At 52.9% G+C, this 57,671-nt stretch carries 52 protein-coding genes and 1 pseudogene (2 of these 53 running past the window's edge); 14 read left to right on the plus strand and 39 right to left on the minus strand.

The genetic code is table 11. From position 1 onward, the window contains the following. Positions 1 to 165, plus strand: the 3' portion of a protein-coding gene (locus tag Q31b_RS12110; protein ID WP_146599912.1) for a S1C family serine protease. Its footprint begins 702 nt before the window's first position; 165 of the gene's 867 nt are visible here — the last part of the coding sequence; its start codon lies beyond the left edge, outside the window; its stop codon occupies positions 163 to 165. Positions 166 to 269: 104 nt separating this feature from the next. Here the strand turns inward: Q31b_RS12110 and Q31b_RS12115 are convergent, their stop codons facing one another. Both Q31b_RS12115 and Q31b_RS12120 read right to left on the minus strand, forming a co-directional pair. Then, on the minus strand, positions 270 to 2,450 hold the full coding sequence (locus tag Q31b_RS12115; protein WP_146599913.1) for an amylo-alpha-1,6-glucosidase: 2,181 nt from the start codon (positions 2,448 to 2,450) through the stop codon (positions 270 to 272). After that, complete coding sequence (locus tag Q31b_RS12120; protein ID WP_146599914.1) at positions 2,451 to 3,551, minus strand: glycosyltransferase family 4 protein; 1,101 nt, start codon at positions 3,549 to 3,551, stop codon at positions 2,451 to 2,453. It lies immediately after the preceding gene. Between the two features lie 447 nt (positions 3,552 to 3,998). Between Q31b_RS12120 and Q31b_RS12125 the strand changes: the two genes are divergently transcribed. From Q31b_RS12125 to Q31b_RS12140, 4 genes are all read left to right on the plus strand, one after another. Then, complete coding sequence (locus Q31b_RS12125; RefSeq protein WP_146599915.1) at positions 3,999 to 4,427, plus strand: Hsp20/alpha crystallin family protein; 429 nt, start codon at positions 3,999 to 4,001, stop codon at positions 4,425 to 4,427. Positions 4,428 to 4,497: 70 nt separating this feature from the next. Further along, positions 4,498 to 4,974 carry an Hsp20/alpha crystallin family protein gene (locus Q31b_RS12130; protein ID WP_146599916.1) on the plus strand — a complete coding sequence of 159 codons (477 nt, stop codon included), beginning with the start codon at positions 4,498 to 4,500 and terminating at the stop codon, positions 4,972 to 4,974. A 4-nt stretch (positions 4,975 to 4,978) separates the two neighbouring features. After that, positions 4,979 to 5,269: a hypothetical protein gene (locus tag Q31b_RS12135; protein WP_146599917.1), complete on the plus strand. Its 291-nt coding sequence runs from the start codon at positions 4,979 to 4,981 to the stop codon at positions 5,267 to 5,269. Positions 5,270 to 5,357: 88 nt separating this feature from the next. After that, a complete protein-coding gene (locus Q31b_RS12140; RefSeq protein WP_146599918.1) occupies positions 5,358 to 6,620 on the plus strand; it encodes a hypothetical protein in 1,263 nt (420 codons plus the stop codon). Between the two features lie 75 nt (positions 6,621 to 6,695). Here Q31b_RS12140 and Q31b_RS12145 read toward each other — a convergent pair whose 3' ends face one another. Further along, the gene (locus Q31b_RS12145) at positions 6,696 to 8,273 is read right to left on the minus strand and encodes a sigma 54-interacting transcriptional regulator (protein ID WP_146599919.1); all 1,578 of its coding nucleotides are present in this window, start codon (positions 8,271 to 8,273) and stop codon (positions 6,696 to 6,698) included. A gap of 264 nt (positions 8,274 to 8,537) precedes the next feature. Between Q31b_RS12145 and Q31b_RS12150 the strand changes: the two genes are divergently transcribed. Beyond that, on the plus strand, positions 8,538 to 11,498 hold the full coding sequence (locus tag Q31b_RS12150) for a hybrid sensor histidine kinase/response regulator (protein WP_231617502.1): 2,961 nt from the start codon (positions 8,538 to 8,540) through the stop codon (positions 11,496 to 11,498). A 232-nt stretch (positions 11,499 to 11,730) separates the two neighbouring features. Here the strand turns inward: Q31b_RS12150 and Q31b_RS12155 are convergent, their stop codons facing one another. The 4 genes from Q31b_RS12155 to Q31b_RS12170 all read right to left on the minus strand — a co-directional run bounded on the left by Q31b_RS12155 (position 11,731) and on the right by Q31b_RS12170 (position 16,989). Further along, entirely contained in the window at positions 11,731 to 11,934 is a 204-nt protein-coding gene (locus Q31b_RS12155; protein WP_146599920.1) for a hypothetical protein, read from the minus strand. 33 nt (positions 11,935 to 11,967) lie between these two features. Then, the gene (locus Q31b_RS12160) at positions 11,968 to 12,435 is read right to left on the minus strand and encodes a hypothetical protein (RefSeq protein ID WP_146599921.1); all 468 of its coding nucleotides are present in this window, start codon (positions 12,433 to 12,435) and stop codon (positions 11,968 to 11,970) included. Between the two features lie 478 nt (positions 12,436 to 12,913). After that, positions 12,914 to 13,729: a BON domain-containing protein gene (locus Q31b_RS12165; protein ID WP_146599922.1), complete on the minus strand. Its 816-nt coding sequence runs from the start codon at positions 13,727 to 13,729 to the stop codon at positions 12,914 to 12,916. 725 nt (positions 13,730 to 14,454) lie between these two features. Next, positions 14,455 to 16,989 (minus strand): serine/threonine-protein kinase, encoded by a 2,535-nt coding sequence (locus Q31b_RS12170; protein ID WP_231617503.1) that lies wholly within the window; start codon positions 16,987 to 16,989, stop codon positions 14,455 to 14,457. A 452-nt stretch (positions 16,990 to 17,441) separates the two neighbouring features. Between Q31b_RS12170 and Q31b_RS12175 the strand changes: the two genes are divergently transcribed. After that, positions 17,442 to 17,810: a four helix bundle protein gene (locus Q31b_RS12175; RefSeq protein WP_146599924.1), complete on the plus strand. Its 369-nt coding sequence runs from the start codon at positions 17,442 to 17,444 to the stop codon at positions 17,808 to 17,810. A gap of 414 nt (positions 17,811 to 18,224) precedes the next feature. Here the strand turns inward: Q31b_RS12175 and Q31b_RS12180 are convergent, their stop codons facing one another. Further along, positions 18,225 to 19,553, minus strand: coding sequence for a redoxin domain-containing protein (locus Q31b_RS12180; RefSeq protein ID WP_146599925.1), 1,329 nt, complete (start codon positions 19,551 to 19,553; stop codon positions 18,225 to 18,227). A 233-nt stretch (positions 19,554 to 19,786) separates the two neighbouring features. Next, the gene (locus Q31b_RS12185) at positions 19,787 to 20,395 is read right to left on the minus strand and encodes a sigma-70 family RNA polymerase sigma factor (protein WP_146599926.1); all 609 of its coding nucleotides are present in this window, start codon (positions 20,393 to 20,395) and stop codon (positions 19,787 to 19,789) included. A 95-nt stretch (positions 20,396 to 20,490) separates the two neighbouring features. On the opposite strand from Q31b_RS12185, the gene Q31b_RS12190 reads away from it, so the two are divergent. Together Q31b_RS12190 and Q31b_RS12195 are read left to right on the plus strand one after the other, a co-directional pair. After that, positions 20,491 to 21,846 carry an Lcl C-terminal domain-containing protein gene (locus Q31b_RS12190; RefSeq protein WP_146599927.1) on the plus strand — a complete coding sequence of 452 codons (1,356 nt, stop codon included), beginning with the start codon at positions 20,491 to 20,493 and terminating at the stop codon, positions 21,844 to 21,846. Positions 21,847 to 21,945: 99 nt separating this feature from the next. Next, positions 21,946 to 23,325, plus strand: a complete 1,380-nt coding sequence (locus Q31b_RS12195; protein ID WP_231617504.1) for a sulfatase family protein — start codon at positions 21,946 to 21,948, stop codon at positions 23,323 to 23,325. Positions 23,326 to 23,340: 15 nt separating this feature from the next. Here Q31b_RS12195 and Q31b_RS12200 read toward each other — a convergent pair whose 3' ends face one another. Both Q31b_RS12200 and Q31b_RS12205 read right to left on the minus strand, forming a co-directional pair. Then, the gene (locus tag Q31b_RS12200; RefSeq protein WP_146599928.1) at positions 23,341 to 24,153 is read right to left on the minus strand and encodes an arylamine N-acetyltransferase family protein; all 813 of its coding nucleotides are present in this window, start codon (positions 24,151 to 24,153) and stop codon (positions 23,341 to 23,343) included. Between the two features lie 9 nt (positions 24,154 to 24,162). Continuing rightward, on the minus strand, positions 24,163 to 24,372 hold the full coding sequence (locus Q31b_RS12205) for a hypothetical protein (RefSeq protein ID WP_146599929.1): 210 nt from the start codon (positions 24,370 to 24,372) through the stop codon (positions 24,163 to 24,165). Positions 24,373 to 24,830: 458 nt separating this feature from the next. Between Q31b_RS12205 and Q31b_RS12215 the strand changes: the two genes are divergently transcribed. Genes Q31b_RS12215 through Q31b_RS12225 form a run of 3 tightly spaced genes read left to right on the plus strand, consistent with a single transcriptional unit; the run spans position 24,831 to position 27,561 of the window. After that, positions 24,831 to 25,046, plus strand: a complete 216-nt coding sequence (locus Q31b_RS12215) for a 4Fe-4S dicluster domain-containing protein (RefSeq protein ID WP_146599930.1) — start codon at positions 24,831 to 24,833, stop codon at positions 25,044 to 25,046. A gap of 2 nt (positions 25,047 to 25,048) precedes the next feature. Beyond that, positions 25,049 to 25,726: a ferric reductase-like transmembrane domain-containing protein gene (locus Q31b_RS12220; RefSeq protein WP_146599931.1), complete on the plus strand. Its 678-nt coding sequence runs from the start codon at positions 25,049 to 25,051 to the stop codon at positions 25,724 to 25,726. After that, positions 25,723 to 27,561: an FAD-dependent oxidoreductase gene (locus Q31b_RS12225; protein WP_146599932.1), complete on the plus strand. Its 1,839-nt coding sequence runs from the start codon at positions 25,723 to 25,725 to the stop codon at positions 27,559 to 27,561. Before Q31b_RS12220 ends, Q31b_RS12225 begins: the two co-directional genes overlap by 4 nt. Positions 27,562 to 27,861: 300 nt before the next feature. On the opposite strand, the gene Q31b_RS12230 is transcribed toward Q31b_RS12225, so the two are convergent. The 7 genes and pseudogenes from Q31b_RS12230 to Q31b_RS12260 all read right to left on the minus strand — a co-directional run bounded on the left by Q31b_RS12230 (position 27,862) and on the right by Q31b_RS12260 (position 39,916). After that, positions 27,862 to 29,649 (minus strand): arylsulfatase, encoded by a 1,788-nt coding sequence (locus Q31b_RS12230; RefSeq protein WP_146599933.1) that lies wholly within the window; start codon positions 29,647 to 29,649, stop codon positions 27,862 to 27,864. A gap of 75 nt (positions 29,650 to 29,724) precedes the next feature. After that, a complete protein-coding gene (locus tag Q31b_RS12235) occupies positions 29,725 to 30,942 on the minus strand; it encodes a putative glycoside hydrolase (RefSeq protein ID WP_231617505.1) in 1,218 nt (405 codons plus the stop codon). Positions 30,943 to 31,442: 500 nt separating this feature from the next. After that, positions 31,443 to 32,864 carry a protein-transmembrane prediction gene (locus tag Q31b_RS12240; RefSeq protein ID WP_146599934.1) on the minus strand — a complete coding sequence of 474 codons (1,422 nt, stop codon included), beginning with the start codon at positions 32,862 to 32,864 and terminating at the stop codon, positions 31,443 to 31,445. A 634-nt stretch (positions 32,865 to 33,498) separates the two neighbouring features. Continuing rightward, positions 33,499 to 34,959 (minus strand): sulfatase family protein, encoded by a 1,461-nt coding sequence (locus Q31b_RS12245; RefSeq protein WP_231617506.1) that lies wholly within the window; start codon positions 34,957 to 34,959, stop codon positions 33,499 to 33,501. Between the two features lie 14 nt (positions 34,960 to 34,973). Beyond that, on the minus strand, positions 34,974 to 37,592 hold the full coding sequence (locus tag Q31b_RS12250) for a PDZ domain-containing protein (protein ID WP_146599935.1): 2,619 nt from the start codon (positions 37,590 to 37,592) through the stop codon (positions 34,974 to 34,976). A 63-nt stretch (positions 37,593 to 37,655) separates the two neighbouring features. Further along, a pseudogene (locus tag Q31b_RS29640) lies at positions 37,656 to 38,486 on the minus strand (sulfatase/phosphatase domain-containing protein). Between the two features lie 740 nt (positions 38,487 to 39,226). Further along, on the minus strand, positions 39,227 to 39,916 hold the full coding sequence (locus Q31b_RS12260) for an NAD(P)-dependent oxidoreductase (protein WP_146599936.1): 690 nt from the start codon (positions 39,914 to 39,916) through the stop codon (positions 39,227 to 39,229). Positions 39,917 to 40,357: 441 nt separating this feature from the next. Between Q31b_RS12260 and Q31b_RS12265 the strand changes: the two genes are divergently transcribed. Next, positions 40,358 to 40,576, plus strand: coding sequence for a hypothetical protein (locus Q31b_RS12265; protein WP_146599937.1), 219 nt, complete (start codon positions 40,358 to 40,360; stop codon positions 40,574 to 40,576). Between the two features lie 356 nt (positions 40,577 to 40,932). Here the strand turns inward: Q31b_RS12265 and Q31b_RS12270 are convergent, their stop codons facing one another. From Q31b_RS12270 to Q31b_RS28995, 6 genes are all read right to left on the minus strand, one after another. After that, positions 40,933 to 42,099, minus strand: coding sequence for a hypothetical protein (locus Q31b_RS12270; protein ID WP_146599938.1), 1,167 nt, complete (start codon positions 42,097 to 42,099; stop codon positions 40,933 to 40,935). A 49-nt stretch (positions 42,100 to 42,148) separates the two neighbouring features. Continuing rightward, positions 42,149 to 43,543, minus strand: a complete 1,395-nt coding sequence (locus tag Q31b_RS12275) for a serine/threonine-protein kinase (protein WP_146599939.1) — start codon at positions 43,541 to 43,543, stop codon at positions 42,149 to 42,151. Further along, a complete protein-coding gene (locus tag Q31b_RS12280; protein ID WP_231617509.1) occupies positions 43,540 to 44,130 on the minus strand; it encodes an RNA polymerase sigma factor in 591 nt (196 codons plus the stop codon). The genes Q31b_RS12275 and Q31b_RS12280 overlap by 4 nt, the downstream gene beginning before the upstream one ends. Positions 44,131 to 45,200: 1,070 nt before the next feature. Next, positions 45,201 to 45,647 carry an SMI1/KNR4 family protein gene (locus Q31b_RS12285; RefSeq protein WP_197171417.1) on the minus strand — a complete coding sequence of 149 codons (447 nt, stop codon included), beginning with the start codon at positions 45,645 to 45,647 and terminating at the stop codon, positions 45,201 to 45,203. Between the two features lie 100 nt (positions 45,648 to 45,747). Then, positions 45,748 to 46,395, minus strand: coding sequence for a hypothetical protein (locus Q31b_RS12290; RefSeq protein ID WP_146599942.1), 648 nt, complete (start codon positions 46,393 to 46,395; stop codon positions 45,748 to 45,750). 622 nt (positions 46,396 to 47,017) lie between these two features. Continuing rightward, entirely contained in the window at positions 47,018 to 47,209 is a 192-nt protein-coding gene (locus tag Q31b_RS28995) for a hypothetical protein (protein ID WP_231617510.1), read from the minus strand. Here Q31b_RS28995 and Q31b_RS29000 point away from each other — a divergent pair. Beyond that, positions 47,209 to 47,445 carry a hypothetical protein gene (locus Q31b_RS29000; protein ID WP_231617511.1) on the plus strand — a complete coding sequence of 79 codons (237 nt, stop codon included), beginning with the start codon at positions 47,209 to 47,211 and terminating at the stop codon, positions 47,443 to 47,445. The genes Q31b_RS28995 and Q31b_RS29000 overlap by 1 nt on opposite strands. Before the next feature lie 40 nt (positions 47,446 to 47,485). On the opposite strand, the gene Q31b_RS12300 is transcribed toward Q31b_RS29000, so the two are convergent. The 15 genes from Q31b_RS12300 to Q31b_RS12370 form a co-directional block, all read right to left on the minus strand. Continuing rightward, the gene (locus tag Q31b_RS12300; RefSeq protein WP_231617512.1) at positions 47,486 to 48,562 is read right to left on the minus strand and encodes an alpha/beta hydrolase; all 1,077 of its coding nucleotides are present in this window, start codon (positions 48,560 to 48,562) and stop codon (positions 47,486 to 47,488) included. A gap of 218 nt (positions 48,563 to 48,780) precedes the next feature. After that, on the minus strand, positions 48,781 to 49,035 hold the full coding sequence (locus Q31b_RS29005; protein WP_231617513.1) for a hypothetical protein: 255 nt from the start codon (positions 49,033 to 49,035) through the stop codon (positions 48,781 to 48,783). Beyond that, complete coding sequence (locus Q31b_RS29010; protein ID WP_231617514.1) at positions 49,029 to 49,202, minus strand: hypothetical protein; 174 nt, start codon at positions 49,200 to 49,202, stop codon at positions 49,029 to 49,031. The genes Q31b_RS29005 and Q31b_RS29010 overlap by 7 nt, the downstream gene beginning before the upstream one ends. Continuing rightward, positions 49,199 to 49,393: a hypothetical protein gene (locus Q31b_RS12310; RefSeq protein WP_231617515.1), complete on the minus strand. Its 195-nt coding sequence runs from the start codon at positions 49,391 to 49,393 to the stop codon at positions 49,199 to 49,201. Before Q31b_RS12310 ends, Q31b_RS29010 begins: the two co-directional genes overlap by 4 nt. A 108-nt stretch (positions 49,394 to 49,501) precedes the next feature. Beyond that, the gene (locus Q31b_RS12315; RefSeq protein WP_146599944.1) at positions 49,502 to 49,972 is read right to left on the minus strand and encodes a hypothetical protein; all 471 of its coding nucleotides are present in this window, start codon (positions 49,970 to 49,972) and stop codon (positions 49,502 to 49,504) included. Between the two features lie 261 nt (positions 49,973 to 50,233). After that, positions 50,234 to 51,292 (minus strand): HEAT repeat domain-containing protein, encoded by a 1,059-nt coding sequence (locus Q31b_RS12320; RefSeq protein WP_146599945.1) that lies wholly within the window; start codon positions 51,290 to 51,292, stop codon positions 50,234 to 50,236. A 268-nt stretch (positions 51,293 to 51,560) separates the two neighbouring features. Then, positions 51,561 to 51,866 carry a hypothetical protein gene (locus Q31b_RS12325; RefSeq protein ID WP_146599946.1) on the minus strand — a complete coding sequence of 102 codons (306 nt, stop codon included), beginning with the start codon at positions 51,864 to 51,866 and terminating at the stop codon, positions 51,561 to 51,563. A gap of 291 nt (positions 51,867 to 52,157) precedes the next feature. Beyond that, a complete protein-coding gene (locus Q31b_RS28200; RefSeq protein ID WP_197171420.1) occupies positions 52,158 to 52,487 on the minus strand; it encodes a hypothetical protein in 330 nt (109 codons plus the stop codon). 409 nt (positions 52,488 to 52,896) lie between these two features. Beyond that, positions 52,897 to 53,763, minus strand: coding sequence for a hypothetical protein (locus tag Q31b_RS12340; RefSeq protein ID WP_146599949.1), 867 nt, complete (start codon positions 53,761 to 53,763; stop codon positions 52,897 to 52,899). 135 nt (positions 53,764 to 53,898) lie between these two features. Further along, positions 53,899 to 54,813 carry a hypothetical protein gene (locus Q31b_RS12345; RefSeq protein WP_146599950.1) on the minus strand — a complete coding sequence of 305 codons (915 nt, stop codon included), beginning with the start codon at positions 54,811 to 54,813 and terminating at the stop codon, positions 53,899 to 53,901. A 198-nt stretch (positions 54,814 to 55,011) separates the two neighbouring features. Next, entirely contained in the window at positions 55,012 to 55,326 is a 315-nt protein-coding gene (locus Q31b_RS12350) for a hypothetical protein (RefSeq protein WP_146599951.1), read from the minus strand. Positions 55,327 to 55,383: 57 nt separating this feature from the next. Further along, the gene (locus Q31b_RS12355) at positions 55,384 to 55,692 is read right to left on the minus strand and encodes a hypothetical protein (RefSeq protein WP_146599952.1); all 309 of its coding nucleotides are present in this window, start codon (positions 55,690 to 55,692) and stop codon (positions 55,384 to 55,386) included. A 131-nt stretch (positions 55,693 to 55,823) separates the two neighbouring features. Continuing rightward, the gene (locus tag Q31b_RS12360; RefSeq protein ID WP_146599953.1) at positions 55,824 to 56,219 is read right to left on the minus strand and encodes a hypothetical protein; all 396 of its coding nucleotides are present in this window, start codon (positions 56,217 to 56,219) and stop codon (positions 55,824 to 55,826) included. A 524-nt stretch (positions 56,220 to 56,743) separates the two neighbouring features. Next, positions 56,744 to 57,163: a hypothetical protein gene (locus tag Q31b_RS12365; RefSeq protein ID WP_146599954.1), complete on the minus strand. Its 420-nt coding sequence runs from the start codon at positions 57,161 to 57,163 to the stop codon at positions 56,744 to 56,746. 27 nt (positions 57,164 to 57,190) lie between these two features. Beyond that, positions 57,191 to 57,671, minus strand: the 3' portion of a protein-coding gene (locus Q31b_RS12370) for a four helix bundle protein (protein WP_231617516.1). Its footprint extends 29 nt past the window's final position; 481 of the gene's 510 nt are visible here — the last part of the coding sequence; its start codon lies beyond the right edge, outside the window — the gene reads right to left on this strand; its stop codon occupies positions 57,191 to 57,193.

The following is a 57,671-nucleotide window of genomic DNA, read 5'->3' on the forward strand; positions in this document are numbered from 1 at the left end:
GACAAAGAGTTGCCGGAGGATCAACGAAACCAACTTCTGCGCACGTTGGATGATAGAGGAGCTGGAACGTTTCCTAGCTTCAAGTTTCCAAGCGTTCCAAATTGGACACCATGGCGACAACCTTGGAACCAAGAGTGGTTCCATTGGCCCAACATGACTTTCTAAGAGACGGAGTTTCGAATCGATAGTGCACGCCGCAAACGGCGTGCGATTTCAATGCGTGATGGAGCGGCATCGATGCCGCTCCTAGCCCACGCCGGGGAATGCGATCACCCCAGTACGACGATTTGTGGATCGCCCACTTTACGTTCGACATTCAAGCCCACGTCTCTGGCATGCCGGTGGATGGCCAAGTCGACTTCTCCATCGCCAACTCGCAAATTCTTTATGCGAATCCAATTCAAAAAGTCGGGTAGCTTCGGGTTATCGAACCGCACTTGCGGCTTCCTCGGCGAGAAACTGAGACCCAGGATCGATTGCAATAGTAAGAAGACTGCCCCAGTCGCCCAAGCCTGCGGTGAACAGGCAACTGGGTACAATGTCGGGGCGTGACCGGGCATTCGGTCGAATCCGCAAAACAGTTCGGGCAAACGATGCAAGTCGTTGAACAGTGATGCATCGAACAGTCCCGCGATGATGCGAGCACACTCGTTGCGGAATCCGTAGCGGGCCATACCGGCCGCGCACAACGCCGTATCATGCGGCCAAATGGAGCCGTTGTGGTATGACATCGGGTTGTAGCGAGTCTCTCCTTCGCTGATCGTGCGAATCCCCCACCCATTGAAGGAGCTCGGATCGGTCAGTGATGCGGCAACGGATGCTGCATAGGCTTCATCGACAATGCCGCTCAACAACAAATGACCCGCATTGCTGTTTCTCACTTCGCAAGCTTGCTTGTTGCCGTCCAATGCAATGGCAAAGGTCTTTAGCGAATTGACCCAGAACGTATCGTTGAACTTCTGTTTCAAATCAGTCGCTTGCTGGCGCAGTTCATTCGCCCATGCATGATCATTCATCACATTAGCGAGATCGGCCGCGAGCATTTTTGCTTCGTAAACGTACCCTTGCACCTCGCTGACCGCGATCGCTCCTGTGGCATCGCGTCCGTCACGATGAAAGATCGAATCATTACTGTCTTTCCAGCATTGGTGAGTCAAGCCACGATTGTTGTGCGATTGGTATTCGACAAATCCGTCGCCATCGATATCGCCATACTCGTCGATCCAGTGGATCGCCCGCTGAAGGTTGTGCCAGATAAGCTCGATGAAGTCACGGTCGCCTGTGCGACGGAAGTACTGGCCCGCCAGCACGACAAACAATGGCGTTGCATCCACGGTTCCGTAGTACCGTTTAAACGGCACTTCTCCGAGCGCTGCCATCTCACCATCTCGCATTTCATGAATGATCTTGCCCGGCTCGGCTTCCGTAATGGGATCCACTTCGGTCGCCTGTGTCGCGGCAAGAAAGCTCAATACTCCGCGGGATAATTTCGGCCGCACCCACAACGTCTGCAGTGCTGTGATGAGACCATCGCGGCCGAATGGGGTTGCAAACCAGGGGACTCCAGCATACGGATACCGTCCATAGATAGTGTCGGAGATCAGCATTTCCAAGTCGGCGTTGCTGCGGTTCAACCAGCCATTGAATTCCTCGTTTGACGTGAAGATCTCGGTACGTTCCGACTCGGTCGTCTGAATTCGTGTTGTCCAACCGGCAGTGGCTTCGGTATGATTTCGCGCCGGCGAGTTTACCTTTTTGACGTATCCGGGCTTGTCGGTTCGGCATTCTGCGGTCGCATGGAGCGTGGTTTCTGCGCCGCCATCGAGACATGCCCGCAAGATGCAACACTCCGGAGTGATCCGTTCGATCTCGCCTGCAAAGCGGATCGCAACTTGCCGCTTCTGATCGTCTAATCCGCAATACGCGAGTCTAACCGCCGCATCGTCGATGACGGGATCGAGCTTCTCGCCTCGTTTCTCCCGATGCTCTCCACGAACTTCGAAAATATCGCGAAAATCGGCATCGAAGCGGTACTCGATCCTTAATTCAATCGGCGAGCGTGAATAGTTTTTCAATCGCAACTTCTCGTAATAGGCAGCGCCATCGAGCAACATATTACGGTAGACATGAAGCGTGCCTTGCGGTAGCACGTGACCTGGCTGCGGAATGGACGGCGTCGTCATCTGCACTACCAAAGAACTATTGTCCTGCTTCATCGTTGAGTTCAACAGTAGCGGCCGGCTATCGTTGATAAACAGTTCCCATTTGGACAGGAACCGCGTCCCTCGATGATAAAGACCTTGTTCGGACTTCCCCGACACGCCAATCTCTCCAAGTCGATCCAAAACCGCGAAAGTGTCCCCTTGTTTGAGAACTTGGATTTCGGCCGGTGCGCGAGTTGTCTGTGCGTGTACGTCCCAGTCGGTTGTGCTCGTTTGGACCTTCATCATCTATCCCACCGACACCGATGCTTCGCTGTTCTTGACAATCCTGCGGCGCGAAGGAAGACGAATCGTCTTTTGTGGTGCCACCAACTTTTTGTAGACCTCTAGGTAACCATGTGCCATTGGTTCGACATCAAAGCGACTTTGGAAATAGACACGGCAGCCACGTCGACTGACGTTATCAATGTTGCGAGCGGCATCGACCGCTTCGTCGACGCTATTGACAATGTAGCCACTGACGCGATCCTTCATCACCTCATCAACGCTGCCGTTGCGGAAAGCGATTACCGGAGTCCCACACGCCATTGATTCGGTCATCACCAGTCCAAAAGGCTCCGGCCAGTCGATCGGGAATAACAACGCCTTCGCCCCGCCCAACAGCCGGTTTTTGCCGTTCTCGTTCACCTCTCCGATGTACTCGATCAACGGGTCGTCCAGCTGAGGCTTGATTCGCTCGGCAAAGTACTCTTCATCAACCTTATCGATCTTTGCCGCCATCTTCAACTTCACACCCAGTCGTTTGGCAATTTCAATGGCACGCTCAGGACCTTTTTCCGGAGAAAAGCGGCCGAGGAAGGCAAAGTATTCATCCGGATCGGGCGTTGGGCGAAAATCAAAATTCTCTCCCGGCGTACCATTGTAAACCGTCCCGACCCAGTTGGCGTTCTTGATGGGGGCCCGCTGCGAATCGCTGATCGAGACGACTGGCATATCGGGAAACTCGTCAAAGACGACCTGGAAATCGGGCAGGTCCAATCGGCCATGCAACGTCGTGATATGCGGCGTTTCCAAGTACCGCATCACACTGAAGTGACTAAAGTCGGTATGGAAGTGAATGATGTCAAACTTGTCAGCCATGCGAAGCACTTCCATCAGTTGCCGTTGATGCCAGATGATTGGGTCACGCGGCACACGGCTGCACCGCAGCGATTCTTGAACAACCGCCACATGATCCGCATTGGTCAGTGAATCGCCACAGGCGAACAGCGTGACATCGTGACCTTGACGCACCAGTTCTTCGGTCAAGTAATGGACGACCCGTTCCGTTCCGCCATAAGTTTTCGGTGGAACCGTTTCAATCAGTGGAGCGACTTGTGCGATTCGCATAGGTTGGTTTCCTTATTAGCATCCTTTGGGAGTTTGTCCCCGAGTAAAACGACCCGAGTAAAACGACCCGAGTAAAACGATTTGAGTGCGATCACCCGTTGCACCCGCATTGCAACTGATGTGCCAAATCGATGCCCCCGCAGCGTTGACGTGTCAACATCTCGGTCGTCTCAACTTCTCTGTCGTCTCAACGCGGCCAACGCCCCGTGACAAGTTGGCATTTGCAGTGCCAGTTTTTCCTCGATGCTTCAATCGCCATGCGTCAAACTTGCCGCTCACAATCGGCGAACTGCGAACGGATGACGATTTGCAAAATGGTACGCTCGTTGCATGCTTTCCCTGTCCGTTGGCAAAGACTGACACGGAAACGAGAGAATGGAATTTTAGAGTACGGCGTATTGAGAACAGAATCCAACCATTTCTCCAAACCAGAGCGGAGGTAGAAAGATGTTAAACACACCTTGGCAATCGTTAGTGGAAATGAATCGTCTCGGCAGCGAAATGGATCGAGTGTTCGGACGATACGGAAACGGCAGCGGACGTGCGACCGCGTTTCCACCGCTGAACCTGTGGGAAGATGATGACAACTTGTATGTCGAGGCGGAACTGCCCGGCTTCGAGTTGGATGATTTGGAAATCTATGTTACGGGCGGTAACCAGCTTTCCATTTCGGGCGAACGGAAGCAGCCTGAACACGAAGCCGCGGTATGGCACCGTCGAGAGCGAGCGTTCGGGAAATTCCGTCGCACGCTGGAACTTGTGGGACGCGTTGACAGCGATAAGGTTTCGGCCCATTTCAACAACGGCGTTTTGATGTTGACCATGCCGAAGGCCGAAGAAGCCAAACCGCGACGCATCGAAGTGAAGGCGAACTGAGAATGATGGTGGGTGAACCGGCGACGCCCGAGCAACCAACCAAACCAACAAACAGAAGGAGGATAAAACCATGATTGACACACTGATCCCTTGGAAAAAGAAGAATCGTGATTTGAATGTTCAACGCGACGGAAACCCCATCGCTCAACTCCGCAACGAGTTCGACGGCCTGTGGAATCGTTGGCTGGACGAGATCGGGGGTGGCCTGACCGATTGGAGCGGCTCAGGCGGTCTGAGTTCGCGGATGAGTCTCGACGACGACGAGAAACAATACGTTCTGCGTGCCGAATTACCTGGCTTTGAACCCGAGGAATTTGATGTCAAGGTCAGTGGTAATGTGCTGACGCTACAAGCAGAACACAAGGAGGAAGGAAAGGAGAAGAACGGAAGCTATGCCCAATACGGTAGCTTCTATGAAAGTTTCACTCTGCCGCAAGGCATTCAAGAGGACCAAATCGACGCTCGCTACCACAGTGGTGTCTTGGAACTGCATTTACCAAAGAGCCAAGAATGCCAAGCGAAACGAATCGCGGTGAAATCCGCATGATTCGTTGATCCGTCAACGCGGGCCGAATGGTGAAAATAGCGCCGCCCCACCTCTGTTTTGCAAATGGTGGGTCGGCGCGGCGGGTATGAAGAAGCACGATGAGCATCGCTGTGCCTGCCCAGAGAATCAAGTAGGCCGTCCTCTTGCACCTTCCTATCACGCTTGTTCTGATGGCGTTGCTTCGACGCCTGCAGTGACTTGGTATGGGCACGTGGCGATGTACGTGGCGATGTACGTGGGATGGGTAACTCGCGACTCCAGTGCAAACCCAATGATCGTCCAAACAAGTCGCTAGAGGAGTTGCAGGCGGCGTCTCGTACACACATTGCGACAGCACGTCCGAGTTTACACCGGCCAACACACGTTGAATGGAGGGAGTCCCGATGAACCAAGTCCGATTTCTATCTGTCTATTCGATACTACTGACGATGCTCGTTATTGGTCTCGCCTTCACAATCTACTCGGCGTACGGTCGGTTGCAGCACTGCGCCGCGACCGTCGGTAACCTCCAAACTCAAGTGCACGAAGCGACGACTGCCCAAGAAAAACAATTAGAGGAAGCAAACCGACTCAAACAAATGCTTGGATTTTCGGAAGCGACCGATCTAACCACGATCGAGAAAGCGGTCGCGGATGACTTGAGAGGCTACGGCACAGAGCTACCCGACGAAAACCAAGACTACCGATCTCTCGTGAGGCTGACAACGTCGTCGATTCGTAGGCTTAACCAACACCTTTCCGAAGCCTATGAGCAAAACCGAGACTTGCGAGAGAAGTTTACGCGAATGGAAGCGAACAGCCAGAAACGATTGGAGATCGTTCAACAGTCCGTCGACAAACTGGCCAACGACCTTGCGGAACAACGTGAGAATTTTCAAGCGGACCGGGAACGTCTCAAACAAATGGCAGAGCAAGTGGCCGATCGCCTCGAACACGAGCGTCGAGAAAAGTATCAATTAGCGGCTTCCTATAGCGAAGACCTGCGTAAAGCTCAGCAGCAACTCGATCGGCAGCAGCGAATCAACAAGCAACTTGCCGAGCAAGCGATTCCATCATCCGACCAACCGATCAAACCCGATGGCTTCATCGCCTGGACGGATCCCCGATCAGAAACCGTATGGATCAACGTCGGTTCGGAAGACAACTTGAAAGCTCATACCCGTTTCAGCGTCTATGAAGCGCGCGGCGAAACCATCACCGTGAAACAGCCGAAAGGCAGCATTCAAGTCATTCGGGTTGTTGGTCCGCACATGGCCGAGGCGATGGTACAGGATAGTAAACGGACCGACCCATTGCTTCCTGGTGATGCAATTTTCTCACCAGCGTGGGACGTAGGCCAAACGCTTGGCATCGTCATCGTCGGCGAGATCGACATCGATGATGACGGCGTCGACGACAACGATCGGTTTGCAAAGATCGTCGAACAAAACGGAGGACGGATCGATAGCGAGCTTACAGCGGATACCGGGTACGTTGTGGTTGGCGATCTCCCTCAAGCCGAAGAGACATCCTCTAGCCGCGACCAAGATTGGATCTCAGCAAAGCAAACGATCGAGGATGCAAAGATGCTGGGCGTTGAACGCATCGGCGTCCGAGAATTCCTCAATCATATCGGTTGGAAGCCGCCTGCGATCGAGCGGTTGTAGCCTGAAGTGAATACGGAGATCGAGTTGACTCGTGCTAAGGTTCCCTGGCTGTGTGGGGCATAAACCCGCTGAATGCTATGTTAGCCCCAGTTCTTTAACGCGCCGCTGCATCGTTCGGACGCTGATCCCAAGCCGCTTGGCGGCTTCTTTTCGACATCCTTCGGTTTCTTCTAGCGTTCGCGTGATCGCTTCCTTTTCGAGTTCCTCGAGCGTCATCCTGGATCGAACAAACGGCGACTCGCCGGCGTCATCGCGGGTTGGATCAAGGTCGAGTAACTCAAGGGCGGCCTTGCTGCGAAGCGTGGCAGGATTCGTCCCGAGTCGTCGCATCGCTTCGTTGCGATCACCGCCAACCCGTTCCATTACCACTTTGACAAGTTGTTGCTCAACAAAGGCGATCACTTCGTCATACAAATGGTGGGAATGCTCGTCGAAACGCTTTGAGATTAGCTGTTCTAAGTCATGGTGGGTCTGTTTGGTGATGTCACTGAGCGGTGTGAAGTCGGGCAAGAAGTCTCTTAACAATACGGGGCCGTTGGTTCGCAGGATCGCTTGACGGATCACATTTTGGAGTTCTCGAACGTTTCCCGGCCAGGAATACTCACGCAATACCTCCATCGCGTCGCTAGCGACCTCGCGTACCTTCTTTCCAAGATCGTTGCAGGCAACACGCCGAAAGTGTTCGACCAACGATTCAAGATCGCTTTCTCGATCCTTCAAGGCAGGAAGGTGAATCGAAAATCCGTTCAGCCGATAGTATAAGTCCGCTCGGAACCCTCCGTCGGCGACCATTTTCTCTAAGTTGCGATGGGTTGCCGCGATCACACGGACATCTGCGTTAATCGTTTCATTTCCGCCGACTCGCTCGAACTTCTTCTCTTGCAACACTCGCAATAACTTGCTTTGAAGCACTGCGGACATATCGCCGATTTCATCCAGGAACAGCGTACCACCGGTGGCTTGCTCAAACTTGCCGATCCGTTTTCGATCCGCGCCAGTGAACGAACCTTTTTCGTGGCCGAATAACTCGCTCTCCAGTAACGCCTCGGGGATCGCAGCACAATTCACGGCTAGAAACGGTCCCTTCACCCGATCGCTATACTGATACAACGCGCGTGCGACGAGTTCTTTCCCGGTCCCACTTTCGCCGCGAATCAACACGGTCACGTCTTGGTCGGCAACGATACCGATCGCCTTATAGACCTCCTGCATCGCTGGACATCGACCAATGATCGCCTGCGTGTCCAACGACTGCGTTTCCGCGTTCATGTCGATGGGTCTGTCAGCCAAGCGGCGAATTTCTAACGTCCTGGCCACCACTTTACGAAGTTCAACGACATCGATGGGTTTGACAAGGTAGTCAATTGCACCGTGTTTCATTGCTTGAATCGCGGTGCCACTTTCGCTACTGGAGGTCACAAAAACGACGGGAAGACGATCGTCCATTACGTGGAACTTTCGCATCACTTCCAAACCGTTTCCATCGGGAAGCATTACATCCAAAATTGCGACATCCGGGTGGTGCTTGCGCACCGCGAGGACGGCTTCTTTCGCAGTCATTGCGGTCACAATTCGATGGTCAAGTTTTTCGAGTGCTGAGCTTATCAGCCCCAAATCGGCTGGCTCGTCGTCAACAACGAGAATGGTTGCCATCGTGCAAACCTCCAATTTCAGTGGATGGCGGGAAATTTCAGAGGACGGGGCAATTTCAGAGGACGGGGGTCGGCTTCGGCTCCTTGACCCGAGCGGGGAAAGTTCTAAAAAAAAAGCGACAAAATGGCACAACATTGTGCGACACATTGACAATTGCAACAGGCGTGCCAAAGTGTCGTTGCGACTGGCACGCTGGTTGCATCCACTGGTTGCACCCGCTGTTTGCATCCGCTGATTGCACCTGTATCCACCAAAGAACAAGCGATGGCAGAACGCCCCTTTCAGATCCGTCTCTCCGACCGACCGCTTCGCAACATTGTTGTCGCGGAGTTTCCTGCTACACGTAGTTCCGACGCCCGACACATGTCTCGACGGGCCCGAGTGCTGTCCGCTCTAACGGGATTGTCGGCAAGACAACGAGCGGCGTTTGCCAAGAGCGTCGCGGAGGCATGTCGCGCCGTCGCGGCAGCCGAGATTTCCGCGTCCGTTCGCTTCCGTGTCGCCGCGACCGATGAGGGCACATTGGCCCAGGTAGAAGTTGCCGCTACGGACGCGGGGGGGCATCTACCGCCATCGGCTTGGGCTGCCATCCAAGCGCAGGCTGAGTCACTCCATACGCTCCGGCTCACCGAGCAACCGCTCACGATCACGCTCGGGCAGCTTGCACCGCGTAGCTGCCGACTCTCCGATGAGGATGTTGCTCACTGGACAGAACTACTCGACACGGACTCTTTGGAAGATGCCATTGCGATCGCTCAATCGGCACGCAAGCAGTCTACGAGTGAACTGGGAATCGCCCGGTCGCATGGACCTAGCGAAGAGGCAACGCGGCAAGCGAGATCCGATCGAGAAGACTTGGAAACCCTCTCGCTTGTGGTGAGCCGCTCTCCAATCGCGACGCTGGTGATGAGCGACGATGGCTCCATCCAATGGGTGAACAATGCGTTCGTGAATCTGAGTGGCTACAGCGAAGCGGAGGTCGTCGGACGCCGCTGTGACGAATTGTTGTTTGGTCCCAGTACGGACACGAAGGCGGTGCGACGTTTTCACCAATCGCTGCGAAACGGCCACGAGATGCAGGAGGACGTGATGCTGTACCGTCGCGACGGGCGAACCACTTGGGTCGATTTCCGACTGATTCCGATTCACGATCGTGATGGAAAACTCTCACGCTGGATCGGAATCCAGACCGATGTGACGAAGCGGCGACAGACCGAAGAAGCGCTGCAAGCAGCCAAGCAGTCTGCGGAGATGGGCAGTCGAGCCAAGAGTGAATTCTTGGCCAACATGAGCCACGAGATTCGCACGCCTCTCAATGCGGTTGTTGGTATGACAGAACTCGCTCTTGCTACAGACCTAACCTCCGAGCAACGTGACTACCTGCAATGCGTTCAATCGTCAGCCGATACGTTGTTGGATTTGCTCAACGATGTGCTGGATGTTTCGAAGATCGAAGCGGGCAAAATGGAAATCGAATCGGTTGTCTTCAATATCGCTGAATTGATTCGCGAGACATTGCAGGCGTTGGCGGTGAAGGCTCACGAAAAGAATCTGGAACTTGCCGTTCACATGCCAATGGACATTCCCCCGTTCATGCAGGGCGACCCAACTCGGATTCGTCAGGTTCTGTTCAACTTGGTTGGTAACGCGATCAAGTTTACCGAGCATGGCGAAGTGGTTGTCGAAGTCGAACAACAATGGGCGACGGATGACGAGGTCTGTTTGCACTTTGCCATTCATGACACCGGAGTCGGTATCCCCAGAGAGCGTTTGAGAAAGATCTTTGAATCGTTCACACAAGTCGACTCATCGATGGCTCGACGATTCGGTGGCACCGGCTTGGGGCTAACCATAACGTCGGAGTTGATCCGTATGATGGACGGCAAAATTTGGGTGCAAAGCAAATTGGGCAAAGGCAGCACTTTCCATGTTACGATGACCTTAAAATCGGCCCAGCCGCCTGAGGCGGCCGCCGGTGCGGTCGATGCGGAACAACTGGCCGGAAAAACCGCTTTGGTCGTTGACGATAACGCAACAAACCGGCGGATTCTTGACGAAATGCTAAAAAACTGGGGCGTCCATACGACTCTGGCCGATGGTGCCGATAACGCTTTGGTCGAACTTTCGGATGCCACACAAGCGGGGCATCCTTTCGACTTGATTCTGCTCGATGCGAGAATGCCGCGAGCCGACGGATTCCAGCTTGCCGAAACCATCAAGAATCGTCAGGATTTAGCTTGCGGCACCGTGGTGATGTTGTCCTCAGCCGACCGCCCGAACTCCGCCGCCCGATGCCGGCAATTGGGTATTGAAACCTATTTGGTCAAACCAGTCTCTGCATCGTCGCTGTTGGAAGCGATCATGGCCAGCGTTGAACATCAAAACTCGAAATCGTTTGACGGGGACGTCACAACGGCCAATGGTGCCCCTGCGATCAAAGACCAGGCCGAAAAACAATTGCGAGTACTGGTCGTCGACGATCATGGACCGAATCGACAGTTGGCAATCAGTATTTTGCAGCGGAGAGGTCACGTCTGTGAAGCGGCCGAGGACGGCGACGAAGCGGTCAAAGCATTTTCAAGACAAGCATTTGACCTGATTTTGATGGATGTCCAGATGCCGGGAATCGATGGTTTTACAGCAACGAAGAGAATTCGTGAACGAGAAAAATCCACGGGGACGCACACACCAATCGTCGCATTGACGGCGCACGCTCTGAGCGGAGATCGCGAGAAATGTTTGGCAGCGGGGATGGACTCCTACTTGGCCAAGCCAATCCATGCGCGCCAGTTGGTTGCTCTGGTTGAGCAGTTGATACGGGATGGCCAAGCAGTGGCTGCGAGAGACGATTTTGAGCAGCCTGACCGTGCCACACCCGCTTTCAGCATCCCGGCAGCACTGGACCGCATGAATGGAGAACTCGATCTGTTGATTGAGCATATCGGTTACGTCATCAACGATACGCCACAACTGCTCCATACGATACGAAAGGCAATCGAAGAGACGGATGCAAAGTCGCTTGAGATCGCGTCGCACCGATTGAAAAGCCTCGTCGGTACCTATAGTCATGCTGAGGCCCAAGAACTCGCCTACGCGTTGGAGTTGATGGGCAAAAACGAATCGTTTGAAGATACCAACGAGACACTCCAACGTCTCGAATCTCAGATCGCTGCATTTCTGATTGCCATCAGGCAATATGCTCAAGCCCAAACCTCTCATGTGTAGAGCGGGGCCGAGAACGATAACGTCGCCAACTCACGTTACGCCTAGTGACGGCTAAAGAACGCGGCATAACCGGCGAAGCCAACCAAGCCGATGGCAAAGATTAGGCCGGCGATTAGCAGTACCGTCGCGAATAAGTTCTCCGGGTTTTGTGCAATCACAACAACGGCTCCTTTAACGATTAGAGGAAATTGATGGTTCAACACGGTTATCGCCCCCCCTCGGGCTGTCTTCTCTATTCTCGTAGACTCGCTCGTTCCCGTTCTTTTTCGGGGATCGACTGCATCGCGTCGTACGCATCTTCAAAGCGGTGGTAGGGACCTTCGTCGACGATCACCGCCCCATTTCGCTGCGCAGCTTCGGCATTGCTTTCACCGAAACCCACCTGAGCGACCATCAAACCGTCTTCGTTTTCAATCACGATAAACGTTTTCATCATTCTATCTCCAATGATTGAGAGGGATCGGGTAGGTTACAGCAACTTGGAGCCGATACGTTTTGGTGGCCGGCGACCGCGCACCTGATCCTTGGCGACACCGAAACTCGATACCAGCATTAGCAGGCCCACGAGCATGAAGGTTACGTCGAACAGCGTACTGGCTCGCATCAGCGGCCACGCGAAGATCAAGTCGGTTGCAAACAAAACCACCAAAACGGCTCCAGTAACGAACCCCATCAGCGTAAAACTCTTTTCCAAGGTGAACGGCCGAAAGAACCGACTCACCTGCGACCGACGTTTCCGCCTCGTTGGACGCCCATCAGTCGGAGCGGTAGCGGTAGCGACTGGCACACTTGTCCGCACGACCGCTTGACGCCCAATCGGTTTTCGAGGCGTCGAATCACGCTTGATCGGGTGAGGACGAACCTCGACTCGATGACCTGGATTTTGGCGTTGCTCGGTAGCACGCCGTGTTTTCGGGTTCTCCAAAGTTGCTGGCACGATTGATCTCCTTAAACAGGGATCGGAGTTGAGTAGGACAGCAAGCAGAAGAGCAACTTGTATGCCGTGTCGGCAGAAATCTCGTTAGAGCCAAAGAGGTTGTGTGAATCCTTGGGGAAACACTCTGCGGATCAGCCGTTTTGACGTTAGCGGCCTGTTGATTTAATCGTTTAACGCTTAGCCGAAGGCGTCAGCTTTTCCATAATCGGTCGCCTATGGCTTGGCGTTAAACAATAAGTCGAGTCAAACCGATTAAATCGACAGCCCGTTAGCCGCGGTTCCCACGCGCAACGAACCACCTGTAGCCCACCGGATCCATCATTGGCTCCTTGCGTTTGTAACCACGAAGAATGAGGGTAAGCATCTTTCGTGTCTGTGGCTTCTAACCGCAGCTTACTGGGGCAAGTTGCCCCAGCCACTCTTTGGCCAAGGCTAAATTTCAAGCGGTGACGCAGCACTAGCGTGCGACACTAGCGCGTCAGTTCGATGAATAGGCTGCGATACGGGTCGCAAACAAGTCATCGCGAAGTTGTCTCGTTTCGACTTGGACCCGCAATCCTGTAGCCAATATATTGTGCGAAACTCGCTCGCCATCCAAAGTGACGAGCGTTGCCGAATCAAGCCTCGCTTCAATAAGCCCTTCATCAACATCAGCAACCACGACCATTGGTCCAGCCTTTCGATGAATGTACCCTCTCAACGCTGAGTCGTCTTCGCTTGATAGCCGACGCGATTCGATAATGCCACTTGAGGTGAAACGACGATCTCGATTCGTTTGTACTCTCAACTCGTTTCGTACCCGCTGGACGCCTGGGACACGCTGCGCCAGTTCCTCAGCGTGGCGACGAAGTACCCAAGAAGGAACGTAGCCGCGAAGGGTAATCCTATCCCCACGAATGGTTGGTTCGATTCGGAGTTTTCTTAGTTCCAAGTCGCTCTCGAACGCCCGCTTGACGCCGACAGCTCGTTGTTCGTTGCCGGGTGCGACTCGGGATAACTGCAATCGGTTGCGAAGGTCGCGAACTCCAGCGACTTGCCACACCGCTTTTTCCAGCTCACTTTTTACTGCGAAACTCGGTACATTGCCGTAAAGTGTCACTTCGCCTGCGCGTACCCTTACCTTGATACCCATCTCCCGCAAACGGTAATCAGCCCGCAACTGGTCCTGAATGTCAAGTTCAATTCGCTGATCGGTGACACTTCTTCCCTCGCCCAACTCTACCGCTCTCAAGGAAGAAAGTGGAATCAACACAGAGAGTGCGATACATGCTGAGATCTTTCTTGTCCTATTCATGGGATTGCTCCAAGTGTAAAAACGTTCTGAAGAGAGGTTCGAATAGCGAGTAACCTACCTCGTGGTGCGTCAAGGTCTCGTCCACTACGACAACCCTAATTTTCAATCTCGACAAAGCACCAGCGAATGGTGTGCCCAGCCCCAGAATGTGCCCAGCCCAGGGTGTGCCCAGCCCAGGGTGTGCCAAAGCAACCATCAAAACACCCGTTACGACGAAATGATTTGGAATTTCACGAACTCTCGTTCAGCGGTTTGCCTGCTCAACGAGTACAGGGATGACCTCTCTAGCATAGCTCGTGTCCACATGAGCTGATTCGTAAAGGCACACGAATTTTGTTTTATTTCCTGATTTTCCGACGAATTGCTTTACAATTGTGTCAGAAGTTGCAATCCGGTATTCAAGCAACCAATGAGCAAGAGAAAGTCGGCCAATGGCTTTTGGTCTTCAACGGAATCCTGTCGGTCAGCAGCGTTGGGCGGTGGCCGTTGATCGTTTGCATCGCGGCAGACGGCCGAGTGAGTGCCGATGCGAGTTCTTCGAGGCGGACACGCTGTGCCCGGCGAGAAACGGCAGCTGAGATTTGCTCGAAGATAAGCGAACCGAGAGCGATCAATTTAGCAACGGCCCGGTGTTCTCAACGTCTGCCATTGTGATCTAATTGGCCCGTTCCGACTCGTCGAACGCTTTCGCAATGGTGTTTCGGGCCGGCCTGTTGAATCGGCGATCAAATGACGTCGTCAGGATTGCCGATGTAACGAGTGGTGGTGATCCGTTTTTCAATGATCGCCCGAGTTTGAACTGCAAACGGATGTGCCTGTGACTCGGGATCGATCGCGTCCAAGTCGGCAACGGCGGCGGAGATTGCTTCACGTTCTGCCCCTTCGTCACCTTGCCGTCGGTGAACTTCGGCGAGGCTTCGGTATAGCAATGCGCGCCAGCATCGGTGGGGCATGCTGTCGGGCGATGCCTCGACCAACGACGACTGGATGACAATGGCCTCTTCGAGGTGTTCCAGTTCGCGGGCGATGTCGCCGTCCGATCGAGCGAGGCTCGATAGTTTGTGTAGAATGTGAACTTCGGCGACGGCGAACCGCTGTGTTTTGGGATCGATAGAGCGAAGCGGATACAATACCGCGAGCGCTTCGTGAAGTCGCTCGCCCGATTCGTCTGCCAATCGTTCCGAACCGAACTGTCTTCGCAGATTCACGCTGGCGAGTAATTCGACCAACGCAAATCGAACACGAGAATCCTCTGGTGTTTGCGTAAGACGCTCACGTAGAATCTCGGTAGCCGTCAAAAACTCGGATCGTCGAACCACTGGCCGCTTTGCTTGACGTGAATCGGCAAGGTGAATCCGAGCTCGCAGCACGGCAACCTCACTTGCGCCATGTGCGGCGGGATTCAATTCGCTAAGTAACGACTTGGCCGCCGATAACCTCTCGCGTGCAATCCGCGATTCAACCGGCGATTCGGCTTGGTCTCGGCGTCGCTGGGGAGACGGATCGGCTAGTGAAATGAACGCATACGCTAGTTGCAGTTTCAGCCGATCGTCGGGATCAGCGACAGCTTCGCCCGACCGGATTGCCATCGCGTAGGCTTCGTCCGAATTCGTGTAGTCCAATTTCACGACATAGACTTTACCAAGCTCGTTGTACAAGCGTGCAATAAGAAATCGTTTTTCGTTGGTTGGCAAACCGGACAAGTCGCTGCGTGTTTCCAAGAGTGCAATGCTTTGGTTGAGCGTTGTGATCGCAGCATCGGCCTGTCCGAGTTGTTGTTGGATCTGGGAAAGCCGAAGGCTCGCTTCTATCATTTGGCGAACAATGTCGGGGCGAGTCGGCGATTGGTTAGCAAGCCGCTGGTACAGCGGTTGGATGTTTTCTAACACGCTTGCAGCATGCGGCGACGGGTTGAGCAGAAATTGTGCCGAATCCATTTCTCCCATGTCCATATCCCCCATTTCGGATGATGGAATGGAAACAACGTCCACAACGCCATTGAGGGATTGCAGTGCGAGATCGACGGTTTGTTCGGATTGTGCGAGCGCCTCGCTGGTCCGCTTGTTCGCGGCAGATGTCATCGCAAACCCGACCGACGAGGCGATCGTTGCGGCCAGCATCGACGCGATTGCAATTCCGGTGACGCCAGCGAGCTTCGGGTTGCGACGACACCAACGCACCATTCTCTGTAATGCCGTAATCCGTCGAGCAAGAATCGGCTCATCCTTCAAAAAACGATTCAGATCCTCTCGCAAATCCGCCGCGGATTGATACCGATGAGCGGGTTCAGGATTGATCGCTTTGGTGACGATCGTTTGCAAGTCCGTAGGTACGTCGGTGCGAACGTCTCTAAGTGGCTTGATGAGTTGAAGTTTCACGGCCTCCGGCAATTGGTGCGGCGTCAGGTCTTGAAAGGCAGGGGTTCCCGCCAATATTTCGTAGAGTGTCAATCCAACACTGTACACGTCTGATCGCTCGTCCGACTGTCCTTGAAAACGTTCTGGTGCCATATAACGAGGACTCCCGCTGAGCGTTTGCGTCATGCTCGGATCATCTCGCGTGTTCCGCGCAAGTCCGAAGTCCGTTAGTTGCGCGACGCCGTCTTCGTCTATAAGGATGTTGGCTGGCTTCACGTCGCGATGAAGTACGCCGTTTCCATGAGCGTATGCAAGTCCGTCGGAAATCTCGGCGGCGATTTCAACTGCGGTGCGACAATCGAATGGCGGTCCCTCTGAGGTGATACGTTTATCAAGCGACTCGCCTCGAATGAGTTGCATCACCAAATAATGCGTTCCTTCACATTCGCCTGTCCCGAAGATCGGTACGATGTTGGAATGGTGCATCGCCGCAGCAGTACTGGCTTCACGCCTGAAACTGTCGAGCGCATCGTCGTTCAGCAAAGATTGTTTTGGCAGAATCTTGAGCGCGATACGGCGCCCAAGCGACTCTTGTTCCGCTTCGTAAACGATCCCCATACCACCTCGCCCGATTTCTCGCACGAGCCGGAAATCACCGAGCCTTTCAAATATTCGCCCTGCCAGTGTTGCACTTCCGTCGCTTTCGGATTGCCGGTCAACTTTAACCTTTTCAACCGAAAGCACCAATGGAAAGACACGCCGGATTGGACCGCTCAAATCGGGATGGCGAATCGCATATTCTTCGATAGTGGGTCGATCACCGTTGCGAAAACGGGCCACGAAATCGCTGGCAAGAATATCGACCGTTGAATAGGTGTCGTCGTCGATTGGGATGTCGGTCACGCTCATATCGAGGTTAGATTGAAAGACTTAAATTGAAAAAGTTAAATTGGCAATTGACAAGTTGAAAGTGAAGCAAAGGTGATGCTGTGGATAAACGTGGAAATGGCTTTGCTGAGATTGGCCTTTAGGTTGAGGGAATTCATGGGCGAGGATATTGAAAAAGTTAAATTGACAATTGACAAGTTGAAAGTGAAGCATAGGTGATGCTGTGGATAAACTTGGAAATGGCGTTGTTGAGATTGGCCTTTAGGTTGAGGAAATTCATGGGCGAGGATATTGAAAAAGTTAAATTGACAATTGACAAGTTGAAAATGAAGCATAGGTGATGCCGTGGATAAACGTGGAAATGGCTTTGCTGAGATTGGCTTTTAGGTTGAGGGAATTCATGGGCGAGGATATTGAAAAAGTTAAATTGACAATTGACAAGTTGAAAGTGAAGAATAGGTGATGCTGTGGATAAACGTGGAAATGAACTTGAAGATCGTCTGCTAGATTTCGCATGCCGTGTCGGAAAGGTAGTTGATGCATTGCCCGAGACTCGGCTCGGAAGACATATCGCGGGACAACTTGTGCGTAGTGGCACTTCCCCTGCACCCAATTATGCCGAAGCATGTGCCGCTGAAAGCAAAAAGGACTTCATTCATAAGCTGGGGATCTCCTTAAAGGAACTGCGTGAATCTCGCACATGGATCAAAATGATCCTCCGATCCGAACTGCTACCAACCGAAAGAATGTCCGATTTGCTCGACGAAGCAAACCAACTGTGCAACATCATTGGCAAATCTGTGGTCACTGCCAAGTCGAATCTTCGGAAGGATTGAAGTCGCCTCCGTTCACTTTGCATTTTTCACTTGTCAATTTACCTTTCTCAATTTTTGCCCTTAGCATCCGCCCGTCATCTGCCCCGCACCGACTCAGCGTTGGCTCCCCTGAAAACAAAGTCGCCTCCGTTCACTTTGCATTTTGCACTTGTCAATTTAACTTTCTCAATTTTTGCCCTTAGCATCCGCCCGTCATCTGCCCCGCACCGACTCAGCGTTGGCCCTCCTGAAAACGAAGTCGCCTCCGTTCACTTTGCATTTTTCACTTGTCAATTTAACTTTCTCAATCTTTGCCCTTAGCATCCGCCCGTCATCTGCCCCGCACGACTCAGCGTTGGCCCCCCCTGAAAACGAAGTCGCCTCCATTCACTTTGCATTTTGCACTTGTCAATTTAACTTTCTCAATCTTTGCCCTTAGCGTCCGCCCAGCCTCTGCCCCGCACCTCCACGGCCTTGGCCCCGCTGACCTGCACCGCCCTGGCCACCTGGAAAATGGCTGCGTCCATTGACCATACCAGCCGACTCGTCTTCGTCCAGCCAAACCGTGAATTCCTGTTGTACCGATTTGCACCAACCCTTTTCTTTGTTGCACGCAAAGTACTGAAGCTTCACCGTGATCGGTTGGTTTGCGTCCCAGTCCTTCACATCGACCAAGAACTCGCGTGGTTCATTGTCTGATTCAACTTCCAAACGCTTTGATTGACCTGTGGCGGGTGAGACTGTCACACCTTCGGCAACGATCTTGTACGCCGGTGGACTAGCCAAGTTATTCCAACTCGCTCCCAGTACCGGGTCTTGGCGAAAACCAAGATATAGCTTGCCAGATCCGGTCTCTATCAATTGTTGGTCCGCCTCGGGCCGAAGTTTTGCATAACGATTGGACTGGTTGAAGTCGTTGGAGCGTAGGGCGGCGACGGAACCACTTTCCCCACCCGACTCGACGCGCAGCGGAACCGCTTTTCCTTCCACACGAACTCGCTCCACCAGCATTTCACTACTGGACTTGAGGTGACGCTCGAAATGAGGAAGGTTCAAGTCTTCGACGGTAGTCAGCGTTTCCGGTTTTCCGACCAAGGTCTCCAGTGACTCGCGAAGACTTGAGCCGCGTCCCCATGAATCACGATGCACGATTTTGCCTGATTGGTCGAACACGAACTGTGAATTCGGAGTCAAGACGAAGTAGGTTTTTAGCTGGTTATCCATCGGGTCCGTTAACCATGGGATTTGGGTTTGCAAGAGTTCCTTGGCATGTTCGACTTGAGCGAATCGGTCCTCGATCGAGGACGGTTGCACGAACCCCCAGTTCTCTGGATGCGTTAGCGATTGGTACAGGAAATAGAAGTCAACGTTTCGATCCTTGAAGTCGCGAGCGACCGCCTCAATCTCGGGGTAGGAATTTCGGAATTCGGGACATGTCAAACAGCCGCCGACGATGACGGTGTACTTCGACTTGAAAATGCTGTTCACTGGCACCCGTTCCCGATCGACGTTGTAGACGTTTAGGTCTGCGGGTAGTCCGGTTCCGATCGGAAATTTTTGGTGGAATTCGGTATCACGTGGGCGAACGCGATCACGAGGCCGACCACCCGTTGTTGCTTGCCCCCCCCGCTGGTTTCCTCCCGCCGCACCCTGACCGCCAGATCTCATGCCGCGGCGACCACTCGGTGGCTGCGCATTGACAAGTGAATCGCTGAACAACAGAGCGATCACGCAAAATACAGTGAGCAAAGACAAACGCTTCATGATTAGTCCCGTGGAAGTTTCAGAGAGGAGGGTTCACAGCCTTAAACCCCGCTACGAGGAAACATCTACTGGAAACTCAGAAAGATTCAGAACGACACGGACGCAGATTGAAAATTGTAAATTGACAACTGACAAATGAAAAATGATTGCGACCGATCTGGCCACTTTGCATTTTTTTATTTGTCAATTTAACTTTTTCCATTCCCCTGTCTTTCTTCCTCCACAACCGACATTCAAATTTTCTCCAGCACGCCGCGAAGTCTTTCCAACGCTCGGACATACCGAATACTGGCGGCTTTCGGCGTGATGCCAAGCTCCATCGCAACTTCCTGGTTGGTTAGTTCTTCAAAGTGACGCAGCGCAATCACCTCGCGATCCATGTCACTCATTTCCCCCAGTGCCGACCGCACCTCTTCAATCATTTCAACTTTCACCGCCGCTTGGCTTGGTGACGTCAGATGAGCAATGAACCTCTGCGAAAGGCACAAGGACGTATTGCCAAAGAGATCTCCGTCATTCCGACTCGATTCCCGCAGCGTGGAGCGTGATTCGGTGGCCAGATGCCGGCGATGAACTCGGCTCAGCGTTTGTGCGGTGACCAAACGCAGCCAGAGAAACAGCGATGGAAAATCGCCGTCGACGAAGTGATTCAGCCGTTTTTCCGCATCCAAATAGACATCCTGCAACACATCATCCGCATCAACACGGGCGCGAATCTGATCGCTGAGCCGGAAATGGATGATCTGCCACAATCGGGGGCGATGGCGAGAAAATGCCTCGGCGAACAGCGACAAATCTCCCTGTTGAAGCTGCTGTTCGATATCTCCGACGTTGGTATTCACAAAAAAGTTTCGTTTTGCTTGTAGATAATCAGTAATCGCTGGGGTTTCTGATCGTGAGGTAATTGCACATTCCATTGTATCCCAGGTGGATCTTGATGAAACCGACTCTCTCCATTTGTTCAACACCCGTTTTTTTCGCACTCCTTCTCACACCGAATGTTGTCGTCGTGGCTGCAGACTCGCCGGCCCCCCAAAGCCACGTGGTCGCGCGCTCCCATCCTTACCCGATTGTCGACACCGCTCAGAGACGATGTTACGACAACTCTCGCGAAATCGTTTTCCCCAAGCCAGGCGAGCCGCTGTTTGGGCAGGACGCGAATTACGACGGCGACCAGCCGGCATACCGAGACAATGGTGATGGCACCATTTCAGACCTTGTCACAGGGTTGATGTGGCAGAAGACTCCCGGACAGAAAGTTACGTTTAAACAAGCCATCGAAGGTGCTGCAGTTTGCCGTATTGGCGGCTACGACGATTGGCGTTTACCGAGTATCAAAGAACTGTATTCGCTGATCGATTTCCGTGGCGAAGATATCGACCCGCAAGCCCGATCCGCCGCGGGGCTACGCCCGTTCATTGACACACACTATTTTGATTTTCACTATGGCGATCCGTCCAAAGGTGAACGGATCATTGATTCTCAGTGTGCGACGTCAACGAGGTACGTGAGTACGACAATGCACGGAAGCCCGACCATGTTCGGCGTGAACTTTGCCGATGGACGTATCAAAGGCTATCCCATCGGTTCCAATCCGCGACGTGGTGAAAAGACCTATGTCGTGTTCTATGTTCGTGGAAATCCGGACTACGGAACCAACAACTTTCAAGACAATGGCGATGGCACGGTCACTGATCAGGCTACAGGGCTGACTTGGTTGCAAGCCGACAGCGGAACGCTCAAGGCAGGTGATCATCGCAATGGAAAACTGAATTGGCAACAAGCTCTAGCCTGGGCCGAAGGCTTGGAATTCGCAGGACATAGCGATTGGCGTCTGCCCAACGCTAAGGAATTGCAAAGCATCGTTGACTACACCCGGTCGCCGGACACGACTCAGTCGGCGGCAATCGCGGAAATCTTCGCTTGCACACCTCAGCGAAACCCTGCCGGAAAGTCTGATTTTGGTTCGTACTGGACGGGAACAACTCATAAGCGATTGGGACGTGGCGATACTGCGGTTTACGTTTCGTTCGGCCGGTCTCAAGGATGGATGCGGGATCCGCGTGGCGGAATGAGTTTGTTGGACGTTCACGGTGCCGGCGCACAACGTAGCGATCCTAAGGCTGGCGATCCGTCTCAGTTCCCACATGGGCGTGGACCGCAAGGCGATGTGATCGGAATTTACAATCTGGTCCGCCCGGTGCGAGGAGGCGAAGTGACCGTGCGCGAGAACGGACCACCGGTCGAACCCCACACCCTACCCCCGAGAGGCCGCCCGGGGCGTCCTCAGTGACGTCGACTCTTTTCTTGAGAAAGTACTTGTCGATCATTCACGCGGGGGGCTAAAACGACACCCCGCTTTGTCTCACACCCCCTCATTGGGAATCGGGTCATGTCCCTATCGAATTTTCAACCTATCCGACGCCTTTGCTACTCGCTCGTTCTGCTGAGTGCCTCCATTTTGGCAGTTCCTTGCATTGCGTCCGCTGAAGCTCACAAGAACATTGTCATCCTGCTCGCGGATGATCTCGGGTGGGGCGACGTCGGCTTTCACGGTGGAAGTGCTCAAACACCAAACATCGACCGTTTGGCTGCCGAAGGCGTCGAGCTGAATCGCTTCTACGCGTACCCAGCTTGCAGCCCCGCGCGTGCTGCCATGTTGACTGGACGTTTCCCCGGTCGCTACGGCATTGTTGGTCCCGTTCGCCCCCGCGATGAAGGCTTGCCAATGAGCGAACAGCTGTACCCGGCCCTGCTTCAAAAGGCCGGTTATCAAACCAGCCTGATTGGCAAATGGCATCTCGGCGTTGCCGGTGACAATGCGAACGTCAACCAGCGAGGCTTCGATCTGTTTTACGGGTTCATGGATGCGTCGGTGGACTATTTCAAGCACACTGGTCTTCGCGGCCAAATCGATTGGCAACGCAACGGTCAAACGATCATCGAAGAGGGGTATTCGACAGACTTGTTGGCCAACGAAGCCGTGCGACAGATCACGACTCGTAATAAACGCAAACCGTTTTGCATGGTCGTTTCGTTCAATGCGCCGCACTCGCCGTTTCAAGCACCCGAAGCTCTGATCGCCAAGTACCGTGGCCGATTGAATGAGCGCGCTGCGACTTACGCCGCGATGATAGACTCGATGGACCAAGGTATCGGTCGCATTCTTGCCGAGATTGATCGACAGAATCTACGAAACGACACCATCGTCGTGTTCACGTCTGACAACGGCGCCGTGCGAATCGGAACCAACGCTCCGTTTCGAGGGCGAAAGCGAGAAGTCTACGAGGGCGGGATTCACGTTCCTTGCGTCATTCGTGACCCCGGCTTGTTGAAAGCTGGAACCAAAAATGAACAGCTCTGCGCGATTCATGATCTGTTCCCCACGCTCGCCGAGGCGACCGGATTGACGGTTTCTCCAACCAAACCGCTCGATGGGACAAGCCTTTGGTCACAATGGATCAGTGGAAAGCCAACATCAAGAACAATCGTGATTGCCGAAAACGACCATGCGATCATTCGCGATGACTGGAAATTGATCCAGTTGGCCAACGGCAACACGGAACTCTACAACCTGCAGTCTGATCCCTCCGAAGCAAGGAATCTGGCAAAAACGGAGGCCAAGATCGCCTCGATGTTACTGTCCAAACTGACTCAGTACAAAGTCGTCGTCAAAACCGATGGACCCGCAACGGATCTCTTCGAGTCTGTCGTTGCCGAGCAGGAGACGCCAAAAGCCCTGACGGCTTCTGCGGCCGAATCTACTCGATGAAGCGGACGCGGTCGGTCAAACGAACAAGGAACGCACATCAGCGGTGGCCGGTAAGTCGAGCCCGAACCGCTCGCGAAGCAATGCGTCGAGTTGTTCGCGGCTTCGGATCTCGATACGTTCCAAAATTTCTTCCGCGCGACGATGCAGAAACGCGTTGTTCACGAGACTGGTCCGTGTGCCGTCGCGATTTAGCAACGCCACGATCACATTTTTGCGAAACTTGGAATCGGGATGGCGGCTCGTCCACCAATTCCCCATTTCCTGGTCGATCTTCGGCATCGTCTCGCCGGTGAATTCGTAGACGTCGCTCCACGTGTCACCCTGCTTCACCTGGTGCAAGAAGGTGGGAACGTGACGCCCTTCGATCACAACGATTCGCCGTGTCTCGTTGAGCAAGTTTTGTTCGTCGCCAATCCGATCCAGTTCCATCAGCCCAGTCGGCGTCGAACCTCCGACACCGCAATCGGCAAGCCACCGCTTGCCGTCAATCGTCACGGCAAGAAAAATATGAGTTCGTGGCGGTGTCACCCCTTCCGGCGTGTTGTACCAGACCCGCGCTGACAACTCGGCTACGTCGAAACCGACTTTGCGAAGCGCCCACGACAGCAATGCGTTTTGCTCGAAACAATATCCGCCACGCTGACGCCGAACGAGCTTGTCAAAGATCGCGTCGTGTTCAAGCGAAACCGAAACGCCGGCGAGCGGGTCCAGACCTTCAAACGGTATCGATGTCGCGTGAGCAAACACGATCGATCGGAGCGTTTGTAAATCACAGGAAACAGTGCCGTCATGCTGAATTCGTTCGAAATAGCTGTGTAGATTCGTCATGCGATTGGCTTATTCATCTCCCAAAAGTCGAGTGAGCATCCGTTGTGGATTGTCCAGGAATGTTTTCGTGACCGGACAGCTTTCGAGCTCGGTTGCGACGGTGAACAAACTCTCCGTACGCAACAACCAAGCGTCTGGAGCCCATGAATGGTACGGTAGCGAATCGTAAGGAGCAAGCAGGCTCGGACGTTGTTGGGCATTGGATTGGCAGGTGTTCACCCGAAGCAATCGTCATGGTTTCGTGTTCCGGCTTGCGGGTGTGCAAGCTTTTCAAGCAACCTACCCAATCCCACCGCAAAACGTAGACGCGTGGACGGTGGCAGCCTGCGCGATCGCCTCCGCACAGTTGCCCATATGTGCGCATCCTTCTGGCCATTGTTATTGGAAAAATGGACCAACATTGCCTTGCCTACACCGACTTGAAAGGGAGAGCATTTCGAATGCTGCGATAGCGATTGAGATACCGCCGCAAGTCAGATGCCGAGGGCGTTCCATTGTATGCCTTCATCAAGAAAGACGAGTTGGCACATCGATTGCGTTCTCGCATTTTAGAACCATTAGAACCAAGCCAGCGACTCAACACCGTTTCTCATTGAGGTAACTTGGCGAGGTAACTTGGCGAGCCAGCTCTGAGTGATCTTGTACGTTTCAAATGGCCGATCAACGGTTAGGGAATCATGACGATTAAAAGCATCAACGGCTGCATTGGCTGCGAGGAGTGTGTCAAGTCTTGTCCCTGCGACGTCATTCGCATTGATCCGAAAAGCGGCAAGGCAGTGATCGCGTATCCCGCTGATTGTCAGATATGCCATCTCTGCCGTATGTATTGCCCAGTGGATGCGATCGAGATGTCGCCGGATAAGTCGATTCCCGTCATCATGCCTTGGGGGTGATCATGAAGGTCGATGGAAAAACGTTTGCGATCGCTTCTGGATTGGCGATGTTCATTGGGCTGCCGCTACTGCTCTACGCAACGGGCGATGCGCCGGGACGTTCGGCCCTGAAGGAGTCGCTCTCGATCCTGACACTGCTCGCGTTCTCTTTGATGCTGTCTCAGTTTTTTCTTGCCCGCAGCAACGTGACTCTGATCAGCCTCTTTAAGCCTCGACAGATTCAGCGTTTTCATAAGGTGATCGCCTATGGAGCTGTTGCGGTGATACTCGTGCATCCATTCCTGATCGTCTTGCCACGATACTTCGAGGCGGGTATTGAGCCGTGGGATGCGTTTGTCACGATGATGACCACATTTGAAAGCCGCGGTATTCTGCTAGGGATGGCTGCCTGGGTGCTGTTGTTGTCGCTGAGTATATCGGCTTTCTTTCGAGTCGGAATTAGCAAGCACTTGCCGCTCAAGTACCGTGGCTGGCGTTACCTCCATAGCGTGCTAGCGATCTCAATGGTCGTCGTGGCAATATGGCATGCCATTGATTTGGGACGCCACACGGACGTTGCGATGTCCGTCTTCTTCATTGCAGTGACGGTTCTCGGTGTCGCTATGTTGGCAAATCTATATTGGGGCGCGGCGTCCGAGAAATCTCCCGAAACCTCAAAGTCCCAAGGATCACAGACATGACTGAAACGCACAACGATTCCGTCCCAACCCGCCGCGAGTTCCTTGCACTGTCGGGCGTAGCAACGGGATTAGCCGCGCTCGGACTCGCTGGTTGGGGCGAGAATAAGATCGAGCTTGATGCCGACACCGTAGGCAACATGAACGATGCCACCGACGTTTTGGTGATCGGCGGCGGGATGGCAGGACTCTTTGCTGCGGTGAAGGCCCACGATGCGGGAGCTAACACGATGATCGTGTCGAAAGGTCGGCTCGGATCGTCCGGCCTGACGCCCTTTGCCAAAGGATTCTTTGTCTTTGATCCTGAGAACGAATCCGGGTCGATCGACGATTTCGTCGCCGATGTTTCGCGATCGGCACTTGGCACCAACAATCCCGTCTACACGCGTCAACTGGCGGAGCATTCGCTGGATCGCGCACGCGAGTTGCGAGACTGGGGCTACTTCGATCAGACTTTGGCAAACCGTTCCTTCATGTACCCGGTCGTCGAGCGAGAGATCCCGCTCCTGGAACGAGTCGTCATCACACATCTTCTCAAAGAGGACGGACGGATTGCAGGCGCCGCTGGGTTCCGGCTCGATGCGGACGAGATCATTACCGTTCGAGCGAAGGCGGTGATTCTGTGTACCGGAGCAGGCGGCTTCAAACCCAGCGGTTTTCCTGTCTGCGATCTGACGCATGACGGCACGGTGATGGCTTACGAGATCGGGGCCAAGGTTACCGGCAAGGAATGGAACGATGGCCACGCCACTCGCAGTGTTCACCCGGCCGCCTGCTACGACAGTTGGGGCGACATGTTCGATCGAGTGCCTTCAACCAACGGCGTTGAGATACATCACGATCTAGGGGTCGATATTAACTACCGCGCCTACGTGAAAGGGAACCCAGTCGAAGTGGGACCAGGAGCACCGCAGCCGACCGACGAGATCGCTGGAGGGCCGTACGTGCCCGAAGAATTCAAACACCGAGGCCCATCACCGGGAGGCCCATCACCGGGGGCCTCATCACCGGGGGCCTCATCACCGGGAGGCCCATCCGGACGAGGGGGTGGCCGTCCCGATGGTCCTCCGCCAGGACGAGGGGGCGCACCCGGTGGCCCGCCGCCCGGATTTGCTGGCGGTTCAAACGTTGGGGGGGCTTCGGCGGGCATGGCGATCCACAAGTCGGAAGGGCTTGTACCCGTGGACGACCGCTGCGCCTCCAACATTCCAGGGCTCTACGCCGCAGGGGATGCCCTGGGCAGCCACATGGTTGGCGGAATCTATACCCAGATCGGTTCCTCACTTGCCGGGTCCGCGGTCCAAGGTGCCATCGCAGGCGAAGCGGCAGCTGAATACTCTCGATCGACCGTTGCCCCAGCGATTTCCGATCAACGGATCGCTGCGATAACCGATGAAATCCTCGCCCCGCTCCGACGCGAAGCCGGGTATGGCCCCGCTTGGGTGACGCAAACGCTGCAAGGGGTGATGATCCCAAACTTCGTGCTCTACATTAAGAAAGCATCGATGATGCAGGCGGCACTCGCCTACATCGAAGAATTGCGCGACCACCATGCTCCGATGCTACGTGCCGCCAACCTGCATGAGCTGCGACTTGCGTTCGAGACCCGCAACATGATTGTCACCGCCGAGATGAAACTACGCGCCTCACTAATGCGTACGGAGAGTCGGTGTAGTCACTACCGCCTGGACTATCCTGATCTAGATGACAAAAACTGGCGTGCCTGGATCAACATCTTCAAAGCCGAGGATGGAACCATGCAACTCGAAAAGCAGCCCTTCGATGCCTGGGAAACGCTTCGCGGGGGTCAGGAAACGCTTCGCGGGGGGCAAACTTGATCTTCGAATTTCAGATTGCTAGCCCGGATGATTCATGGGCTTGCAAATTGTTTTGCTAACGTCTTCGCCTTCAAGCGTTTACGTTCATTGCTCGAAAAACAGTCTGCGTATTAGCCGTTTTGGCGTTAGCGGGCTGTCGATTTAATCGTTTAACGCTTAGCCGAAGGCGTCAGCTTTTCCATAAGCGGTCGCCTATGGCTTGGCGTTAAACAATCAGTCGAGTCAAACCGATTAAATCGACAGCCCGCTATCGCCAAAACGGCTAATGAATCATCCGGGATAGGCCGGATGGAGCGGAGCTCAGTCCGTGTCTGCAACGCGATGAACATGCTCCGCTTGCGTGTAATAAGCACTGCATAGCGGTTGCCCATCTGCGTCCATCAACCAGGTCTCGACTTTGTGATTTCCCTTGGGAAGTTCAACACGAAACTTCACATCAGTCTGATCTGCGGTCGTGCTGACCGTTTGGTCAAACGCCCCGATTTTCAGCCTGGCTTGCTTGACAGGAATCGCCCCTCTGCCACGCCCCCGAGCGTCCTTGATTGATTCGGTGAGTGCCAGACCTGACGCAGGATGCCAGCGAGAGAGCGTGAATTCATACATGCCCGGTTGCTCAACCGAAACGTCCCATGAACCAATGCGATCGCCGGCAACAAGGTTATTGATATTGTCAGCGTAGTCTCCCTGCCAATCCGAAGAGTACAGCATCAGTGGATTCTGCGCTTCCGACCCCAAGTGGATCAACCGTTTTTGATTGTACCCCTGCATGGCTTCCTGTTTCCACTGTTGGTAGTAACTCTGCATGTGACGAACGACTTCGGGGTGTTTGCCTGCGACATCGGTTGCCTGTCCTGGGTCCACAGAAATGTCATACAGTTCGCGGCCTTTTACCAGACGCCACTTCTTCCACATGACCGCCTTGTTGTCTCCGGGGCGATAGGGATTGTCATACTCAACCACCAGCATTCGATCGTTCAATGCGTCGGGATCCTCTGACAGCAGCGGCGCCAAGGAGGAGCCGTCAAAATCGGCCTCTTTCGGGATCTGCAGCTTGCACCAGTCAATCAACGTGGGGAGTATGTCTTGGCATTGAGTCAAGGTCTCAATGTCTCTTGGTGCCCCCAGGTTCCCGCTAGGCCAACGGATGAATAAGGGAACCCTGTGCCCTCCGTCATAGGGATCTTTCTTGCTTCCTCGCATGCCGGCATTGAAGACGCTATGCCCTTTGGCCGTGCCATTATCGGACATGTAAATAAGAAGGGTATTGTCAGCCAGACCGCTCTGGTCAAGCCTGTCCAGCAGGCGCCCCATGTTTTCATCGATATTGGCAATCTGGCCAAAGAACTTAGCAACAACGGGATCGATTCCCTTTGCAAGATAAGGATCTGAGTACCTATCATCGCATAGGTGGGGATCGTGTGGGCAGTTGGTGGGCAGATACAGAAAGAATGGATCGGAACCCTCTTTCCAGTCCTCTAGATAATCAAGGGCCATATCAAACCAAACGTCCGTGCAGTATCCCTCGGATCGTTGCATTGCACCGCTATGCCGAAAATTGGCGGACCAGTAGGTGTTACCATACCAATCCGCGATCGATCCAATGCCAAAGGCACCAAAGGTTACTGATTCTTCAAAGCCTCTATCTTGAGGTCGGTATGGATAGCTATCACCCAGATGCCACTTGCCAAAGTGTGCAGTTCGATAACCAGATGCTTTGAAGATGTCAGCCATCATGGGAAGATCCTCGCGTGGCATCGATCGCCCCATACAGACAGCCGTGGCGCCGTTGTCCACGGCATCCCGCCCAGTCAGCAATTGCGCCCTTGTGGGAGTGCACATGGGCGCCACATGAAAGTCTGTAAAGCGAATGCTCCGATCATGCAGCTTATCCAGCACAGGTGTTTGCAATACCGGGTTTCCGTGCACAGAAAAATCGCCATATCCCTGATCATCGGTCAGTACCAGAATCACATTGGGTCGTTGATTTTCGGCTGCCTGCAACGATAGGCTGGAAAGACCGAGGGCGAAGAGTGCCAACACCGTTGGGGAAACAGTGGGAACCCTTGGTATCCGAATTTTGTAATTCATGTCTGGATTTGAATATTGCTTCAGTTGAAATGGGAGTCGGGTTGCGCGATTCTGCAATCGCGAGTGGCATCGCCATTATCGCCAGGTGATTTTCGCTGTTCTTTTATCCGTATCGACCCAAATGCTGGCATGCTCAAACTCGCGTGTAAATTCCCACCCGTCGGGGGTGACACGTTTATAGGCGTCTTTTGGGGGTCCAAGTCGTTTCAAAATTCCAGGGTAATCCACTAGATTTCCGTCGCTCAAGTTCCAACCCCAGTTGAACTGAAAGTAGGAATAAGGTTGTGCCCCAATAAGATAACACGCCTGGTAAAACTCAAACTGCTCTCGCGACCATCTCGCCATTTTCTCTGTAGGTGTTTCCTCAACGCCTGCTGCAGGGCGAGAACCTCCTTTAACCCCAAAACGGTAAACCGAAATCTTTCCAGCTTTGGCGACCCGAAGCAGGTCACCCCATTCTTTAAGAATGTTTTCCTTTGTGATCTTTTCAGGTTTAGCATGTTCAAACATAAACGCATCACAAGACGAGAAAACCTCTTCATTATCGGCCGCATTGTTCCCAAGAAGTATCTTATCGGGCCCCAGTCTTTCTCTTAGTGCGGCCATCATTTCACCTTTGACCTTCTCCTTGGCGTCGCCCGGACGGCCAGCCACATTCATTCGATCAATAAATACTCCATCACAATCGGAAATCTCGAGGCCCTTCATCACCGAGTCAATCCACCACGTCCGGAATTCAGGGTTGAGAGCATTAAAAGAGTAGGCCACGTCGGCACCATTTCTATTCTCCATGAACTGAAGCTCTCCCGTCCTCGAATTACGAATTAGAAATTCTTTTAAGTCAGGGTTTTTAGCAATTCCAGCTGGAGTAAATTCTTTGTTGAACTGAGTAAAAGGCCAAGCGATCAACGAGTTAAAGTAGTACAGCACCTTGGTGTCTGGTTTCATTTCATGAAATGCGTCTGCTTCGTGCTTTGCCCCAAGCACTGCATCACCAAGCATTTTAAAACCATGTGATTTTTCAATACAAATAAAACCCGTTCTTTCAGATATGAACTTTACCTCTTCAGGCTTTAACACCCGGTCAATATCACCGAAATGATAGTACATCGGAGTCGTTTCCCAGCTAAATTCGGGGAAACATGACTTAGGAACAAATTGACTACCATCACTTAAAGTCCAAGCAGTCGCTTTGTCTGTTTTCTGAGATTCCTGAGCAATTGAATGAGTTGGTACAGCCAATGACAACAAGATCATCAGCACAACCATAGCTTGAGGCAGTTTCTTTTTCATTTTCGTCTTCAATGTAAGAATGGCGTGAGCAGGGTAAGTGTTGTGGTTCATTCTAGCAGAAATAGCTCAAGCATTTTGGAACTGCGTTTTTTCGTTTCTCTTGTCGGCCGAAGGATTCCTGGATTCCTGGATTCCTGGTCGCCCGAGGCGTTTAGGAACCGCAAAGCGGTGGCCGCAATTAGCCGCAGGTCAGCGATCCGAAACGCTTGACGAGTTCCGCTGTGTTTAACAAACCCAAAACTCTTGATCAATTTCGCTGTGTATTTTGATGAGCTTGACGATTTACGGGCGGGAATGTGATCGCTTTCAGACTCGCCGTCTCAGCTTCGCCTTCGACACAAGACGAACGGATTCGACGGAGGCCCAATTTCGGAAAGCTAAGCCCGTCGACAGAGAAAGGTTGGTAGTTAGGCAACGACTTTTGTTGACTTGGAACTTTTCGCCACCTTCAACACCAACGCTATCGTAAAGTCGTCCCGTGTCGGCGTACTGGAGATCGGTCAGCGTGTTGATGATATTCCCGGTGTCTCCGACGACACCGGATCAACATCGACTGTGATTTGGATGACTTTGTTATCTTTGCCATGATCCGTGACCTTCCCAAAACTCTCGATGGAGTTTCCGCTCGCAGATGATGATAGAACGATGTTGTACTCGGTCTCATTTCTGATGGTGCAGTTTTTCCCCGTGACCACAATGGGGCGAGTCGTTGTATCGCGGGGACCTGGGGCCCGTCTAAATACGATGTTGTGACCCACGCCTTGAATGTTGGCGATATTGTGGTCACCCATGGCATTGGGTGAAGGCAATAGGGTCACGTCGATTGTCTGGTTGGATTTGCCAAGTCTGAAATCGCTGAAGGGCCCGTAGGCAAAATTGCCACTTGAGCCAGTGATCTTACCTCCACTGGGCAGGTTGAAATTGGTCGACCCGCAATCGATGGCTTGGGAATTGATCACCGTGGCGCGGCTAGCCAGATACAACCTTATGCCGCCTCTGGTCTTCTTCACCGTCGTATTTTCCACTCTCACACTACCGCCACCGGTATAGACCCTGATGCCATCTTCTGTCAGCGTGAACATATGGTCTCTGGGAATGGGCACACCGGGTCGATTGGTTTCACCAGCAATGCCAAAGGGCATGGTGTAATCGAATTGGCTTGGCAGGGATTGGGGGTCTGTTTCCTTGTACATATCATTGGTCGGCCTAACGACCCCTTCCACAAGGCAATTCTTTATCACCGTATTATCAGCTGGCCTTTGCATAAAGATGGCGTGGCAAAAAGCCTGCTGCTGAACTTCAACTCCGTCGAGCACTGTGTTTTTTGCTTTGATTACGATGCCACCGTGCTTATCGTGTCTCAATGCACGTTTCGCTCCTATTCCATACATGGATCCATATCCATAAGGATACGATCCTCTAACGGTCATCTTAAACCCTTCTAATCGATTGTTGTCTCCGGTTATCGAAATGTTGGAGCCACCGCCTATGGCAAGTTTCTGGCGATCTTTGTTGTAAGCGGTAAAATCAGTTACCTCCGTCATGCCATTATAGTAGACATCTTCGAACTCTCCATTTCGAATGGTGTTTCCCTCTCCGGTGATACTCATCCGGCCTCCGGTAAGGTCACCCACGACCCAGGAAAAATAGGCATCCTCTAATTCAATAATATTGTTGTTCCCAGACAATTTGAGTCTTTGGGTGCCCATATCATATTTACCGGGCTGCATTTTGATATGTTGATTGCTCTTTTCCATGGCGGCCTGCAGTTCCGCAACTGACGAAACAGCCACCACGGTCTGTGCGTTTACTGTCTCTTGGGTACCTACACCCAGCCCCCATACGGAAGTCACCATCACCAAGCTTACGTATTTCAACTGGGCAAGTCGTTTCTTACTGCGTGTTGGAGTGATTGTGATCATGAATGCCTCTGTGTTTAAAATGTTTGTTGATCTGTTTATGAAAACCATTGCCCGTGATTGGACCACTTGGTTGGCCGGAATTGTTCGAACGAGCCCTACTCACCCTGCACTCATTTTGATTCCGGGCTATGGGTGAAGTGATTCCAATTCTTCTCAATATCGCGATGGTGGAAAATGATCCTATCGAGATTGTAACTTTGAGAGCAACCTGAAATAGTCAGGCGTATAGGTATGGCTCTCCTTAACGACTTAGTTGGCTGCGGCGTCGCCTGCCATTTTCGGATCCAATTTGGTAGACCCACCGGAATGTGTCAACGATTGTGAGGCAACTTTTATTCACGATTGGTGTAAAAGTTCAGGATGATCAGGGCCACGGAACGTGTCAACGATAGTGAGACAACTTTAATTCACGATTAGTGTAAAAGTTCAGACTGATCAGGGGCCGGCCCCCGAACCCCCGAGATTTTTATTGGCATGTCTCGGGTGTTCAAAGTGTGGTGTTCAAAGTGTTTTGTTCGTTTCCCTTTGAAGAGGCCGGTGAAACAGACGGGGGCTCTGCGGAGACGCAACCCATTGAGGGATAACCGGATCGAGGGTGCGTCAAAGACGTTTTCAGCGATCACGCGATACGGCGTCAATCGTTGTAATCAAGACCATTGCTGCTATTTTGACAGGACTCAATCCACTCCTGAAGTGATTTCTTCATGGACTCCACGACTTCCGGATTCGCTGCAGCAATGTCCGATGTCTCATACGGATCATTCTCCAGGTCATACAGCTCATATGTTTTACCGCTGTCACGGCTATAGAGCTTATATTGGTTATCCGTTAACGATTGCTGTTTTCGCGATTGAAAACCAATCGGTAACGTCCGGCTGTCCATTTTTCCATTGATCAGCGGGACCAAGCTAATGCCGTCAACCGGTTTCGTCGTGTTGTCCGTTTGAAGCCCTAAGACGTCCAAGATTGTCGGCAAATAATCACTGGTGCTGCATGGGACAGGAGTTATCCGGTGGGATTGAATTTTTGCGGGCCATTCCAGTAGGCCTGGGACACGCACACCCCCTTCATAGAGACTCCCTTTGCGCCCACGGTAAGGACCGGGTGAACCCTGTTGCTGTTTTCCCGGAGTTTGTCGGGTCCCGCCACCTGCGCCGGCTGGGCCATTGTCACTGCAAAACCACAGCATGGTATTGTCCGCCACGCCCAGATCTTTTAACTCCTTTCTCAAGCGGCCCATTTGTTCATCCATTGCGGTGACGCAGCCATAATAATGCTGATGGTTATCATCAAGATCCGAGTACATGGCTTTGTATTCAGGGCCCGCAACGGTCGGGGAATGGGGAGTATGGAACCAGATCACCGCCAGAAAGGGCTTCTGCTGTTTAACAGCATTCTGGATAAACGGGATCGCCCGATCCATGATCACCCGCGAATCGTCACCTTTTAAGCTGTCGTCATCAAGCGGTACAAATTGGTCCGGACCTGTCCAGTAGCGAGTAAGAAAGGGTTGCTTTTCCATGGGATTCCAGGTCGGGAGCGCTTGCTCGGTAGAAAAACACGCATCGAAACCGTTCTCCCAGGGAGGAGAATAATGCTGGTCATTTTCCGGACGACCACCTTTACGTCCATCTTTGATCGTTTTTGTCAATGTGCCCAAATGCCACTTGCCAAAATGTCCAGTGGAATAATCAAGGGGCTTCAAGGCTTCAGCTAGGGTAAGCTCTTGAGATTTCATGTGCCCCACATTGGCAAATTCGACACCGTAGCGATAAGGGTGCCTGCCCGTGAGCACACTGCCGCGAGTGGGCGAACAAACGGGGGCTCCCGCGTAAAAACGGCTAAATTGCAAACCGTTCGCGGCCATTTTATCTAGATGCGGAGTCTTGATGTCCGGGTTTGTTCCGTGATAGGCAACATCCCCCCAGCCCAAATCATCACACATGCAAAGAATGACATTGGGACGATCTTTCAACTGGGCGGCGAAAACGGATGTGCTCACACAGCCGAGTAGTATACCCCCTACCATAAAGGCACTCGATAATTTGAAAAACTCACAACGACAATATTGCTTACTCATTCCAATACTCTCCAATCGCTTGAAAGGGTTTATTTTATAAAACTCAAAGTAAGAGGCTCCTGAGCACGCCAGACCTTCGCTGTGTGTTCGCCCGCTACTAAATTTTGCATCCGGTTGATAAGGTGATCGTCGTCGGAGATTTCGATGCCATCGATTTCCAAAACGACATCGTCGTCTCGGAAACCAAACAGGGCCATCTGACTCTTAGGCGCAACCGTGAGAAGGATCACCCCGGATTTGCTATACATGCCGGCGGCGGAGACTTCCCCATCGGTGGTTAGAGACTTGACATCAGCTCCGAGCACTTGCTTGGTTCTGACCCTGACGGGTCCTCTGTCACCCCTCCTGCCGCCCCCTCTGACGGGCCTAGATTCGTTGGTGACAAACTCCTCCATCTCGTTCGTGACATACACCTCGGGCATCCGAATCGTAGGAAACGCAGCCTGGGCCTTCCGTCGGGCAGAGGTCACACCAAAGCCGGTCATGGGGAAGTTCTGGAATCCGATTCGGAGTGCCGGCGAATCACTAGCCACGCGGAAATCACCCTCCTCGGGCGATAGAAAACGGGCGTTCCCATAAAGACTGTCAGGATCATCCCTCGATTGATCCTGTAATGCCGTTGCGGGCCCCGTTTCCGTTGCGTCCGGGCCGTGGAGGAAGTTGTAATTTCTCGTGCCACCCCAAAGCAGTGGTTTGGTGGACTGATAGCCCTTTCCCCACATTAGGTTCCGTTCATATTGGTCATGGGTGGGCTTGGGATAGGGAACGTTGCAGGTGTATACGTTGCCGATCACGACGTTGTTGGTAAAGGTGCGATAGTAACCCTCACGTGTTTTCAACCCGCCGGTGAGGCAGAGATTATTGTAAACCTGATAGTTGGTGGAACCATCATCCAAATCAATACTCCAGCCATGGTCGCAGTGCATGCGATTGCTGCGGATGATGGTCGTCTGATATGCATCCCAACGGGGACAATTAGGATATCTATTAATCCAGTGAGTAATCATGGGGATGCCATCTTTGTCTTTTTCGGAGGGCCCCGATGTTCCTGCTCGATGCCAGTAGCGATCACGGCCCCAGGAATTGAAGGCGCCATGATCGTGTGTTTCCAAAACGGTCTCAAAGCAATCGTTCCATTCAAGCAGATGACCACCCCAGGTGCCGTCACAGATGTTGATGGCCGCACGCGGGGTATGACTAATGGTGTTGTGGCGTATGGTAATACGCGATGACATCGAGAGGTTAACGCCACTGGTCTGCTTCTCGAAGCGCCCGCATAACGTCATGAGATTATCTTCCACCAGGCAATCGGCTGGATACTCATCGGACTTAGGGCCAATGGCTGTATCCACTTCATCAAGGGGACGTGCCGACGCGCCGTGGCTAAAGGCTGGGTCGCGAACGGCGGCAAAAGATCCGACAAAATTCAAATCGGAAGCGCCGTTGTTCTTGAAGCGGTTGCTGCGAACGGTGACGTTGCGATTGTAGCCATCCACAAAAACGGCATTGCCGCCCAGTTCTTCAAAATCACAGCGTTCAATGACAATGGCTTCAGTGCCCCTAAGATGGACGGCACCGCCGCGATAAATACTCCAGTCGCTACGCAGCAGCGGCTCTCTGGTCTCCATAAAGGTCCGGGCTGTTCCGGTAAATCGGATCCCTTCAATGCGAATGTTCTTCACAGGTCGGGTGGTCTCGTAGGTTTTCACCAGCGTGTGCTCGAGGCGATTGCCACTGTTTAGAATATCCATTTCCGCCACGGGTTGTTGCGTATCCCCATAAATCTCAATCAAGTGCTTGATCTGTTGTACGGCTTCGAAAGAGGCAGAGGCCATGTCCACATTCTTGGCAGGTTGGTAGTAAAGATATCCTTGTTTGGTGTCATGAAACCACTCACCGGGGGCGTCAAGTTCTTCAAACACATTCTCAATCATGCGGTAACTGGCATGAGGCTTGCCTGCTCGATTGTTCTGCCAACCGCCCTCATAGTTGAGAGATCCATTTGCATTCTTACCCAACACGCGATAGTGCTGACTGCCCCAAAGTCCTCCATGCATACCATGCATGAATGCGCCGGTAGGATCTATCCACCCGGCAGCCCTACTATCATCCCAGGCATCGGGCGTACATCCGGTATAAGGAGGGGTTCCAGCCCTGGCACCTCGTTCTGAATTTCCACCGGCCGGCACAAAACCTGCGCCATGGTTGGGATAACGCGCCATATGCTGACGCTCGCCATTGACAAAGAATTGGTCGATAGCCTCGGTCTTTCCCAGTTGCGTACGGACGATTCTATCTTTCCAGGCCTCCCACGCACTCGTAATCCGTTGGGCACCTGTGATAACGACATCTTCATCGACCGCTGCGCGGTAAACCACCGGAGCATCTTCACTGCCGCAGTCGGCCGGGCCCAAGACCAGAGGCTTGCTGAGCCGATACGTACCCGCATGGATTACAACAGCACAGGGCTCCTTGCCCAAGCGACCGGTTTGGCGCAGTGCATCCTGAGCTGCGCCGAGAGTGGCCAAGGGAGAAGACAAGGTTCCCTTATTCATATCATTGCCGTTTGCCGCAACGTGAATCTCCTCCGCAAAAACCGAACAGCCTAGAAACAGAAGGCCAACCACTCCTCCGTACAACCGCCTCATAACACCAGCTCCTTATCGACACGCGTTGTGGAAGGGTAAAAGGTTTCTGATCATCTCCCCGGTTCACTGAACAGCTTCCAAATACAGCTCTTCGGTTCGCTTGCGCAACTTGCCCAGGACCTCAGCATACTCTGGATTGTCAACCAGGTTATTCTGTTCCTGCGGATCTTTTTCCAGATCGTATAACTCTTCAACAGCAGGATTTTGTTCATTGTAGATAAAGTACTTCCAGCGGCCAGTACATACACCCCGAGAACGATACGATTTGTTTTCGGAAATCATCTTAGCATTGAGTTCATCAGCGTTGGGCTTATTCCGCGCACCGTACATCGATGAGATAAACAGGTTCTCCATAAAAACGGCATCACGCCATTGAGACATGTCCTATGTCTGATCCAAGACAGCATGAAAATCGAGGCCCTGCATACTCTTCGGTACTTCAACTCCGGCCAGCGAAAGAATGGTCGGTGCGATATCGACGGAGGAAATCAATGCATTCTCACGACGCCCCCGTTTGGATTCCGGCACCCGTCCGTCAAAGACAATCAGAGGTGCTTTCATGGATTCCTCGTAGAGCAAGCACTTGTCGAACAGACCGTGTGATCCCTGAAAACGCCCGTTGTCGCTGGTATAGATGACGATCGTATTGTCAAGCAAACCCTTCTCTTTGAGCTTGTCCATCATCAGGCCAACTTGCTGATCGACCGTATATCCTTGAGTGGCAAAGCGACGGACCTGCCTGAGATAGAGCTCCCGCGTGGAGGTGCGCTGTACGTGAAGCCGAAAACCTCGCGCATGATCTTTTACAACCAGAGGCAGATCTTCGTTAGCGCCCTCCACCCAGTTGTCAGGTGCCTTGAATTCATAATCCTTAAACTGCTCGTAGTGTGGCATGTTGAAAGAGCAGATGAAAGAACGGACTAGAATTTCAAACGCTTTTCGTGCTTTCGCATCCAATGCAACATCCAATGATCGTTTGCCTACACCGTTTCTGTCGCAAAAGCGCCAATTGGGGACAAGAAAATCGGTAGAATGCTGAAAATCATGTCTCGTTACAGATTTGCTGCGGTGTTTGTCTCACCCTACAAGCACATCCCCTGTGTCATGATGCTGCGATTAGCCGTATCTGCCGAAAACGCCCGGTGAGGTACGATTCCTTTGCACCGATTGGGCTCGATGTGCGAATCAGTGCATGAATAGGGTTTGGCATCCAGCAATAGGCTATCACCAGCCATGAGCGCCGGTCGACTTCGTCGATCAAACCTTGAGGCAATCGTTTGTAATGCCGCACGTCATGATAGAGCTTTTGTCTTCCATCACCGCGGGGGGATCACATGATAAATGGCGTTGGGATATTCAAGACGTGGCAAGCGGCCTGCTGATTTAATCGTTTAACGCTTAGCCGAAGGCGTCAGCTTTTCCATAAGCGGTCGCCTATGGCTTGGCGTTAAACAATCAGTCGAGTCAAACCGATTGAATCAGCAGGCCGCAAGCGGGGCATGATCGGCAGTCCCATTATGAAGGGGAAGCAACCGTCCGAACGGTCTGAAACCCGAAGATCAAGTTTGACCCCCCGCGAAGCGTTTCTCCCGATCAATAGAGTCTGTTGGTGTTGTAGAGATTGAGTGCCTGAATCAAGACTCCTCGGAGTGTTCAAGTGCTGAAGGTGTTTGGCAACCGACAATCGCGGGTGCTTCTTGAATCAGGTCGTCGTTATCGAGGGCTTCGACCATGAACCGTGCGAAGTCGATTCGTCGCGTGCGATTACTCGCTAGCACAGCATCGCCCACATGCCGACTCCACACCGGCAGTCCCTGGCTTTCGCCTTCTTCGAGGTCGCTACCCCGCACAACGGTCCATCGCTTATCGCTGGCGAATACCCGTCGACAGGCTTCCACTTGGTCATCCAGGTCGACGAAACGAAGGAGCTTTGCAATTTTGCCAACCACGCTCAAAAGCAATTTGAACTTTCGCGAATAGACGTCTTGGCCGTCACGCGAAATATGCCAACCGCACGAGAAGATGAGACGCGCCCCGTCATCTGCAAAGTCGAGCACGGCCTGGGCCGTTCCCGATGAATACTGCTGAACGCCCCATGGCACCAGTACCGTCAAGACGCCATCACAACCCGCGACGGCTTTCTCAACAACCGCTCGGTCATTTGTCGCACCCGGAATGATTTTAATGCGGTTTTCAAATCGCTCCAGTTTGTGAACGCTCTTCTGCCGGCATACTCCGACTACTTCGTACCCCCGATCGAGGGCGTGTTGCACCATGTACTGTCCGAGTTTACCTGATGCGCCGAGGATACAAACTTTCTTCATTGAACCACCAAAAATAACGTCGATTGAGCGTCGCTGTAAGTCACGCTCGAAAACACTTCGCGGCGTCCATTCTAGCGAAAACACAAACGTCCGTTACTCTCGTTTTGCGTTAGCCTTTCTCTGTTTTCTCCTCGATATCCCTGAGAGCAATTGCCGTTTTGTTTGGTTCGCTAGGGATTGAATTTTGGAGGATAGGTATAGCCCGGAGCAGGACGTTCGGAAGTCTCCGGGAAGCCGTTAAAGCGGCTGGGCGACAAATCCGAAACGTCCTGCTGGCTACCGTGTTCAATGAAAATTGCTGAAACTTTGGGGGTCCGCTTGGACTTCGCAATAATGGATCGGAGATCCATTGCGAAGTCCAAACGCCCAAAGTTTAGTGTTTGGTAGAAGCTATAAGGGCGACACATTACGATCGATGTGTCGGCCTCCGGCCTGAAAACAATGCGACGTCGGTCGAGAAGTGATCGACGACGTTCACGAATCGCCCGTCGTCGGCACCGAGCAAAGAGGCCGAAGGAGGAGTCCAATATCGCATACAGTCGCTGCCGTCATTTCGGCGAAACACCGTTCCCGGTCAGCAAAGTGATGTTCGATCTGCCTCACTTCTTGCTCCGAGGCATCGAGGGAGTCGCACAAGAGGAACGCTTCGCGGAAGTCTGACTTAAACTTCGGTTTTCCGTCCTTGCTGTTCTTCGATCTTTTTTCATTCGTTTCGCAATTTCACGGATTCCATAGCCTCGCTCTTGCACGTCGCACCAAATTTGCGGATCCGTCTGGGTGAGACAAACCAAATTGCAAGGACAATTCTCTCGAGGTGATCCCACGATAATCAAAACGTGGTTAACGGGGCATGATCGGCAGTCCCATTCTGAAGGGGAAGCAACCGTCCTAACAACCTGAAAACCGAAGATCAAGTTTGACCCCCGCCAAGCGTTTCCCTACCCCCGCCAAGCGTTTCCCCTCCCCCGCGAAGCGTTTCCCTGCCCCTTGCCGGCTGCGTCTCCAACGACTGGCGGTTAAAACGTCGGCACCTCCGGCTGCCGCTCTCGATTCACAGCTTTCATCGCCTCATCAAACTGCTGTAACTCGGCAACCGCAACTTCGAACGCTTCCTTTGCAGCTGCAGAACGCTCTTTCGCCTGCACCACTTCCATGTAGCTCATGATACCTAGCCCAAATTTCTCCTCGACTAAACTCCACATCTCGCGTTTGCTTTCGGACTCTTCCTTCCGGGCTTCGATCGCTCGCTCCATCGTTTCCCGCATCGCTTTGGCGTGCATGTTGTAGAGTTCCATATTTTGGATGGCCCTCTCCAGTCGGTTCTTTTCCTTCATTCGCTCGTAGTTGGGAATCGCTCCTTTACGACGAAGTTCCTCCGCTTGCTTATCAGCAGTCTCCGCTTCCCCAAGCTCCGCTTTTGCCGCTGCGAACTGGCGAGCAAAAGTAAAAATAGTGTCGTTGCTCGATCGTGGCTCAAACAGCTTTGGTGAGCTTATTGGCGATGGAACTGTCTCACCAGGTGCAAACCTAGGTGCATTCGGTTGTGGACTGAAGACCGGTGGTGGAGGAGTTAACTCGCCCTCATCGGTATTGGCAGCGGGAGATGGAGTCAGAGCCGGAGGTGGAGAATTTGGAGCAAATGGATTGGTATAATTCAACGGAATACGTGGTTGCGGAACCGTTTGCCACTGCAGCACCGCTTCTCCCGAAATCAAGTCACCCATTCGACGATCAACAATCTTGTTCTTGTTTTCACTTCGTTGTTGGTGTCGCTCCAAAAGTACACTGAGCCGTTGCCGTGTTTCCGCAAGTTCCCGTTCATGCTCGGCATGCTTTTGATCAAACTCCTTTTCGAGCAACTGGCGCAGTTCCGCAAGCTTTGCCTCGCGGTTCTCGTCATCCGCACTCATCGCCCGTAGTTCTTCCGCGAGTTGAATCGATTTGCGTTCAAGAGAAGAAGGCTCTTGCTTGATCCGAAAATCACCGACAGGCCGGTGCTCAGAGACCCAAATCCTCTTACCCGTCGTCGGATCGGTGACAGGCCGTAGATGCCTTTCCATTCTCTGTTCGTATTGAGTGACATTTTCGGAGCGACTTGCGTTCTCTGGTTCCTCGGCTCGCGATATCGAACCCACGATCAGCATCAAGAGAGCCAGGTAGATCAGACCGGATTTTATCTTCATCGAAGGGTTCCTTTGCTAAGAATCGTAAATGGTGTTCAACGCGTCGTGCTCATTGCGAATAAGCCGCTTCGGATAGTTCATTCAGCCTTTCTTGAATCGTATTCAACTCATGGGTCGCTTTGACGTCGTACCAAACATCCAGCTGAGCATCACGCTGAGGCGGAATCGAGTCCGTCGTGAAGCCTTGCTTTTGTTGTGGCGTATCCGGCATCGTTCCACTGAGAATCCAATATCCAAGAGCAGCAAACGCGACGATTACGACACTCGTCACTACCGTCAAAAAGCGGTTTCGATTCTGCACGAGCGACCGAGGTAATGATTGGGCGTTTGGATTACGAACATGGGCAAGAGCATCGCGGAGCAGCCCGGCAGCCGCCTCGGCACTCTCCGTTCGCTTACGAATCTCGATCTGCATCAACTGCGAAACAAGCGTGTCAAACCAATCAGGCATTCGCTCGTTAATCTCTAAAATGGATCGTGGTTTTGACTCGGAAATCCGGCGAAGTACCGCCAAGGGGCTCTCCGCTCGAAACGGTGGACGACCGGTCGCGAGTGTATACAGGACGCTACCGAGACTGAACACATCGCTGCGGGCGTCAACGGCTTCGCCTTTTGCTTGCTCGGGGCTCATGAATTGCGGAGTGCCAGCGATCATGCCGCTCTTCGTGATCGTGGCATCATCAAGCACTCTTGCCAATCCAAAGTCGCTGATCAAGACGCAGCCATTTCCTTCCTCGATCAAGATGTTCGCTGGTTTGATGTCACGATGGATGACCCCCTGGCGATGGGCGGCTGACAAACCTTCTGCGATCTGAAGACCAATGCTAAGCACTTCGTCGAGCGGCAGTGGACCTTCGCGATCGATTCGCTGTTGCAAATTGCCGCCTTGAATCAAGGGCATGACAATGTAGGGCAAACGGGCAGTCGTCACGACGCTGTAAATGGGCACGATCGAGGGATGGACAATCGCCGCAGCCGCTTTAGCTTCGCGCATGAATCTTTCTCGAGCAGCCCCGACACCCGCCAAATGAGGCGACAAAACCTTGATCGCAACGGGTCGATTCAAGTCGCAATCGGTCCCGCGAAGCACCACCCCCATGCCTCCTTGGCCGATCACGCCATCGACCACGTAATCGTGGATTTGTCCGATTCCATTTTCAGACGGCCGATCAAATAGTGGACGGATCCAATCGAGAGATGCATCAAGGGAGGCATCAAGTCGTTCGCTTGACTGACTGTCGTGTGGCTCCGTTCGACTGGAAAGTACATTGACGGTTTCTTCCCACCAAGGCTTTTCGCCAGCCAACTGTTCCAATCGATTGCGGCACGTTTCGCAGTTTGCGAGGTGTTTCTCGACCACGTCGACTTGCGCTGGAGGCAGCACCTCGTCAAGCAGTTCTTGCAATGTTTCGTCTTCGTAGTGAGGGTTGGCTTTTGCAATCATTCGCTTAGTCGGTTATGCACCAATTCTCGGATTCGTTTCAAAATTCGGCAGCGAGCCACATAGACGGCCCCTTCACCGATCCCCAATTCTTTGGCGACATCCGCGACGGTGCAGCCGTCGACGGACGTTCTCCAGAATGCCATCCAGTTTAGCTCTCCGGTACGGCGGCGAACTTCCGATGCGGCCCAGCGGAACAGTTGTCGTCGCCGATCGTTTTCAAACTCATCTTCAAGCCTCTCGTTGGCCACGATTTCGTCGAGTAGTCTCGCGACACCACTGGAGCCAATCGTTTCGGCCCGAGCGGATTGTTGTCGAAGTCGGTCGATGGTGGCGTTTCGTGTGATGCGGCTGAGCCAACCACGAAACGACCCAGGGTCGTCGACGTCGAATCGCTCGATCGCGGCTGTGATCGACAACAATACCTCCTGGACAATCTCTCGGGCGTCAGCGTCTTGCAATCCTCTGCGGCGGGTCATACGGTAGATCACCGGTTCGTAGATCGCCGTGAATTCAGCCCAAGCGTGCTCGTCACGCGAATTTTGCAATCGCACGAGCAAACTGGGGCGAGTCGTGGGATCGGAATTCAAAACGCTTATCCGCAAACAACCATTATTTAAGAAGATATCCTGTGCTATAGGGTATCACGGATCAAAGGACGACGATCTTGCGCGGCATTCAAAATAAAATGAAAAATGATCGTTTTTCGCTGATTGCATCATTTTTCGCCCTCCCAAAATGCGGTGGGGAGCCATCATCTCAAACGTCATCACGGTTTATTGCCGGGTCGGCGTCGTAAAAGCTCCTTGAAGACAGCCTACAAGAACAATGCCCGGATCGCTTGTATGGCAGAGTCGGTTCGATTGGCTTTCGAGATAGCGAAGAGGCATGCCGTTTGTCTAGCCCGGATGATTCATTAGCCGTTTTGGCGATAGCGGCCTGCCGATTTAATCGTTTAACGCTTAGCCGAAGGCGTCAGCTTTTCTATAAGCGGTCGCCTATGGCTTGGCGTTAAACAATCAGTCGAGTCAAACCGACTAAATCAGCAGGCCGCTAACGCCAAAACGGCTAATACGCAGACTGTTTTTCGAGCAATGAACGTAAACGCTTGAAGGCGTAGACGTTAGCAAAACAATTTGCAAGTCCATGAATCATCCGGGCTAGCGTTGATCGCCGCAGGGGCCCCGCGCGGCGGGAACGAGCGTCCCAGTTCCGCTGCAATCTTCGAGAGTCGTTCATCGATGCCCTGGGGGAACGCTTCGCGGGGGGGTAACCGCATCGGTCAGTTTGATGTAATAAGTAGTTTAAACGCTCGTGACCGACTGCGGTTGATCGGGTGGTTGTCCGTCCGATCAACGACTGTGAGACCAATCGTAGGGGAAGCTATAGCTGGTGTTGGGCAGGTAGTCTTCTCATTTGCAAGTTGCTGAACGGAAACGCCAGTCGCGGGCGCGAGGATTGCCAGCGACGGTCGTCTAGCATCCACGTTGGCGTCCTGCGCGCCAAACAGCAGCATGCACATAAAGTGGCCAACCGTAGTGTGAGTCGAAACATGGATTCACCTAGGCTGCGAACGGTTGAGATAACCGAGTGGCCGCGGTTCATCTTCCATTTGAAAACGCATTGTCGGCCACTCCGCGTTCATCGCTTGGTGATCCGATCACTCGGTCGTGTCTTCACGGCAGTCCATTGCTGCGAGTTCGCCGAGTTCTGCGAACCAACGCTCAACGTAGCGGGGAATTGTCTCACCATAAACCTCGAGGTCACAGTCACCGGAATGATCCCATTCGTAAACGGTAGACGATCCAGAATTTGGCTTTATGCAGTAGCGGTTTCCGCCGCAGTCGCCGCCAATGACAAAAAGTTCACGATCCCACGGCTCCTCGTCTGGACCAAAGACCATTTCTGGATCACGAACTTCTTCGTTTGCAGCAACAACAACATCAGCTTTCAAATAGATGGGAATCTCCAATTCGGTCTCCTCTTTCGCAAATGCCTCCATCAACGCAACCAGAAGACGGGGTGGAGATTTCAGTAGCTGCCGGTAGCCATGTGGCAATTGAACACCGAACGCTTGCTCGATACGTGTAAGATCGTCGTCAGTCATCTGCATTGTTCCATCGGATCACGTCTACATTCACCCAGGCGCGAAAGGTGATTGTCCATTTGAAAACGCCCCGACTTCGCGACTCGGGGGCAATGTTTTTTCATGCGTCGATTTGCGCCGGTGACCAGCCCCAGAGTTTTCCGATTTCGTCTGCAAATCGCCACCAGCAACGTTTCATTTCGAAGTGATTCCAGTCCGTCGCCAAATGCCACGATTCAACCCAAGCAGACAGCATGAATACCTTTTCGATTGGACGCCAGTATATCAGATTCCGTTTTCCAAATGCGGTTGCAATTCGGCCACCGCGATAGTCAAGAAATCCAGATTGAACGCCCGCATCAAAAAAAGAATGACATATCGGGCGTGAATGTCCAAAAATCGTCACGCGATGGCGTTCTGAATCGAGACGCGATGAACCGTAAGCATCGGTAAGGTATCGAGTCCAATCCGGTTTTCGTTCCGATTCCCAAATTAAACCACCGTGTCTAGTCACGCGGATCGTTCGATCTGGTTTGCCATGCCGATTTTTGGTTGACTCACCAGTGATGACTCCATCGGATTCAAGTCGATCCAATGTTGCGACGAGCACTTCGTCATTGAGCCCGTGTTCGGGGTAGTTGAATTGATATGGGAAGATGTCGTTGTAATACATTGAGCGGACGCCGCCCAACATTGCGACTTTGTCTAGGATTAGCAGCTCGGAGTCGGTGAGGTTAGTCGATCCGGTGCGTTCAATTCGTTTTGGCATTTCAGAACGGTTTAGCCTGTAGACGCATAACGTTGCCCGTCAGCGGGCCGGGAAGATTAGGTATTCAATCGCAAAACGCGGGCAAGCCGTGCTCCGGTTCACACAAAGTGGCGCGTAAAAAGGAGAGGAGTCAACTCCAAGTTCAAGCATGGTCCGAGCTTCAACGGCCTAACGCGAGCTCGAAGGATCGGCTCGCTTGCCGCTAGCCCGGATGATTCATTAGCCGTTTTGGCGATAGCGGCCTGCTGATTTAATCGTTTAACGCTTAGCCGAAGGCGTCAGCTTTTCCAAAAGCGGTCGCCTACGGCTTGGCGTTAAACAATAAGTCGAGTCAAACCGATTAAATCGACAGGCCGATAGCCACGGCTGCGTGATTTGCCGTGTGAACCGTGGCTAACGGGCTGTCGATTGAATCGTTTAACGCTTAGCCGAAGGCGTCAGCTTTTCCAAAAGCGGTCGCCTATGGCTTGGCGTTAAACAATCAGTCGAGTCAAACCGATTAAATCGACAGGCCGCTAACGCCAAAACGGCTAATACGCAGACTGTTTTTCGAGCAATGAACGTAAACGCTTGAAGGCGTAGACGTTAGCAAAACAATTTGCAAGCCCATGAATCATCCAGGCTAGGACGCTTGACAAGCAAGCGTAAAGCGACGACATGGTTCTGACTTCCTGACTTCCTGACTTCCTGACTTCCTGACTTCATCGTACTCGTACTCGTACTCAGCAACGCGGTACTCGTACTCGACCCCAGCATTGTACTCAGTCGCAGCCTCGGCGACGACCTCCGAGCGTGCAATCCACCGCGTCAACATTGACGCGATCCGATGCAACATTTGTTTCCCTTGGCGATGGCGTTCAGGTCGCGGGCATGACGATGGAAACCATTGAGATCCTTTGCAATGGTGAACGACGATGCAACGTATTCGATGGAGAGACGATAAACGTCGAGTCGATCGTGGTCGAAGATTGGCTCGGTCATTGGTACCCCGGTTCGAGTAGGAGTATGAGTACCGGCTCCCGTGCATCCTATGATTCGCCGAACCAATAGGTCGTGCTCAAACGACGCACACTGACCTCCCTCGACCGAGCTATTCCATCTGCAAATTCTTTCTTAAGAATTTGATCGCGTAATCCCACCTTCTATTGTAGAAAGCAAGATCCTTCTCGTTCTCAACGGTAAACAAATCGCATTCAAGACCCAATTCATCCGCAAGCTTCTTCAGCTCAAGGCCAAAGATTGGATGATGGATTCCGTCCATCGCGTTTTGCTCTGCAATCTTCGGATCTTTCGACCTCCGGTAGAAGAACAGCATGGGCGGGGCGTCTCGACTGAAATGGTGCATTGGGGAGCACTCTTCGATTAGTTGGTATCTCTCGACCCCGATTTCATCAACGCTCTCGATGGTGTAACCAAACAGCTCCTGCAAACCTTCGCCCCGCCAGGCTTCACCGGGAATGTGTTCCTTGATCCAGCGGAAATCGTAGGTCGTCTGCGCATTAAACAAGACCAGGGCCGATATCTGGGTCGATTCACGCATGACTGGGTCTTTCGCCGCTGGATCTGCACGGTCCGGACTAAAAGCAAGCCACTGCGCTAGACCGGCACCGGCCGAACCGCCTCCAACAGCAATTCGTGATTTATCAATGTTCCATTTTTCTGCATTTCGCCGAATGAACTGCAGTGCCCTGGCACAGTCATGGAAACAAGCCGGGGCGATCGCGTGGTGACTCAAGCGATAATTGAGGGCCACAAAATGAATCCCATTCTTTGTCAAGAATCTTGCGAACAAGCTTCCTTCAGACTTGTCTCCCCTCCTGAATCCCCCGCCATGAATCCAGATCATGCACGGCGCAGGTTTTTCATCTTCCGTTTCGGCCTGGAAAATATCAAAAACATGCCGTTCATGCTCACCGTACCGCACATTTTCATGGTCCGGTCTTACCTGACTTCTCCGTTCAGGACGGACGCCCGGTACCCGTGGGCGGGCAGCTTCCAGTTGCGTTCTATTCGCAGCCCCCCCGAAACCCTGTCGAGGCATCTCGCCGACTCTTGCCCGCATTTCCTTCAGCTTCTTTGCCGCGTCTTTCAGGATCAACTGTCCGTCACCATCCCCATCGAGCCGCTGGAACAACCGATTCGGCCCAGTAAACTCGGCTTTCGTCAACTTGCCATCACCATTCTTGTCATCACGCTGCAACCGCGTTGAAAATTGCTCTGAATCGTTTTGGGCCGGCAAGACAGAGGGCGTCAGTAGTACGCCAAGAATCGTCGCCACGAACCTAGCTGTCATCATGATGCTCCATAATTGAAAGAACCTGTAGTCCGGTGGCAGCATTTTAACAATCTTCCCGGTATCGACGCCATCAACTGATCGCCTTGCCCTCACCTTTGGACACTACATCGCAGACAAATGCAGACAAATTCCGAGTCAGCCAATTGGCACGAATTCGGCGAACGGTAGCCGTCCTTCGGTGCGCGGCCTGGTTCTGACTTCCTGACTTCCTGACTTCCTGACTTCCTGACTTCATCGTACTCGTACTCAGCAACGCGGTACTCGTACTCGTACTCGACCCCAGTATTGTACTCAGTCGCAGCCTCGGCGACGACCTCCGAGCGTGCAATCCACCGCGTCAACATTGACGCGATCCGATGCAACATTTGCTTCCCTTGGCGATGGCGTTCAGGTCGCGGGCATGACGATGGAAACCATTGAGATCCTTTGCAATGGTGAACGACGATGCAACGTATTCGATGGAGAGACGATAAACGTCGAGTCGATCGTGGTCGAAGATTGGCTCGGTCATCGGTACCCCGATTCGAGTAGGAGTACGATTACCGGCTGGCGTCTGAGTACGAGTACGTTGTCACTTCGTGCCAGAACGCCAGCGATAACCGCGTCGGCCAGAGTAAACGCTTCGATGACCGCCAACCGTCGTGCCCGACTGCGGGCGAGTAGATCAGGGTCACTTTGGTTTAGATTACACTTTGTGTTCACTGCTTGCCACCGGTTTCCCGCTTGTGGTGTCACAAGATTCGAACCTTGCCGGATTGACCCTCGCCCCCCTCTCAGATCCGGACGTGCCACTTTCATGGTTATTCGCCGTCAGTTGTCGAACGGCCCGGAACTTGCCCCATCAGCACGCGTGCCCGAGACCGAAGCCTGCTTGTCGTCAGCAGGAAATTTTGCAACCAGGTATTGCTTGGAACCAGTACCAAGTACGGTGATGTCAATCGATACCGGATCTATGCCGTCGATCGCAAATCCAAATTTGTGAAGCCCCTCGGGAAGAACGAAGACGGGCTGAATGTCCCACACCCCAACCATCGCATGCCCCACGAACTTGCCATCAATGGAAATGCTGATTGGACGAATCGCGTCAACAGGCACAACGGCGTTGCCTACCTGAGCCATTGTCTGCTGGCCGTCCATCCTCATAGGCGTATGCGATGAGATGAAGACGATGTGGACGGTTGAGTGCCCTGGGGGAACCGGCGTGTCGGCGAGGCCAGTGCAAGGCGTCAACGCAATCAAAACAATCAGGCCAGAGGGAAGCGATTCATTGCGGCACCACATTTCGAGGTAAGTTCAGGTTTTGGTTTCAGTCCAACAACGCTACGATTCACGGGGCGGGCCGGGAAAGATTGGAACTTCCGTTTGATGACGTGACCCGCTCCGGTGCATCCGCTGGTTTGTCGCGGGTGACTTGTGATGGGGATGCCGAGGATGCTCGCTCTCTTTCATTCGCGTTCATTGACCGGACGACAAAGTCGCTTAGGTTGTGCAAATCACTGCAGGCGGCGGGAGTGCGGTGGTTGGTCCTGCTTACTTGGCTGGCTACTTCGATTGATCATCCGCCGTTTTTAAGGATCCAATCTGTCGCAGCGTCAGGGTGGCTATATCGCGGACCTGCTCGTGTGCATCGGTTTGGGCATCGCGCAGCGCGGCAACCGCGTCCGGCGTTACCTTATCCGGATCGATCTTGGTAAACGCGTAGGTAGCCTCTTTACGGAAACGCCAATCATGGTCGCCCATTGTATCGATTAATGCTTGGACGGCTGCTTCGTTGGGCCCTTCGGGGGCAACCTTGTGGAGTGCAACCGCTGCTCGTATCCGAACCATTATGCTATCATCTTCCAGAGACTTGGTGAGGGCGGGAACCGCCGAGGATGCCACCGGCCCAAAATTCCAAAAGGCCGTCGTTGCCCTAAGTCGAACTGCCGGGCTCTCGTCCCTAAGCGCTGCGATGAGTGGAGTGATCGCGTCCTTTGCGTCTGCCCCAATGTTCCCCATGGCAAATGCCGCAGCTGCTCGAACCACTTCATCGTCGTTCTTCAGTGCGTGCATGAGGACTGGCACGACGGTGTCCGGATCGGCCTCAATTTTGCCGAGTGCGTCAATGCAGTGGGAAAGGAAAAGTGTCTCCTTGCTCGTAAATGTAAAACCATCCGAGATTACGTCCTGGGCAGCAGGGTACGCGGCTTTAGCCTCGACGCTATCGCCAACTGCATCACGCCTACGGTTGATCTTCTCCACTGCTTGAATGAGGAAGGCCGCCGCAAACTTCGCATCTCCTCCAAACTTACCAAGGGACTGAGCCGCGCTAGAACGGACTCGCATGTCGTCGTCTTTCAGGGCTAAGGTCAACGCAAGAACGGAAACTTTCGGATTGAGCCTCAACTGCCCGAGCTTGCTTGCCGCAGCGTCACGAACCTTTGCCGAGCCATCATTCAGATCCTTAATCGCTTTGGCAAATGCTTCGGTTTCTACCGCGTCCTGTCCATTCGCGATGGCGGAAACGTTGATAGAAAAGAGTGACCACAAAACGAGCAACACCAGGACACGAGACAGACATGTACTGCAAGATCCGTCGTTGGATCGAAGACTGAAATTCACTGATTTGCTCCATTTGAAGGGCTTCGCGGGATTGTAAGTATCGATCAAGCGGTTAATGCGCAGTCCGACGAACGGCGGACATCACGGGGAACGGACCTTGTTGATCCACTGCAACGAATGCCGCAATCCGTCCTTCCAAGCATGTCATTGTTCGCCGCTTTCGCAGCGGGTAGTCACCCGCCATGGCGATCGGCGTTGACTAAAATTCTACCAAACGCATCGACCGCAGCAAATCGTCGAATCATCGAGTCCCGCTGCCGTGCCACGCCTATTCGAGTGTTTCAACACGCTCGGGTACGCCATCCTCGGCGGGACCAAATCGTAGCGTGGCGACAGCCCTCTTCACACAGTCTGATTGTTGTAGCACTTGCTTTGCAGCCACGTACAGGAGCTCCGCGTCAGGGCCATACAGATAGATCGTCGCATCACGCATGTCCGGCGTGATATCGTGACCATCGCATTCACCCTCACCAGCTTCTTCGATTGCCTCCGAGAGTTGATCCTCCAGGTCGTGTAGCGCCTTAAGGTTCGTGGATTCGTATTTGAATCGGATGATGACGGAGTGTTCAGACATTGCGGTCCATTCTTGAGTCGGATAACGGCAGGGTTCAGCGAGGCCGCGCAAACGACCCACCATTTCGAAAAAATTGACTCGCGGCCTTATGGTCACCCGCATTCATTCTAATGGCTCCGTGGCAACACTTGGTTCCCCGTCGTATTCGATTCACTCAGTCGCGACTGCACGCTGCGGCAGGTCGAAGTCGTCTGTTACACGCTCAAAGCCCGTCCATTCAAAGCCCGTCCATTCAAAGCCCGTCCATTCAAAGCCCGTCCGTTCAAAGCCCGTCCATTCGCGGGCCAAAAGTCATGGTTTGACGCGAAATTCAAATGTGACCTTTCGGCCGTCTTTAAGTTTCAACTCAAGTAGGTTCAGCCCATCGGTATCGACAGTGATTGAAGATTCGGCGTACTCGATCGAACGCCCTTCAGGCAGTTTGCCGTTCGTAATGTCTGGCAGGGCGATGGATTCACTGAGTTTAAATTTGATTTTGACCGGAGAAGGCAGCGGTTCCCCTTGTTCACTCCTGCTCGAAAATCGGGTGGGGATGCGATCATTTGCAGTCGCCATGCTGAACAGCCACCAAGCAGGCAATAGGAAAACAACGATTGCGAAGAGAGTGGTTTTGGTTTTCACAGTATTACCATTGAATCGTAGTGCGGTGGAGATCAGCCAGAGGAGTTAGCAAGAATCGTGGTAGCGTTCAAGTCTGGATTCATCCGTTGGGGAGCGCCGACGATCACCGCGTCGGCCATCGTAACGCTGACACAGAGTAAACGCTATTGGCCGACCACGGTTTATCGGATGGTTCGCCGCATTTTGTGGTGGGGAAAACACTGGTCACGGCAGCCGAGTCATATCGATTGTTTCGTCGGTTGACAAATTGAATGCAATGCAAGGGTGTGTGCGGGTTGGCTTGGTCCATCAACTCATGACTGTAACGATCCCGCCAACCGGTTTGGATCCACGCAGGATCACATAGCCCCGACGCATCGACATTCTGTCAGGATTGATTTCAAAGGGGCAAATGCGGTCACCATTCACCTCATTTCCCATTTAGGTTCACATAGTGAAGCCCGTAAGCAGGTAGGTGGAATCGTTCACGGGGCACAGGGGAGTCAAACCAAGCGAATTCAAACGCTCTCAATTCGGTCCTCGATCCGTCCGGTCGTTCAATATAGGAAGTGGATTTCGTTGGAATCATAGCGCCCAGGACCTGTCTTACGTCGCTGCGAGTTGTCCCAAGCTTCACCCCACCCGAAGTAATCCCTTCGTACTGCATTGGAATCCAGCCCGTTTCACGAGGATGGAACTGAATCGTTATCTGCTCAAATATGATCGGGAGCCCATCGTCTGTTTCCGACTTGGAATCATTGATGCTAACCTTGACTTCAAGTTGTCCATTCTTCCGCTCGTTCCATTCTTCGATTATTGTCCCTTGTTGGGTCAATAAGACGTCAAGCGGAAGGTGATTTACATTCAGTGGTTCATGCTGCAGTTGCCTCGCAAGAATGACGGAATCCTGCACTGGCGCACACTCGCCCACATTCTCCGATGCAAATTCTTTTGAACGAGACTTGTAGAGCGACCAATGATCATCAACACTCTCTCTCCGCAATTTGAACATATATGAAGAATTTTCCCCGACAATAGATAGCTTGTCTCCAGACACGCAACCATCGAACGAAAAGTACGACGTGCTCGATGCATCTGGAGCTACTCGTCTCTTGGAATCAGGATCGATTCGAAATGTTTTCAGCACGGTGGGCTGGAATTCTGTGCGAAACCTCTCACAGAACGCCACGATCTCGGAAACCTTCCCATTTGGCGATTCGTCACCGATGACCGACACGGGGAAGATCCAAGCACAAGCTACAAGAACACTGAATAGCGTCCAAAGATTTCGAGGCATTTTGAACTCCAGATTGACCATGGGAAAGGGACCGCTTCACTCTTCAGTCGGCGAATCGTTGGCGATAACCGAGTCGCGGCGATTGATTTTCTATTGGCAAAGACGACGACTCAGCGACTTCGGTTGATCGCTTGGTTATGTCGCGCCTTCGCTGTCATATTGTGCCGGTTTCGTTTCACGCAACTTCTTGAGCTTTGCTCTACGATTGAAGAACCAGCCTATCCCAGCGAGAACGATGAGCCAAGGAGTAAAAGACAACCATGGTCTAAAGTTGAGTGAAGGGTTAAGCGGATCGCCCGCAATAGCGAAAATTGTATCTGAGTTTATTAGGTTGCCTCTCATGATTTTTCGATGGACCAAGAGATTTTCGTCGATGATTTCGGCAGTTTTATCGAGGTTGCAAAAATGAGATGCAACGTATTTTGATCGTATCAAGCCCGTCGATTGATCTTCAACATAAGAGTTTTCATAGGCATACACCTTGCTGTCCAATCCTGCGTGTTGCATATATAAGACATGATCGAAGTCCTCGGAATCGTGAACTTCACCGTCATGAATGTGCACCGTTGGAAAGAATAGGTCGTCGGTTGCAGATTGAAACTCGAAGGCCATCGGGTGCGGTTTCAACAATCCAGCTGCCAACTGGAATACAGCAAATCCAAAGTTTTTGTATTCGGGGATACTTGCCCATATCTCATTTGGCAAGGTGAACTGGGAGTCAAGGCGATCGAAGTCCGCTATGGTTGGCACGAACGAAGCGATGTAGTTGCCGACCTCGACCACCTCGAGTTCGTGGCGAGACGTGGGATCGAAGGGAGCAGAACAGCCGATGCTCGGCGGTGAATGGAATGGAAATCCATCCGACAAGTCGTCGAAGAATGCTTCGTATTCCTTCAAGTTAATGAAGTTGAGCGTTTCAGCGTTGGCCGGTTGTTTGACTGGAAGAGGAAGAATCATCGCGTTTTGCTCGCGCGATTCGTAATTCATTTGGTACGCCAAGAACTGCGTGCTCGTGCCGCTAAGCCGAGCGAAGATCTGCGTGTTGTTCACGGAGATGACGGGTTGGGAGAAGCAACACATGGGAGTTCATCCGAGCGAGATAACGGCAGCGGTAACGGGGCCGCCGCCAAAAAACTATGATTTCAAAACCCGCGTCATCGGAGGCTCCCGTTCACCGCATGGCTATTTGCGGATCCAATGAATTGCGTGCCTACGCGAACAATCGTTCCAAAAAAATCAACTTCCAAGCTAAATCCTCACCTTCGAAGCCAACCATCCGACAAAGCTACCCAGCAATCCACAAACAGGCAGACCGACAATTACGATGATAATACTGCCGATGATCACTGCATACCTACCCACTCCGCAGAGACCATGCTCTGGAGGCGATGCAGCCGTAAAAGCCGAATTGCGATAGAGTAGATGGACCACAAAGATAATTGGAGCGGCGGCACCGCTAATGCCCCCCGCCGTGACCCAAATCCAGGTCGCGCGCGGCACACATGTGTAGGCATCGTCGCGGCTCTGTACTGCAGAGCTTTCGTATGGGGTGGCAGCGTTCATTTCACGAGTTTTTGAGCAAATAACGTCACCCGTCACCGTGGGCGGACGATTGAGTTTCTATTCGAGTATACGCGTTTCATCAAGTGATTGAGCGATTGCGGTACGATGCTTAACAAATCGAAGAATCGTGCACACACCATCAACGATGATGCCAAGAACCGCCCCAACAATCGCACCGAGAGACAAACACACCATCACTTCGATATGGCCCTTGTCGAGATGATAGATCAGATCGGGGTTGAGATCGGCAAAAATGCTCCAAGTAACACCGCCCAACAATCCGATGGCCGCGCAGATACCGAAGCACCAAAGAAAGATGCGTGGCGGTCGAACTGCAATTCTGTCAGCGGGAGAAACTGTCATCATCCAACGAACGCTGGCGGTAACGGGGCCGCCGCCAAAAAACTATGATTTTACAACCCGCGTCATCGGTGACTCCCGTTCACCGCATTGTTCGTCGCCGTGTGGATATGTGGGTTGTCGGTTACGAGCGTCGTTTACGCATCCGATTCCGTTGCTGGAAATTGATCTCCATGTTCACCATTCGGCGGCACGATGATCATTTTAATGTCTTTGGCCCGGACCAAGAAGCGAGTGCTGGCCTCGTCTTCAAAGATGACCATACCATTCAATTCCCATGGAAGATGAGTCTTCATCGATTGGGAGTTTGTGAACCCGATAAATCGTACACGTTCGAACGGTTTTCGGCCAGCAACGTGAACTGTCGCGAGCGTGTCTTTCTTCAGAACACCGCGTACTGCGATTGTATCCGGCTTCTCGCCGCCAGTAATCCACGATAGTCCGCGATAGAACAGTGTCAGCAGAACGACCGCACCAACGATGGCTGCGGCAATTCCGCCCGCAATGCTGATCGTCTCGACAAATGGATGCATTCAGTTCTCGCGTGCTTTCGCTTGTGGTTCGTTCATGCAGATAAAGATGAGACGACGAACGTTTGGGATAACGTGGTCGGACAAAAAAAACGTTTAGATTGCCGTGAGTCGTCGTGGCGACTCCCGTCCACCGCTTGGAGATCCGCCGCAAATCATATTTGGTCGGGTATGCAGCTACGTCGGGTATGCAGCTACGCCGAGTACCTCCTAACGGAAAAGACAGTATAACGAGCGAAGCAACTTTTTGCAGCAACCGTCCGTGCATCAATCACGAGATGCGTGGTCAGAAATTACCAGCTCTGCAATCGCCTGTAGTTGAGAAAAATAGACGCGAACGTCCGATGGCAAATTGGCCGACAGCGCAGTTTTGAGGTCGTCGCTGCATTCACGCAGTATGGCAACCTTTTGCGGTGGTAGTTTCGTCTTGGACGAAAGGTATGAGTCGATGCATCCAGCTGTGAAGGTATCTGTCGACAAAAAACGCGACTCCCGTCCTCCCGTGCACAAGCAAGCGTAAAGCGATTTCATGGTTCGCTGGCGTTCATTGCACCGGAAAGGAATTCCCAGTTGGTTGGAAACGCCATGCCATTCATTGTCATCCATTTTCCGTCTTTGAACCAGACCTCGACCATGCAACCATCGCGTTCATAGATCTCGACAAGATCTGGGCCCGAGATTGGGCCGTCCACCGAATCCGATGTCCCATAGTGATCGCCAAGCATCGCATAGCGGGGTTGCCCAAGCAGTTCTTCAAGTTGTTGTCGGTTGGCACACTCCAGTGCAGATTGGAGCAGTAAACCGGATCTCTCGACGCGGACATCGTACTGACGACGAAGTCGTTTGGCGAAGAGGCTGGCGAAGGGGACCACCGCGTGCATCCAAAATGGAGCATCAAGCGGTGGACGCTCGGATCGAGGACTCAAGTCCGAACGAGGTTCGATCATCCATTTAGTCCAGCGAACGTCGGCGATTCACCGGGTCGGCCCGATTGGTTTTGGTATTCCGCAAGACGTCGTGGCCGACTCCGGTGCAATCGATGGTTCTGGCTCGTCCACGCCATCGTACTCGTACTCAGCCTCGCGGTACTCGTACTCGTACTCGACGGGCGACTCGGACACCGATTCGCCGCGAGCTATCAGACGAGTGAGCATCGATACGATCCGCTTGAGCAGTGATTTGAGTTCGCGATGACGTGCGTCGTTCAATCCTTCGGTCGCGGCAAGCACATCCTCAATGGCAGCACATTCCAATGCCGATCCACGGGCAATGTCGAGAAAGCGATTGCGATCCTTGAGGCTACGTTTGCCGTTGCCCTCAGCGATGTTCAGCGGAATCGATTGCGCGGCGCGTAGCCATTGGTCTCGGGCGTGGCGATGAAGACCGTCCAGCGATCCGGTGACGTTGAACGACAATGCGACGTAATCGATCGCGAGGCGATAAACGTCGAGTCGG

Origin of the sequence: Novipirellula aureliae (assembly GCF_007860185.1) — a bacterium.
Taxonomy (GTDB): domain Bacteria; phylum Planctomycetota; class Planctomycetia; order Pirellulales; family Pirellulaceae; genus Novipirellula_A; species Novipirellula_A aureliae.

Excerpts from the sequence above, each read along its gene's own strand:
- Q31b_RS12115 (WP_146599913.1), bottom strand. The coding sequence starts at position 2,450 with ATGATGAAGGTCCAAACGAGCACAACCGACTGGGACGTACACGCACAG.
- Q31b_RS12120 (WP_146599914.1), bottom strand. The coding sequence starts at position 3,551 with ATGCGAATCGCACAAGTCGCTCCACTGATTGAAACGGTTCCACCGAAA.
- Q31b_RS12125 (WP_146599915.1), top strand. The coding sequence starts at position 3,999 with ATGTTAAACACACCTTGGCAATCGTTAGTGGAAATGAATCGTCTCGGC.
- Q31b_RS12130 (WP_146599916.1), top strand. The coding sequence starts at position 4,498 with ATGATTGACACACTGATCCCTTGGAAAAAGAAGAATCGTGATTTGAAT.
- Q31b_RS12140 (WP_146599918.1), top strand. The coding sequence starts at position 5,358 with ATGAACCAAGTCCGATTTCTATCTGTCTATTCGATACTACTGACGATG.
- Q31b_RS12145 (WP_146599919.1), bottom strand. The coding sequence starts at position 8,273 with ATGGCAACCATTCTCGTTGTTGACGACGAGCCAGCCGATTTGGGGCTG.
- Q31b_RS12150 (WP_231617502.1), top strand. The coding sequence starts at position 8,538 with ATGGCAGAACGCCCCTTTCAGATCCGTCTCTCCGACCGACCGCTTCGC.
- Q31b_RS12155 (WP_146599920.1), bottom strand. The coding sequence starts at position 11,934 with ATGATGAAAACGTTTATCGTGATTGAAAACGAAGACGGTTTGATGGTC.
- Q31b_RS12165 (WP_146599922.1), bottom strand. The coding sequence starts at position 13,729 with ATGAATAGGACAAGAAAGATCTCAGCATGTATCGCACTCTCTGTGTTG.
- Q31b_RS12180 (WP_146599925.1), bottom strand. The coding sequence starts at position 19,553 with ATGAAGCGTTTGTCTTTGCTCACTGTATTTTGCGTGATCGCTCTGTTG.
- Q31b_RS12190 (WP_146599927.1), top strand. The coding sequence starts at position 20,491 with ATGAAACCGACTCTCTCCATTTGTTCAACACCCGTTTTTTTCGCACTC.
- Q31b_RS12195 (WP_231617504.1), top strand. The coding sequence starts at position 21,946 with ATGTCCCTATCGAATTTTCAACCTATCCGACGCCTTTGCTACTCGCTC.
- Q31b_RS12200 (WP_146599928.1), bottom strand. The coding sequence starts at position 24,153 with ATGACGAATCTACACAGCTATTTCGAACGAATTCAGCATGACGGCACT.
- Q31b_RS12215 (WP_146599930.1), top strand. The coding sequence starts at position 24,831 with ATGACGATTAAAAGCATCAACGGCTGCATTGGCTGCGAGGAGTGTGTC.
- Q31b_RS12220 (WP_146599931.1), top strand. The coding sequence starts at position 25,049 with ATGAAGGTCGATGGAAAAACGTTTGCGATCGCTTCTGGATTGGCGATG.
- Q31b_RS12225 (WP_146599932.1), top strand. The coding sequence starts at position 25,723 with ATGACTGAAACGCACAACGATTCCGTCCCAACCCGCCGCGAGTTCCTT.
- Q31b_RS12230 (WP_146599933.1), bottom strand. The coding sequence starts at position 29,649 with ATGAATTACAAAATTCGGATACCAAGGGTTCCCACTGTTTCCCCAACG.
- Q31b_RS12235 (WP_231617505.1), bottom strand. The coding sequence starts at position 30,942 with ATGAAAAAGAAACTGCCTCAAGCTATGGTTGTGCTGATGATCTTGTTG.
- Q31b_RS12240 (WP_146599934.1), bottom strand. The coding sequence starts at position 32,864 with ATGATCACAATCACTCCAACACGCAGTAAGAAACGACTTGCCCAGTTG.
- Q31b_RS12250 (WP_146599935.1), bottom strand. The coding sequence starts at position 37,592 with ATGAGGCGGTTGTACGGAGGAGTGGTTGGCCTTCTGTTTCTAGGCTGT.
- Q31b_RS12260 (WP_146599936.1), bottom strand. The coding sequence starts at position 39,916 with ATGAAGAAAGTTTGTATCCTCGGCGCATCAGGTAAACTCGGACAGTAC.
- Q31b_RS12265 (WP_146599937.1), top strand. The coding sequence starts at position 40,358 with ATGCGACGTCGGTCGAGAAGTGATCGACGACGTTCACGAATCGCCCGT.
- Q31b_RS12270 (WP_146599938.1), bottom strand. The coding sequence starts at position 42,099 with ATGAAGATAAAATCCGGTCTGATCTACCTGGCTCTCTTGATGCTGATC.
- Q31b_RS12275 (WP_146599939.1), bottom strand. The coding sequence starts at position 43,543 with ATGATTGCAAAAGCCAACCCTCACTACGAAGACGAAACATTGCAAGAA.
- Q31b_RS12285 (WP_197171417.1), bottom strand. The coding sequence starts at position 45,647 with ATGACTGACGACGATCTTACACGTATCGAGCAAGCGTTCGGTGTTCAA.
- Q31b_RS12290 (WP_146599942.1), bottom strand. The coding sequence starts at position 46,395 with ATGCCAAAACGAATTGAACGCACCGGATCGACTAACCTCACCGACTCC.
- Q31b_RS28995 (WP_231617510.1), bottom strand. The coding sequence starts at position 47,209 with ATGTTGACGCGGTGGATTGCACGCTCGGAGGTCGTCGCCGAGGCTGCG.
- Q31b_RS29005 (WP_231617513.1), bottom strand. The coding sequence starts at position 49,035 with ATGTTGACGCGGTGGATTGCACGCTCGGAGGTCGTCGCCGAGGCTGCG.
- Q31b_RS29010 (WP_231617514.1), bottom strand. The coding sequence starts at position 49,202 with ATGACCGAGCCAATCTTCGACCACGATCGACTCGACGTTTATCGTCTC.
- Q31b_RS12315 (WP_146599944.1), bottom strand. The coding sequence starts at position 49,972 with ATGTGGTGCCGCAATGAATCGCTTCCCTCTGGCCTGATTGTTTTGATT.
- Q31b_RS12325 (WP_146599946.1), bottom strand. The coding sequence starts at position 51,866 with ATGTCTGAACACTCCGTCATCATCCGATTCAAATACGAATCCACGAAC.
- Q31b_RS12340 (WP_146599949.1), bottom strand. The coding sequence starts at position 53,763 with ATGCCTCGAAATCTTTGGACGCTATTCAGTGTTCTTGTAGCTTGTGCT.
- Q31b_RS12350 (WP_146599951.1), bottom strand. The coding sequence starts at position 55,326 with ATGAACGCTGCCACCCCATACGAAAGCTCTGCAGTACAGAGCCGCGAC.
- Q31b_RS12355 (WP_146599952.1), bottom strand. The coding sequence starts at position 55,692 with ATGATGACAGTTTCTCCCGCTGACAGAATTGCAGTTCGACCGCCACGC.
- Q31b_RS12360 (WP_146599953.1), bottom strand. The coding sequence starts at position 56,219 with ATGCATCCATTTGTCGAGACGATCAGCATTGCGGGCGGAATTGCCGCA.
- Q31b_RS12365 (WP_146599954.1), bottom strand. The coding sequence starts at position 57,163 with ATGATCGAACCTCGTTCGGACTTGAGTCCTCGATCCGAGCGTCCACCG.